Origin of the sequence: Brevibacterium sp. LS14 (genome assembly GCF_012027885.1) — a bacterium.
GTDB lineage: Bacteria > Actinomycetota > Actinomycetes > Actinomycetales > Brevibacteriaceae > Brevibacterium > Brevibacterium casei.
Map to the genome: position 1 here is coordinate 115,344 of NZ_SJXG01000031.1, position 54,331 is coordinate 169,674.

General features: G+C 67.0%; 59 protein-coding genes (2 of these 59 only partly in view). 35 read left to right on the forward strand and 24 right to left on the reverse strand.

Features of this window, described 5'->3' with window-relative positions; translation table 11 throughout:
• The 3 genes from EZE58_RS03335 to EZE58_RS03345 form a co-directional block, all read left to right on the forward strand.
• Positions 1-1,020 carry the 3' portion of an NAD(P)H-quinone dehydrogenase gene (locus EZE58_RS03335; protein ID WP_167559791.1) on the forward strand. Its footprint begins 414 nt before the window's first position, so the window shows 1,020 of its 1,434 coding nt (coding positions 415-1,434); its start codon lies beyond the left edge, outside the window; it ends in the stop codon at positions 1,018-1,020.
• 118 nt (positions 1,021-1,138) lie between these two features.
• On the forward strand, positions 1,139-1,468 hold the full coding sequence (locus tag EZE58_RS03340; RefSeq protein ID WP_167559793.1) for a YciI family protein: 330 nt from the start codon (positions 1,139-1,141) through the stop codon (positions 1,466-1,468).
• The gene (locus EZE58_RS03345) at positions 1,468-2,745 is read left to right on the forward strand and encodes a DUF6596 domain-containing protein (protein WP_167559795.1); all 1,278 of its coding nucleotides are present in this window, start codon (positions 1,468-1,470) and stop codon (positions 2,743-2,745) included. The genes EZE58_RS03340 and EZE58_RS03345 overlap by 1 nt, the downstream gene beginning before the upstream one ends.
• 27 nt (positions 2,746-2,772) lie before the next feature.
• Here EZE58_RS03345 and EZE58_RS03350 read toward each other — a convergent pair whose 3' ends face one another.
• From EZE58_RS03350 to EZE58_RS03360, 3 genes are all read right to left on the reverse strand, one after another.
• Entirely contained in the window at positions 2,773-4,581 is a 1,809-nt protein-coding gene (locus EZE58_RS03350) for a biotin carboxylase N-terminal domain-containing protein (RefSeq protein ID WP_009374880.1), read from the reverse strand.
• 124 nt (positions 4,582-4,705) lie between these two features.
• Positions 4,706-5,383: a Maf family protein gene (locus tag EZE58_RS03355; protein WP_009374881.1), complete on the reverse strand. Its 678-nt coding sequence runs from the start codon at positions 5,381-5,383 to the stop codon at positions 4,706-4,708.
• Positions 5,380-6,351, reverse strand: coding sequence for an SGNH/GDSL hydrolase family protein (locus tag EZE58_RS03360; protein WP_346773168.1), 972 nt, complete (start codon positions 6,349-6,351; stop codon positions 5,380-5,382). Before EZE58_RS03360 ends, EZE58_RS03355 begins: the two co-directional genes overlap by 4 nt.
• Before the next feature lie 67 nt (positions 6,352-6,418).
• Between EZE58_RS03360 and EZE58_RS03365 the strand changes: the two genes are divergently transcribed.
• Positions 6,419-7,852, forward strand: a complete 1,434-nt coding sequence (locus EZE58_RS03365; protein ID WP_167559797.1) for an AI-2E family transporter — start codon at positions 6,419-6,421, stop codon at positions 7,850-7,852.
• 222 nt (positions 7,853-8,074) lie between these two features.
• Here EZE58_RS03365 and greA read toward each other — a convergent pair whose 3' ends face one another.
• A complete protein-coding gene (greA, locus tag EZE58_RS03370; protein WP_009374884.1) occupies positions 8,075-8,569 on the reverse strand; it encodes a transcription elongation factor GreA in 495 nt (164 codons plus the stop codon).
• 326 nt (positions 8,570-8,895) lie between these two features.
• Positions 8,896-9,318 (reverse strand): DUF4307 domain-containing protein, encoded by a 423-nt coding sequence (locus tag EZE58_RS03375; protein ID WP_095375727.1) that lies wholly within the window; start codon positions 9,316-9,318, stop codon positions 8,896-8,898.
• Positions 9,319-9,443: 125 nt separating this feature from the next.
• Here EZE58_RS03375 and mca point away from each other — a divergent pair, with 125 nt between their 5' ends.
• Positions 9,444-10,427, forward strand: a complete 984-nt coding sequence (mca, locus tag EZE58_RS03380) for a mycothiol conjugate amidase Mca (RefSeq protein WP_095375728.1) — start codon at positions 9,444-9,446, stop codon at positions 10,425-10,427.
• Complete coding sequence (locus tag EZE58_RS03385; protein WP_009374887.1) at positions 10,424-10,849, forward strand: hypothetical protein; 426 nt, start codon at positions 10,424-10,426, stop codon at positions 10,847-10,849. The genes mca and EZE58_RS03385 overlap by 4 nt, the downstream gene beginning before the upstream one ends.
• A 107-nt stretch (positions 10,850-10,956) precedes the next feature.
• Here the strand turns inward: EZE58_RS03385 and EZE58_RS03390 are convergent, their stop codons facing one another.
• Positions 10,957-11,718, reverse strand: coding sequence for a hemolysin III family protein (locus tag EZE58_RS03390; protein WP_009374888.1), 762 nt, complete (start codon positions 11,716-11,718; stop codon positions 10,957-10,959).
• A 163-nt stretch (positions 11,719-11,881) separates the two neighbouring features.
• Here EZE58_RS03390 and EZE58_RS03395 point away from each other — a divergent pair, with 163 nt between their 5' ends.
• The gene (locus tag EZE58_RS03395; RefSeq protein WP_009374889.1) at positions 11,882-12,643 is read left to right on the forward strand and encodes an isoprenyl transferase; all 762 of its coding nucleotides are present in this window, start codon (positions 11,882-11,884) and stop codon (positions 12,641-12,643) included.
• A 73-nt stretch (positions 12,644-12,716) separates the two neighbouring features.
• Here EZE58_RS03395 and EZE58_RS03400 read toward each other — a convergent pair whose 3' ends face one another.
• Positions 12,717-13,445 (reverse strand): class I SAM-dependent methyltransferase, encoded by a 729-nt coding sequence (locus EZE58_RS03400; protein ID WP_167559799.1) that lies wholly within the window; start codon positions 13,443-13,445, stop codon positions 12,717-12,719.
• Between the two features lie 201 nt (positions 13,446-13,646).
• Here EZE58_RS03400 and EZE58_RS03405 point away from each other — a divergent pair, with 201 nt between their 5' ends.
• Positions 13,647-14,954: a PhoH family protein gene (locus EZE58_RS03405; protein WP_009374891.1), complete on the forward strand. Its 1,308-nt coding sequence runs from the start codon at positions 13,647-13,649 to the stop codon at positions 14,952-14,954.
• Between the two features lie 197 nt (positions 14,955-15,151).
• Here the strand turns inward: EZE58_RS03405 and EZE58_RS03410 are convergent, their stop codons facing one another.
• The 3 genes from EZE58_RS03410 to glpX form a co-directional block, all read right to left on the reverse strand.
• Positions 15,152-16,555 carry a class II fumarate hydratase gene (locus EZE58_RS03410; protein ID WP_095375731.1) on the reverse strand — a complete coding sequence of 468 codons (1,404 nt, stop codon included), beginning with the start codon at positions 16,553-16,555 and terminating at the stop codon, positions 15,152-15,154.
• A gap of 75 nt (positions 16,556-16,630) precedes the next feature.
• Positions 16,631-17,257 (reverse strand): carbonic anhydrase, encoded by a 627-nt coding sequence (locus tag EZE58_RS03415; RefSeq protein WP_095375732.1) that lies wholly within the window; start codon positions 17,255-17,257, stop codon positions 16,631-16,633.
• Positions 17,258-17,298: 41 nt separating this feature from the next.
• Entirely contained in the window at positions 17,299-18,423 is a 1,125-nt protein-coding gene (glpX, locus tag EZE58_RS03420) for a class II fructose-bisphosphatase (protein WP_063249405.1), read from the reverse strand.
• Between the two features lie 201 nt (positions 18,424-18,624).
• Between glpX and EZE58_RS03425 the strand changes: the two genes are divergently transcribed.
• Complete coding sequence (locus EZE58_RS03425; RefSeq protein ID WP_144587906.1) at positions 18,625-19,194, forward strand: DUF4245 domain-containing protein; 570 nt, start codon at positions 18,625-18,627, stop codon at positions 19,192-19,194.
• Positions 19,195-19,201: 7 nt separating this feature from the next.
• On the opposite strand, the gene EZE58_RS03430 is transcribed toward EZE58_RS03425, so the two are convergent.
• Both EZE58_RS03430 and xseA read right to left on the reverse strand, forming a co-directional pair.
• Complete coding sequence (locus tag EZE58_RS03430) at positions 19,202-19,438, reverse strand: exodeoxyribonuclease VII small subunit (RefSeq protein WP_063249403.1); 237 nt, start codon at positions 19,436-19,438, stop codon at positions 19,202-19,204.
• Positions 19,439-19,440: 2 nt separating this feature from the next.
• Positions 19,441-20,742 (reverse strand): exodeoxyribonuclease VII large subunit, encoded by a 1,302-nt coding sequence (gene xseA, locus EZE58_RS03435; protein WP_144587904.1) that lies wholly within the window; start codon positions 20,740-20,742, stop codon positions 19,441-19,443.
• Between the two features lie 154 nt (positions 20,743-20,896).
• Between xseA and EZE58_RS03440 the strand changes: the two genes are divergently transcribed.
• Positions 20,897-21,955, forward strand: a complete 1,059-nt coding sequence (locus EZE58_RS03440; RefSeq protein WP_144587964.1) for a 4-hydroxy-3-methylbut-2-enyl diphosphate reductase — start codon at positions 20,897-20,899, stop codon at positions 21,953-21,955.
• A gap of 102 nt (positions 21,956-22,057) precedes the next feature.
• Here EZE58_RS03440 and EZE58_RS03445 read toward each other — a convergent pair whose 3' ends face one another.
• The gene (locus EZE58_RS03445; RefSeq protein WP_144587902.1) at positions 22,058-23,230 is read right to left on the reverse strand and encodes a DNA recombination protein RmuC; all 1,173 of its coding nucleotides are present in this window, start codon (positions 23,228-23,230) and stop codon (positions 22,058-22,060) included.
• A gap of 73 nt (positions 23,231-23,303) precedes the next feature.
• Between EZE58_RS03445 and ychF the strand changes: the two genes are divergently transcribed.
• From ychF to EZE58_RS03465, 4 genes are all read left to right on the forward strand, one after another.
• Positions 23,304-24,389: a redox-regulated ATPase YchF gene (gene ychF, locus EZE58_RS03450; RefSeq protein ID WP_063249398.1), complete on the forward strand. Its 1,086-nt coding sequence runs from the start codon at positions 23,304-23,306 to the stop codon at positions 24,387-24,389.
• A gap of 109 nt (positions 24,390-24,498) precedes the next feature.
• Entirely contained in the window at positions 24,499-26,610 is a 2,112-nt protein-coding gene (locus EZE58_RS03455) for a DNA methyltransferase (protein ID WP_144587900.1), read from the forward strand.
• Positions 26,610-29,165 carry a DEAD/DEAH box helicase family protein gene (locus EZE58_RS03460; protein WP_063249396.1) on the forward strand — a complete coding sequence of 852 codons (2,556 nt, stop codon included), beginning with the start codon at positions 26,610-26,612 and terminating at the stop codon, positions 29,163-29,165. The genes EZE58_RS03455 and EZE58_RS03460 overlap by 1 nt, the downstream gene beginning before the upstream one ends.
• Before the next feature lie 65 nt (positions 29,166-29,230).
• Positions 29,231-30,040 carry a hypothetical protein gene (locus EZE58_RS03465; protein ID WP_009374923.1) on the forward strand — a complete coding sequence of 270 codons (810 nt, stop codon included), beginning with the start codon at positions 29,231-29,233 and terminating at the stop codon, positions 30,038-30,040.
• A gap of 170 nt (positions 30,041-30,210) precedes the next feature.
• On the opposite strand, the gene EZE58_RS03470 is transcribed toward EZE58_RS03465, so the two are convergent.
• The gene (locus EZE58_RS03470; protein WP_040340933.1) at positions 30,211-30,420 is read right to left on the reverse strand and encodes a hypothetical protein; all 210 of its coding nucleotides are present in this window, start codon (positions 30,418-30,420) and stop codon (positions 30,211-30,213) included.
• Between the two features lie 117 nt (positions 30,421-30,537).
• Here EZE58_RS03470 and EZE58_RS03475 point away from each other — a divergent pair, with 117 nt between their 5' ends.
• The 5 genes from EZE58_RS03475 (at position 30,538) to EZE58_RS03495 (ending at position 32,763) form a co-directional block, all read left to right on the forward strand.
• Positions 30,538-30,819 carry a type II toxin-antitoxin system RelE/ParE family toxin gene (locus EZE58_RS03475; protein WP_009374925.1) on the forward strand — a complete coding sequence of 94 codons (282 nt, stop codon included), beginning with the start codon at positions 30,538-30,540 and terminating at the stop codon, positions 30,817-30,819.
• Positions 30,806-31,108 carry a HigA family addiction module antitoxin gene (locus EZE58_RS03480; protein ID WP_009374927.1) on the forward strand — a complete coding sequence of 101 codons (303 nt, stop codon included), beginning with the start codon at positions 30,806-30,808 and terminating at the stop codon, positions 31,106-31,108. The genes EZE58_RS03475 and EZE58_RS03480 overlap by 14 nt, the downstream gene beginning before the upstream one ends.
• A 3-nt stretch (positions 31,109-31,111) precedes the next feature.
• Positions 31,112-31,660, forward strand: coding sequence for a GNAT family N-acetyltransferase (locus tag EZE58_RS03485; RefSeq protein WP_144587898.1), 549 nt, complete (start codon positions 31,112-31,114; stop codon positions 31,658-31,660).
• 63 nt (positions 31,661-31,723) lie between these two features.
• Positions 31,724-32,230 (forward strand): hypothetical protein, encoded by a 507-nt coding sequence (locus EZE58_RS03490; protein WP_009374931.1) that lies wholly within the window; start codon positions 31,724-31,726, stop codon positions 32,228-32,230.
• A 236-nt stretch (positions 32,231-32,466) separates the two neighbouring features.
• Positions 32,467-32,763: a hypothetical protein gene (locus EZE58_RS03495; protein ID WP_063251004.1), complete on the forward strand. Its 297-nt coding sequence runs from the start codon at positions 32,467-32,469 to the stop codon at positions 32,761-32,763.
• Between the two features lie 59 nt (positions 32,764-32,822).
• On the opposite strand, the gene EZE58_RS03500 is transcribed toward EZE58_RS03495, so the two are convergent.
• Positions 32,823-33,092: a DUF3263 domain-containing protein gene (locus tag EZE58_RS03500; RefSeq protein WP_144587896.1), complete on the reverse strand. Its 270-nt coding sequence runs from the start codon at positions 33,090-33,092 to the stop codon at positions 32,823-32,825.
• Between the two features lie 158 nt (positions 33,093-33,250).
• A complete protein-coding gene (locus EZE58_RS03505; RefSeq protein ID WP_144587894.1) occupies positions 33,251-34,396 on the reverse strand; it encodes a glycerol dehydrogenase in 1,146 nt (381 codons plus the stop codon).
• Positions 34,397-34,731: 335 nt separating this feature from the next.
• Between EZE58_RS03505 and EZE58_RS03510 the strand changes: the two genes are divergently transcribed.
• Complete coding sequence (locus EZE58_RS03510; RefSeq protein ID WP_240941102.1) at positions 34,732-35,952, forward strand: low temperature requirement protein A; 1,221 nt, start codon at positions 34,732-34,734, stop codon at positions 35,950-35,952.
• A 93-nt stretch (positions 35,953-36,045) separates the two neighbouring features.
• On the opposite strand, the gene hchA is transcribed toward EZE58_RS03510, so the two are convergent.
• A complete protein-coding gene (hchA, locus tag EZE58_RS03515; protein WP_063251003.1) occupies positions 36,046-36,924 on the reverse strand; it encodes a glyoxalase III HchA in 879 nt (292 codons plus the stop codon).
• 162 nt (positions 36,925-37,086) lie between these two features.
• On the opposite strand from hchA, the gene EZE58_RS03520 reads away from it, so the two are divergent.
• The 3 genes from EZE58_RS03520 (at position 37,087) to EZE58_RS03530 (ending at position 40,281) form a co-directional block, all read left to right on the forward strand.
• Positions 37,087-37,635 carry a GNAT family protein gene (locus EZE58_RS03520; RefSeq protein WP_167559801.1) on the forward strand — a complete coding sequence of 183 codons (549 nt, stop codon included), beginning with the start codon at positions 37,087-37,089 and terminating at the stop codon, positions 37,633-37,635.
• Between the two features lie 196 nt (positions 37,636-37,831).
• A complete protein-coding gene (locus EZE58_RS03525) occupies positions 37,832-39,799 on the forward strand; it encodes a potassium transporter Kup (protein WP_232252572.1) in 1,968 nt (655 codons plus the stop codon).
• A gap of 83 nt (positions 39,800-39,882) precedes the next feature.
• Entirely contained in the window at positions 39,883-40,281 is a 399-nt protein-coding gene (locus EZE58_RS03530) for a DoxX family membrane protein (protein WP_101624920.1), read from the forward strand.
• A 33-nt stretch (positions 40,282-40,314) separates the two neighbouring features.
• Here EZE58_RS03530 and EZE58_RS03535 read toward each other — a convergent pair whose 3' ends face one another.
• Complete coding sequence (locus EZE58_RS03535; protein WP_167559803.1) at positions 40,315-40,809, reverse strand: DinB family protein; 495 nt, start codon at positions 40,807-40,809, stop codon at positions 40,315-40,317.
• A 185-nt stretch (positions 40,810-40,994) separates the two neighbouring features.
• Between EZE58_RS03535 and EZE58_RS03540 the strand changes: the two genes are divergently transcribed.
• Positions 40,995-41,681 (forward strand): SDR family oxidoreductase, encoded by a 687-nt coding sequence (locus EZE58_RS03540; RefSeq protein ID WP_009374973.1) that lies wholly within the window; start codon positions 40,995-40,997, stop codon positions 41,679-41,681.
• Here the strand turns inward: EZE58_RS03540 and EZE58_RS03545 are convergent.
• Entirely contained in the window at positions 41,674-42,315 is a 642-nt protein-coding gene (locus EZE58_RS03545) for a dihydrofolate reductase family protein (RefSeq protein ID WP_040340939.1), read from the reverse strand. The two genes, EZE58_RS03540 and EZE58_RS03545, sit on opposite strands and share 8 nt — an antisense overlap.
• An 86-nt stretch (positions 42,316-42,401) precedes the next feature.
• Between EZE58_RS03545 and EZE58_RS03550 the strand changes: the two genes are divergently transcribed.
• Positions 42,402-42,890, forward strand: coding sequence for a helix-turn-helix domain-containing protein (locus EZE58_RS03550; protein WP_009374980.1), 489 nt, complete (start codon positions 42,402-42,404; stop codon positions 42,888-42,890).
• 9 nt (positions 42,891-42,899) lie between these two features.
• Here EZE58_RS03550 and EZE58_RS03555 read toward each other — a convergent pair whose 3' ends face one another.
• Entirely contained in the window at positions 42,900-43,808 is a 909-nt protein-coding gene (locus EZE58_RS03555; protein ID WP_167559805.1) for a carbohydrate kinase, read from the reverse strand.
• 226 nt (positions 43,809-44,034) lie between these two features.
• On the opposite strand from EZE58_RS03555, the gene EZE58_RS03560 reads away from it, so the two are divergent.
• Genes EZE58_RS03560 through EZE58_RS03585 form a run of 6 tightly spaced genes read left to right on the forward strand, consistent with a single transcriptional unit; the run spans position 44,035 to position 49,605 of the window.
• A complete protein-coding gene (locus EZE58_RS03560) occupies positions 44,035-44,808 on the forward strand; it encodes a DUF2695 domain-containing protein (RefSeq protein ID WP_167559807.1) in 774 nt (257 codons plus the stop codon).
• A 38-nt stretch (positions 44,809-44,846) separates the two neighbouring features.
• Positions 44,847-45,947 carry a nucleoside hydrolase gene (locus tag EZE58_RS03565; RefSeq protein WP_009374997.1) on the forward strand — a complete coding sequence of 367 codons (1,101 nt, stop codon included), beginning with the start codon at positions 44,847-44,849 and terminating at the stop codon, positions 45,945-45,947.
• Positions 45,922-46,773 carry a histidine kinase gene (locus EZE58_RS03570; protein WP_167559809.1) on the forward strand — a complete coding sequence of 284 codons (852 nt, stop codon included), beginning with the start codon at positions 45,922-45,924 and terminating at the stop codon, positions 46,771-46,773. Before EZE58_RS03565 ends, EZE58_RS03570 begins: the two co-directional genes overlap by 26 nt.
• A complete protein-coding gene (locus tag EZE58_RS03575) occupies positions 46,774-47,586 on the forward strand; it encodes an energy-coupling factor transporter transmembrane component T (RefSeq protein WP_009375002.1) in 813 nt (270 codons plus the stop codon). It abuts the gene before it with no gap.
• Positions 47,583-49,118 (forward strand): ABC transporter ATP-binding protein, encoded by a 1,536-nt coding sequence (locus EZE58_RS03580; protein ID WP_131248601.1) that lies wholly within the window; start codon positions 47,583-47,585, stop codon positions 49,116-49,118. The genes EZE58_RS03575 and EZE58_RS03580 overlap by 4 nt, the downstream gene beginning before the upstream one ends.
• 34 nt (positions 49,119-49,152) lie before the next feature.
• Complete coding sequence (locus EZE58_RS03585) at positions 49,153-49,605, forward strand: HXXEE domain-containing protein (protein ID WP_009375005.1); 453 nt, start codon at positions 49,153-49,155, stop codon at positions 49,603-49,605.
• Here EZE58_RS03585 and EZE58_RS03590 read toward each other — a convergent pair.
• Positions 49,599-49,889 (reverse strand): YrhK family protein, encoded by a 291-nt coding sequence (locus EZE58_RS03590; RefSeq protein ID WP_009375007.1) that lies wholly within the window; start codon positions 49,887-49,889, stop codon positions 49,599-49,601. The genes EZE58_RS03585 and EZE58_RS03590 overlap by 7 nt on opposite strands.
• A gap of 187 nt (positions 49,890-50,076) precedes the next feature.
• Here EZE58_RS03590 and EZE58_RS03595 point away from each other — a divergent pair, with 187 nt between their 5' ends.
• The 3 genes from EZE58_RS03595 (at position 50,077) to EZE58_RS03605 (ending at position 51,963) form a co-directional block, all read left to right on the forward strand.
• A complete protein-coding gene (locus EZE58_RS03595) occupies positions 50,077-50,538 on the forward strand; it encodes a VOC family protein (protein WP_009375009.1) in 462 nt (153 codons plus the stop codon).
• Positions 50,539-50,693: 155 nt separating this feature from the next.
• Positions 50,694-51,347 (forward strand): PepSY domain-containing protein, encoded by a 654-nt coding sequence (locus EZE58_RS03600; protein WP_009375011.1) that lies wholly within the window; start codon positions 50,694-50,696, stop codon positions 51,345-51,347.
• A 19-nt stretch (positions 51,348-51,366) separates the two neighbouring features.
• On the forward strand, positions 51,367-51,963 hold the full coding sequence (locus EZE58_RS03605) for a thymidine kinase (RefSeq protein WP_167559811.1): 597 nt from the start codon (positions 51,367-51,369) through the stop codon (positions 51,961-51,963).
• 16 nt (positions 51,964-51,979) lie between these two features.
• Here EZE58_RS03605 and EZE58_RS03610 read toward each other — a convergent pair whose 3' ends face one another.
• Positions 51,980-52,621, reverse strand: a complete 642-nt coding sequence (locus tag EZE58_RS03610; RefSeq protein WP_009375015.1) for a mismatch-specific DNA-glycosylase — start codon at positions 52,619-52,621, stop codon at positions 51,980-51,982.
• Between the two features lie 48 nt (positions 52,622-52,669).
• On the opposite strand from EZE58_RS03610, the gene EZE58_RS03615 reads away from it, so the two are divergent.
• The gene (locus EZE58_RS03615; protein WP_009375017.1) at positions 52,670-53,149 is read left to right on the forward strand and encodes an SRPBCC family protein; all 480 of its coding nucleotides are present in this window, start codon (positions 52,670-52,672) and stop codon (positions 53,147-53,149) included.
• Here the strand turns inward: EZE58_RS03615 and moeB are convergent.
• Positions 53,133-54,299 (reverse strand): molybdopterin-synthase adenylyltransferase MoeB, encoded by a 1,167-nt coding sequence (moeB, locus tag EZE58_RS03620; RefSeq protein ID WP_119296535.1) that lies wholly within the window; start codon positions 54,297-54,299, stop codon positions 53,133-53,135. The genes EZE58_RS03615 and moeB overlap by 17 nt on opposite strands.
• Positions 54,296-54,331, reverse strand: partial view of a thiazole synthase gene (locus EZE58_RS03625; RefSeq protein ID WP_119296534.1) — the final stretch only. 750 nt of this gene lie beyond the right edge of the window; 36 of the gene's 786 nt are visible here — the last part of the coding sequence; its start codon lies off the right edge, out of view; it ends in the stop codon at positions 54,296-54,298. The genes moeB and EZE58_RS03625 overlap by 4 nt, the downstream gene beginning before the upstream one ends.

The window sequence follows — 54,331 nt, forward strand, 5'->3', positions numbered from 1 at the left end:
CGGGTGGAAGTCGTCGAAAAGAACGGGACCGAGTACACGCTGCGCGCCTCGACGATCCTGCTCGCCGTCGGCGCCCACCCCCGCGAACTCGACACCGCGAAGCCCAACGGCGAGCGGATCCTCTCGTGGACGCAGCTCTACGAACTCGAAGAGCTGCCCGAACACCTCATCGTCGTCGGCTCCGGTGTCACGGGTGCCGAGTTCGCCTCGGCGTATCGCGCGCTCGGAGCGAACGTCACCCTTGTCTCGTCGCGCGAGAAGGTCCTGCCAGGGCAGGACGAGGACGCCGCAGACGTCCTCGAGTCCGTCTTCCGCGCCAAGGGCATGAACGTTCTCTCCCGCTCCCGTGCCGAATCGGTCAAGCGCACCGAGAACGGGGTCGAAGTCACTCTCGCCGACGGCCGCCGGGTCGAAGGTTCGCACTGCCTCATGGCCGTCGGCTCGATCCCCAACACCGCCGACCTCGGACTCGAAGCCGCCGGGGTCAAGGTCAGCGAGTCGGGACACATCGTCGTCGACGGCGTCTCCCGCACCTCGCGTCCGGGCATCTATGCCGCGGGCGACTGCACCGGCGTCCTCCCGCTCGCCTCGGTCGCGGCGATGCAGGGCCGGATCGCGATGTCGCACGCTCTCGGCGATGCCGTGCAGCCGCTCAAGCTGCGCAATGTCGCCTCGAACGTCTTCACCGCTCCGGAGATCGCGACCGTCGGCTTCACACAGCAGAACTACCGCGAGAACCCCACGGACATCGACACCGTCATGCTCCCGCTCGACACGAACCCGAGGGCGAAGATGCTCGGCATCGAGGACGGCTTCGTCAAGATCTTCGCCCGGCGCGGCTCCGGATCGATCCTCGGCGGCGTCGTCGTCGGCCCGCGCGCCAGTGAACTCATCCTCCCCATCACCATAGCCGTGGAGAACCGCCTGACTGTCGACCAGCTCTCGGCCTCCTTCGTCGTCTATCCCTCGCTCAGCGGCTCGCTGACCGAGGCATCGCGCCGACTCCACCGGCACCTCTAGGGAATTTCCCTCCCGCAGCTGTCGATTTCGCCCTTCCCAATACGTCAGAGTGGTGTCAGGCACCTCCGCCCGACATCGATAGGCTCCCGCCAGGAGCCTAGGACCAAGGGAGAGAGACATGAAGTACGCACTGCTGCTCATGGGCAACGTCACCGACGCCGACTGCGGTGAGGACGGCGGTCCCGACCCGGCCGAGTTCATGGCCTTCGACAAGGAGATCACCGACGCGGGCATCGTCGTCGGCGGCTTCGCCCTCGACGGCCCCGAACACGGGGGGCGGGTCAGCGACTCCGTCGTCACCTCCGGGCCGTTCGCCGAATCCGGCGAATTCGTCGGCGGCAGCTACGTCATCGAGGTCCCGACGATCGACGACGCGATCGCCTGGGCGAAGCGGAGCCCCGGATCGCGTGCCGGGCACATCGAGATCCGGCCGGTCGCCGACTACTGATGGACACCGCCGGGACGGACGCCGCCCTGGTCCTCACCGCCATCGGGCGCGAGGACCACGGGCGGCTGCTCGCCGCTCTCGCGACGAAGTTCCACGACCTCGACCTCGCCGAGGAGGCTCTGGCCGATGCCATGGTCCGTGCCGTCGAGTCCTGGCCGGCCCGCGGCGTCCCACAGCGTCCACAGGCGTGGCTGATGACGACGGCGAAGAACCGCGCGATCGACCTCATCCGCACCGATGCGACCCGCGCACGCAGCCTTGCCCGCCTCCGGATCGAGGACGAGACCCAGCCGGGGGACCACGAGGACCACGCCGACCGCCTCGGCGAGGCCCTGAGCTCAGTCGACATCCCCGACGAACGGCTGGGGCTCTTCTTCACGTGCGCCCATCCCACTCTGCGCGAGAGCGAGAGGATCGCCCTCATCCTCCGGTTCCTCGCCGGCTGGACCACCGCCGAGGTGGCGGCGGCCTTCCTCGTCGACACGACGGCGATGCAGCAGCGGATCGTGCGCGCGAAGAAGCGGATCACGGCGACGGGCATCCCCTTCGGACGGCCCGGCCCCACCGAACTCGAGGAGCGGCTGCCCGGCGTACTCCGCGCCGTCTACCTCGTCTTCACCCAGGGATTCACCGCCTCGGCGGGCCCCGCCCACGCCCGCGTCAACGTCCAGGAGGAGGCGATCGTGCTCAGCCGCCTCCTCGTGCGACTCCTGCCCGATTCGACGGAGGCGCTCGGGCTCCTCGCCCTGCTCCTCCTCACCCGAGCGCGGGCGGCGGCGCGGCTCACCGCCGACGGTTCGCCGATCCCGCTGTCCGAGCAGGATCGGGCCGACTGGGACTCCACCCTCATCGCCGAGGGGCTCGGTCTCGCGCGGACCGCGGCCGGTCGCCCGGGGGCCGGGCCGTACGCGGTGCAGGCGGCGATCGCCGCCCTCCACGCCGAGGCTGCCGCCTACGAAGACACCGACTGGGCCCAGATCCTCGCCCTCTACCGGATGCTGCAGCGGCTCGACCCCTCCCCGGTCGTCGCCCTCAACCTCGCCGTGGTCCGCGGGCGGGTCGACGGTCCCGCGGCGGCGCTGACCGCCCTCGACGCCCTCGCCTCAGAACCCCGGCTGCGCCGTCACCGGCCGTTCCACATCGCACGGGCGATCACTCTGCGCGAGTTCGGTCGCGACGCCGACGCCGAAGAGGCATTCAACGAGGCCCTCGAGTGCCCGGGCAACGACGCCGAGTCCGAATACATCGGTGCCCGGATCACCGACCTCCGTCGGTGATCCGGGCAGCGGGGCAGAGACCGGGTCTCAGGCGGCGAAGCGGATGATCGGCTCACCCGACTTCACAGCGGTGCCCGCGTCGACGAGGACCTCGGAGACCGTGCCCGAGTGGCCGGCCTTGAGAGGCTGTTCCATCTTCATCGCCTCGATGACAGCGAGCGTGTCACCGGCTTCGACGACGTCGCCGGCGGACACGGCGACCGAGACGATCGTGCCCTGCATCGGGGCGTTGAGCGCATTCGACTCGTCGGCGAGCTGAGCGCCCTTGCGGCGGAGGTTGCGCTTGCGGCGCGGCACGCTCGGGCTCGGCACATGTCCGAGGTCGGAGATGACGTCCTTGGGAACCGAGACCGTCATCCGTCGACCGTCGACCTCGACGACGACACTGAAGCTGTCAGCAGAGGTGCTCATGTGATCTCCTGTGTTCGGTGTGGCGAGCGGGTTGACGAACGCGGTTTCAAGCCAGTTGGTCCACACGTCGAAGTCCCCGGCGAAGGCCGGTTCGGAGACGAGGACGCGGTGCAGCGGCAGCAGCGTCGAGACGCCGTCGATGCGGTATTCGGCAAGCGCCCGCCGGGACCGGGCCAGTGCCTGATCGCGATCGGCGCCGGTGATGATGAGCTTCGCGAGCATCGGGTCGAAGTCGGTGCCGACGACGCTGCCCTCGCCGATGCCCGAATCGAGCCGCACACCGGGTCCGGCCGGTGCCCGGTAGTTCTTCACGGTGCCGGTGGCGGGGAAGAAGGTCGTGGGATCCTCGGCGTTGATGCGGAACTGGATGGAGTGTCCGCGGACGGCGGGGAAGGCATCGGGCAGGCGTTCGCCCGAGGCGATGCGTAGCTGCCAGCCGACGAGATCGACTCCCGTGACCTCCTCGGTGACGGTGTGCTCGACCTGGATGCGGGCGTTGGCCTCCATGAAGATGATCGTGCCGTCGGTGCCGAGGAGGAACTCGCAGGTGGCGGCACCCACGTAGCCGACGTGGGCGAGGACGCGGATCGAGGCCTCGGTGACGATGCGCTCCTGCTCCTCGGTGAGGAACGGGGCCGGCGCCTCTTCGACGATCTTCTGGTTGCGGCGCTGGAGCGTGCAGTCACGGGTCGAGAGGACGCGGACATTGCCGAACGAGTCGGCCAGGCACTGGGTCTCGATGTGGCGCGGGTGGACGATCTGCTTCTCGATGAGGCATTCGCCGCGACCGAAGGCGGCGAGTGCCTCCCGGGTCGCGGCCGCGTAGGCGGTCTCGAGGTCGTCAGCGCTTGCGCAGGCGCGGAAGCCGCGGCCGCCGCCGCCGTGGACGGCCTTGATGACGACGGGGTAGCCGATGCGCTCGGCGACCTCGGCGGCTTCGGCGAGATCGGCGACGGCGCCGTCGGAGCCGGGTGCGACCGGGGCGGAGACCGCCTCGGCGACCTCACGGGCACCGGACTTGTCGCCGAGGAGTTCGATGGCAGCCGGGGGAGGCCCGACCCAGGTGAGCCCGGCGTCGATGACGGCCTGGGCGAAGAGGGCGTTCTCGGCGAGGTAGCCGTAGCCGGGGTGGATGGCGTCGGCCCCGGAGCGCTTGGCAAGGGCGAGGATCTTGTCGATGTCGAGGTAGGTCTCCCCAGCGCCGGTGCCCTCGAGCAGCCAGGCGTCATCGGCGAGCGAGACGAACTCGGCGTCCGCATCGGCTCGGGTGTAGACGGCGATCGCCTTGAGTCCCAGATCGTGGGCCGCCCGGATGATGCGCAGGGCGATCTCACCGCGATTGGCGATGAGGATGCGGCGCACTGGGGCCGTGGGGACGTGCGTGGACAGCGATGCGGTCGTCTCGTCGGGGAGGACTGTGGTCATGGCGCTCCTTTTGTATGATCACAGATCAATTTAGGGATTGCCGCCAACTCTTTGTAGGCCACCGATAAAAACCTGAGCGCAAAACTTCAAGGTGTTCGGGCGTGTCCGCTCGACCTGTCCGAGTCTAACCCCGGGAGGACCAGAGATCGGGCCAGAAGAGGCCCATGTCCTGCGCGAGTTCCCTCACAACGGGCAGGCTGAGCCCGAGCACGGTGAGATGGTCGCCGTCGAGCCGCTCGACGAACGCTCCGCCGTACCCGTCGATCGTCAGTGCCCCGGCGACGTGGAACGGCTCTTCGGTGGCGATGTAGGCCTCGAGCTCGGCAGGGGTGGGGGTGCCGATGAGCACGGCGGTCGACGAGCGGCGCGAGCGCAGGTCGCGGGCCGCGAAGCGCTCAGCGGTCGTTGCCCGCTCGAGCAGGGCGAGCGTGTGCCCGGAGTGCAGCGTCGTCCACGCCCCCGCCATGTCCGCCCAGATCTCGCGGGTGCGTTCGGCAGTGCCCGGCTTCCCGATCGCCTGGCCGTTGTGCTCGAGGAGTGAATCGCCGGCGATGACGACGGCCGTGGCCGCCTCGCGCAGGGACTCGGGGAGATCGTCGGGCTCCATGCCTTCGATGCGGTCGAGAACGGCCTGCGCCTTGGCCGCGGAGAGCGCGGTGGTGAGGTCGCCGACGGACCCGGTGAACGTCTCCTCGATCGCGTGCTCATCGACCTCGGAGACGATGACGGTGGGATCGATGCCCGAGGCCGTGAGGATCTCGCGCCTCGACGGTGACTGCGAGGCGAGGACGACGGGGATCACCGGTCGGTCCCTCCCGCCTCGGCGGGGCTCGCTTGGGCGGGTGTCGCGGCGTCGGCAGCCTCGGCGTCCGTGGGCGCCTCGCGCGTGTCATCGGGGATGTCATGGGTGCGGTCGACGGCGATGCGGGCGTCGATGCGTTCGGCGATGGCCGCGAGCACGGTCGAGGCGAGCTGCGCATATCCGAGTGCGCTGGGGAAGCGCCCGGATTCGTTGAGCAGCGATTTCCGGGTCGTTCCGGTCAGTGACCCGGTCGCCTGCAGCGGCACCGCCCGCGCCGCGAGCGCGGCGAGCCACTGCGATCCTGCGAGGACCCGGGAAGACCGGCGGAGCACCGTTTTCAGCGGGTCGCGCAGACCCGGCAGCCCGCCGAGGTTGGGGCAGACGAGGACGAAGACTGTGTACCGACCTTCGCGCTGGAGGCGGTTGATCGCCTGGTTGAGGGCCGGGATGCCGATGGGTCCGTGGATGGGGTGGATGACGTCGCCGGTGCCGATCGAGATGATCGCGAACCGACGCCGATCGGACCGTGGCGAGTCGGACCCCTGGCGGGAGAGACGAGTCGAGCGCAGGATCTCGTCGACCTGTGCCGCGAGATCGTCGGAGAGCGCCGACGGCCGCGCCGTCGACTCGACCCGCACCGAGGTGCCGAGCAGGCGCGCGAGCCCGCGGGCGATGAGCATGGCCGGGGCGTCGTGGGGATCGTCGATGCCGATCCCGCACACCCACGAATCGCCGATGACGGCCAGGGTCGCCGGATCATCGTCACCGGTGGCCGGACCGGCATCGGCTGCGGTGCCGGCGGGTGGGGGCACCACCTCGGCGATGGAGGGGAAGGGACGGTCGGCGTCGTCGTCGAACCCCCGTCGCAGGGACGAGGCCTGGTGCCGGAGCAGGCCTGCCGCCGACGCTCCGATTCCGACAGCTGTGCCTGTCATGGTGGCGACGGCGTAGAGCATGCGCTTTCCCACAAGAATCACCCTCCCTCTCCGGTCATCATTCCACCTGCGGTGCGTGGAGACCAACTATTGTTGGAGCATGTCAGAGAACGAGAACACGCCATCACAGTACCGGCTGCGCGGCGCCTGGACGTCGAAGCGACGGGGCGAGAGCGCAGGCCGACCCGACCGCGATGAAGGCCACGCGGGAGAGATCAGCCCCGAGGCGATCGCCCATTCCCGCGTCGAGGCCGGATCCGAGCCCTACGTCTCCCCGGGACTGCGCGTCGCCGCAGCCTGGTCGTGGCGTTCGATCGTCGTCCTCATCGGGATCGGCGTCGGATTCTGGCTGCTCTCGAAGGTCTGGCATGTCCTCCTGCCCGTCCTCATCGCCCTTCTCCTCGCCGCCCTCCTCGGCCCGCTGACCGGATGGTTCGTGAAGAAGGGGATGCCGCGGGTGCTCGCGACGATCATCGCCTTCTTCGGGTTCATCATCCTCGTCGCCGGGCTCTTCACCCTCGTCGGCCAGCAGATCTACTCGGGGATGCCCGACCTCGTCACGCAGGTCATGGCCGGCTTCTCGAGCATCAGCGACTGGCTCTCGCAGAACCCGTTCGGCATCGACTCGCGGACGATCTCGGGCTACATCAACGACGGCATCGAATCGGCGACGCAGTTCCTCCAGTCCAACAGCTCGGAGCTGCTCGGCGGTGCGCTGCAGGCGACCTCCTCGGTCGGATCCTTCCTCGCCGGCCTGCTCCTGTGCCTGTTCACGACGTTCTTCTTCCTCTACGACGGCAAGCGGATCTTCCGCTGGGTGATGAACCTCCTCCCGCTGCCCGCCCAGCCCGTGGTGATCGGCGCCGCTCAGCGCGGTTGGACGACGCTCACGCAGTACGTGCGGGTGCAGATCCTCGTCGCCGGCGTCGACGCGATCGGCATCGGCATCGGTGCGGCGATCCTCGGGATCCCGCTGGTCCTCCCGCTCACCCTGCTCGTCTTCCTCTCCTCGTTCATCCCGATCGTCGGTGCGATCGCCTCGGGTGTCGTCGCCGTCGTCGTCGCGCTCGTCTCCAACGGACCGGTCGCCGCGATCATCATGCTCGCCGTCGTCATCGGCGTCCAGCAGCTCGAAGGCCACGTCCTCCAGCCGTTTCTCATGGGCAAGGCCGTCTCCGTCCACCCGCTCGCCGTCGTCCTCGCCGTCGCGGCCGGCGGCTTCCTCTTCGGCATCGTCGGTGCGCTCTTCGCGGTTCCGGCGATCGCGGTGCTCAACACGGTCGTCACCTACATCGTCCACGCGAACGGCCCTCGCGGCGGATCCGCGCCGCCGGAGGCCACGGAGGCGGACACGGAGGCGGGAGCGGTCCTCGACGAAGCGGAGGACAGGCTCGCCGAGGCGATCCACGACTCCGCGCAGGAGCGCGGTTCCGCGTCGGGCCCCGGAGAGGGCGCCGCTGACAGTGACCCCCCAGGTGGCGTGGTCGATGGCGGCCGCGATTCGGGCGACCAGCCGCGCCGGCGGCGGTCCTGACCGACCTTGACGAGGCAACCGCTCGGTTCTGATCCGTGCGCGCTGGATCGGACCAGCGCGTGCGGTCTCAGACCGAGCGGGTGTCGTTCAGTTCTGCGGACAGGAACAGAGACCGCGCACTGCGACCACTGCGCGCAGAGAGAAGACCGGAGGGCGGGTGCACAGTGCACCCGCCCTCCGGTCTGTGTGCGTCGGGGTCGGCACCCGACTGCTGAGGTCGACTCAGCCCGAGAACGCCTCGATCTTCGTCACCTCGACGGCGATCTCCTTGCCGTTGGGAGCTTCGTAGCTCGTCTTGTCCCCGACGGAGGTGCCGAGCACGGCGGCGCCGAGCGGCGACTTCTCCGAGAACACGTCGATGTCGGAGTCGCCGGCGATCTCACGGCTGCCGAGCAGGAAGCGCATCTCGTTGCCCGCGACCTTCGCCGTGACGACGGATCCGGGGGAGACGGTCTTGCCGTCGCTCTCGCTCGATCCGACCTTCGCCGAGCGCAGGAGCTGTTCGAGCTGGCGGATGCGAACCTCCTGCTTGCCCTGCTCCTCGCGTGCCGCGTGGTAGCCGCCGTTCTCCTTCAAGTCACCCTCGTCGCGGGCGGCTTCGATTTTCTCAGCAATCTCTGCACGTCCCGGTCCGGAGAGGTGTTCAAGTTCCTTCGACAGGCGGTCGAAGGCTTCCTGGGTCAACCATGTCTCTTCCTGGGTGACATCCTCGGTCATGACTTCTCCTTCTTCGGTTCGGTGCACTGACGGCATGTCAGGCAACGAAAAACCGGGCGTGGGGTACGCCCGGGTGGTGAATGAAACTATATTCTAACCCATCTGGGCAGGATTTCGATGATCTGGGTCACGATTCGGACAGCGGTTCGCTGTTCTGCACACACCTGTCGCCGTCTGGGAGGACGCGCGCCGTCCGCGCCAGGGTCTCGAAAAGGCACCTTGCGCGGACGCGGCAGTCGGTCGGGTGCCGAGGAGGCAAGCGGACTTGCATTCTGCCGGGGTGTGCCTCGGGCGGGGTGTGCCTCACGCAGGTGAGGGCGCCCGCCTCACTCGAACCAGCAGGCGTCGGCGTGCCCCGAGGCGGCGAGCTGTGTGGTCGCGACCTCGACGGTGAGTCCCTGGGCCGAGGTGGGGTCGGCCTGTGGGTCGGCGGGGAGGCTGACCTCCGTGAAGCCGACGATCGCCTCGTTGCTGTTGGTGGCCTGGACGATGCAGTGGACGCTGCGCTCACGGTCGGGGTAGATCCCCACGCTCACCGTCGTGCTCGCCGAGTCGTTGACCGTGTAGCCGAGCGTCTTGGGGTCGGTCGGAGTCGTCGACGGCTGGAACGCGAAGATGCCGATGACGACGACGGTGACGGCGATGACGGCTGCGGCGAGGTAAGTCGCCCTGCGGCTGAGGCGGCGTCGCGGGGTGCGGGCGCGCCCGTATCGGTCGCCCTGCGGTTCTGCGGCTGTAACCTCAGTCATTGAATTCCTCATCTGTCGCCTTCGCGCACTAATCTAGAGTAGTCGATCCGTGTGCGGCGATCCTGCTCAGGCACGGACAGAGTGAGGAACGGCTCACAGCCGAACCGAGAGGGGACCATCGAGACATGTCTGCGCTTCCATACGATGGGCTGCGACTGCTGGCCGTCCACGCGCACCCTGACGACGAGTCGTCGAAGGGCGCGGCCACGAGTGCGAAGTACGCTGACCTCGGCGCGCGGGTCCTCATCGCCACGATGACCGGCGGCGAGGCCGGAGACATCCTCAACCCGGCTCTCCTCCAGTCTCCGAAGGCCTCCCGGGACATCGCCGGCCTCCGCCGTGAGGAGATGGCTGCGGCGGCCTCGGCGCTCGGGGCCGAGCACGTCTGGGTCGGTCACGTCGACTCGGGTCTGCCGGAAGGCGACTTCGACGAGGAGATCCCCGCCGGATGCTTCTACCGGGTGCCGACCGAGATCGCGATGCTCCCACTCGTCCACATCATCCGCCAGTTCCGTCCGCAGGTCGTGACCACCTACGACGAACTCGGCGGTTACCCTCACCCCGATCACATCAAGAACCACGCCGTGACCATGGCAGCCGTCGCCGCAGCCGCCGATCCCGACGCGCATCCCGAACTCGGCGCCCCGTGGTCGGTGCAGAAGGTCTACTACAACCAGGATCTGTCGGCGAAGAAGTGGATCACGATCCACGAGAAGATGCTCGAGGCCGGCCTCGAGTCTCCGTTCGCCGAGCACATCGACGACTTCCGCAAGCGCGCCGCCGAACGCCCCAACTGGCTCTCGACCCGCATCGACTGCCGCGGGTACTTCGACGCCCGCGATCGCGCGCTCCTCTCGCATGCGACGCAGATCGATCCCGAAGGCGGGTTCTTCTCCGCGTCCCGGCAGGCGGCGCGCACGTACTGGCCGACCGAGGAGTTCGAACTCGCGGTCGACGACACCGACCGTGAGCCGCTGAGACCGGGGGAGGACTTCCAGGAGTCCGATCTCTTCGCCGGCGTCCGCTTCGACGACGGTCGCCAGGTTCCTGCCGAGGGGATGCTGCCGTCCGCCTCGGACGCCGACGACCGTGAGGAGGAGAGCGCATGAGCCTCTCTGCCGTATCCGTGACGACCCTGCCGGCCCCCCTCTCGGTCCTCGCCGCGACGGAGACGCCGAGCGGGGGACCTGATCCCGACCTCGTCACCCCGGGAACGATCGGCTTCCTCACGACGTTCGCGATCGTCGTCGTGGCGATCTTCCTCATCCGCGACGCACTCAAGCGGGTGCGGCGGGTGCGTGCGCGCTCGCGCGCCAGCGACGCCTACCCGATTCCGCTGCGCAAGTATGCCGTGCCCAACCAGTCGACGCTTTCCGGGGCTAACGCGCCGGAGGCCGTACGCGATGACGAGCCGGACACGGGGGCCGACCGTGGAGAGTCGCCCGCCGAGGCAGCCGACCGTGACAGCGCCGACGACGGTGAGAGGCCCGCGGGGGAGACCCCACGTCCTGAGGGCACCGACCGCAGCTGAATCCGCCGAAGCCCCGAGCGAGTGAGCTCGGCGGCGCTCTCAGAGCCGCAGCCGGGACAGTCCGCTTCGTCTCGTCTCAGGTCGCGCCCTGTCCAGGGTGCGCCGTCTCAGTACGCGGCGACCGCCGCGACGAGCAGGGCTGCGAGATGGCAGCCGTAGCCGGCGATCGTGAGGATGTGGAAGATCTCGTGGAACCCGAGCCATTTCGGTGAGGGGTTCGGCCGTTTGATGCCGTAGATGACGGCTCCGGCGATGTAGCAGACTCCGCCGGCGACGACGAGGATGCCGACCGCGGGCAGAGTCGCCCAGATCTGCGGGATGTAGCCGACTCCGGCGATGCCGAAGCCGACGTAGATGGGAACGAAGAGCCACCTCGGCGCGGTGGTGAAGATCGTCCGGAACGCCACCCCGAGGGCTGCGGCACCCCAGAGGACGGACAGGAGCACGATCGCCTGCTGCGTGTCGAGCATGAGCACGGCCAGCGGAGTGTACGTGCCCGCGGTGATGAGGAAGATGTTCGCGTGGTCGAGACGGCGGAGGATGAGGCGAGCCTTGGTCCGCCAGCGGCCGCGGTGGTAGACCGCCGAGGTGCCGAAGAGGAGCATGCCGGTGACCGCGAAGATCGAGGCTGCCAGCCGCGATTCGATCGTCGGGGAGATGATGACGAGGGCGAAGCCGCCGATCATCGCCAGCGGGAACGCACCGGCATGGAACCATCCCCGCAGCTTGGGTTTGACCTGGCCGGCGAGCTTGCCGAGCTCGCTGCGCAGCGCCGAGCGGCGGCGGGCGACGCGGAGGGGATAGCGGGGCTCCCGCGGCGGATTCGCAGGCTGATCGAGCGCGGGCGGGTCCGTGACGGGAGCATTCATGACCCCAATCTATCCGGGTCTCCTGGCAGCCGGGCCAACGGCTCATGTGGTGGTCATGTGCGTTCCGTGTCCGCGCCTTCGCGGCAGCCGCAGGTCAGCGCGCTCGGGGATAGTACTCTGTATGGTGTTCGACCGACCGGCGAGGAATGGGAATGAGGACGTCGTGGCACGACCGGTGAGCCTGCTCTACCGTCTCTACGAGCGGAGACTGCTGCGCGAGCTCGAGACCTCGGTGCCCGTCCCCAGGCATGTCGGTGTCATCACCGACGGCAACCGGCGGTGGGCGAAGGAGTTCGGAGCGACCACCGCCGACGGGCACCGTGCGGGAGCGGACAAGATCGTCGAGTTCCTCGGCTGGTGCCAGGAGGTCGACGTCGAGATCGTCACCCTCTATGTCCTCTCGAAGGAGAACCTCGCCCGCTCCGCCGACGAGGTCGCCGTGCTCATCGAGATCATCTCCGACATGGTCGAGCGGATCGCGAAGCTCGACGGCGTGTGGGTCCAGCTCGTCGGGGACCTCGAGATCCTCCCACCCGACCTGCGGCAGCGCCTGGAAGCGGCGAGCTGTTCGGGGGAGGGCGGAATGCGCGTCAACGTCGCCGTCGGCTACGGGGGGCGACAGGAGATCGTCAACGCGGTCAAATCGCTGCTGCGCACCCGGCAGGACGAGGGCACGGACCTCGAGACGATCATCGCCGAACTCTCACCCGAGCAGATCGGCGCCCACCTCTACACGAAGGGCCAGCCGGACCCCGACCTCATCATCCGCTCCTCAGGCGAGCAGCGACTCTCCGGGTTCCTCATGTGGCAGTCGGCGTACTCGGAGTTCTACTTCTGCGAAACGTACTGGCCCGACTTCCGACGCACGGACTTCCTCCGGGCAGTGCGCGACTACGGCCTGCGCCAGCGCCGTTTCGGACGGTAGCCGCGCTATCCCGCGAGGCGGTGGATCCGCGCTGCGTCTCTGAGTCCGATGCTCATGCGCGGCGGTGGGATCGTCACAGTCTCTCGGCGAGGAAGACCCATTCCCGTCCGATCCGGTCCGGTGCGTCCCTGATCTCGCGTACGGCGAAGCCCGCCTGCTCCAGCGCCGAGGTGATCTCCGCCTTCCCGTGGAACCGCAGTCGGGAGCGGGATCCGATGGTGTCGCCGGTGGCGGCGAAGCGGTAGAGGTGGGTGAAGGAGACGAAGGGCAGGTCGACCTGTCCGAGGACGAACGTCTCGGTGACCTCGCCGATGCCGTCGACCTCCAGGGTCTTCGGCTGCCGGTCCGCCCAGTCCGTCCACGGCTTCGTCTCGGGGATCCGGGACTCGAAGGCGAGGTGGCCGCCCCGTCGCAGCCCGCGGGCGCAGTCGGCGAAGACGCCGCGCAGCTCATCGAGGCCGAGGAAGACCTGGGCGACGTTGCCCGTCATCGTCACGAGGTCGGCGTCGATCGCGGGGATGTCGGCCGAGGTGCCCGACCGGAAGTCGACTGACAGGGACTCCTTCGCGGCGACCGCCTCGGCGAAGTCGATCGAGGCCTGGGCGGGATCGATCCCGATTACTCGGATCCCGGTCCGGGCCAGCCTGCGGGCGAAGACCCCGGTTCCGCACCCGAGGTCGATGACCGTGCCGGCACCGAGTTCCGCGGCGATCGCCTCATAAAGGTCGAGGTCGTCACGGGGGCCGTCGAAGGCATCGTAGACCGCGACGAGCTGGGGGTTGTCGAAGATCGCATCCGGCATACCGCGAAGCTAACACACGCGGTCACGTTCGGACCGCGGCCATTCATGCGAAGTTCACGACGCGACTTGCCCGAATGCGCGTGCCGCTGCGTGCCCACGGTGTGATCGGGGATAGGTTGGCAGTAGTTGGTCGACACCAACCCGGGGTCCGGGTGATGTCAGGACTCGGACCTCGGCGCTACGTACGCCACAGGGGTCCCCATGGCCGAAAAGGTCCACACATACGTCCTCGACACCTCGGTGCTTCTCTCGGATCCGGGAGCACTGCTGAGATTCGCCGAGCACAACATCGTCATCCCTCTCGTCGTGGTCTCCGAGCTGGAGGCCAAACGGCACCATCCTGAGCTCGGCTTCACCGCCCGCAAGGCACTGCACATCCTCGACGATTTCCGATCCGACTTCGACCGCCTCGACGAACCGATCCCCGTCGGCGAGGCAGGGGGCACGCTGCGGGTCGAACTCAACCACGTCGACGCGTCGACGATGCCCGTCGGGTTCGACCGGTCGGAGAACGACACCCGCATCCTCGCCGTCGCCCGCAACCTCGCGGCCGAGGGCCACGACGTCGTCGTCGTGACGAAGGACGTGCCGATGCGCGTCAAGGCCTCGGCGCTCGGCCTCCAGGCCGAGGAGTACCTCGCCGAGCTCGCGACTGATTCGGGGTTCACGGGGATGAGCGAACTCGCGCTCGGGGACGAGGAGATGTCGGAGTTCTACGATTCCGGGCGGATCACCACCGATGCCGTCGCCGACGAGGTCGTCAACACCGGGGTCGTCATCACCTCGCCGCGCGGGTCGGCCCTCGGGCGGGTGCGGGCGAACAACCAGGTCACACTCGTGCGGGGGGATCGTGACATCTTCGGAGTCCACGGTCGCTCGGCCGAACAGCGGGTGGCCATCGACATGCTCCTCGACGACGATCTCGGCATCGTCTCGCTGGGAGGTCGAGCCGGAACGGGGAAGTCCGCGCTCGCTCTCATGGCGGGACTGCAGAAGGTCCTCGAGGAGAACAAGCACTCGAAGATCATGGTCTTCCGCCCGCTCTACGCCGTGGGCGGCCAGAACCTCGGCTACCTGCCCGGCAGCGAGGGCGAGAAGATGAACCCGTGGGCGGAGGCGGTGTTCGACACGCTCAGCGCGCTCGTGAGCAAGAACGTCATCGACGAAGTGACCAACCGCGGCCTCCTCGAGGTGCTGCCGCTCACGCACATCCGCGGCCGCTCCCTCCACGATGCCTTCGTCATCGTCGACGAGGCGCAGTCGCTTGAGCGCAACGTCCTGCTCACGGTGCTCTCGCGCATCGGCATGAACTCGAAGGTCGTCCTCACCCACGACGTCGCCCAGCGCGACAATCTCCGAGTGGGACGCCACGACGGGATCGCCGCGGTGATCGAGAAGCTCAAGGGCCACGACCTCTTCTCGCATGTCACGCTCACCCGCTCGGAGCGTTCGGAGATCGCGGCGCTGGTCACCGACGTGCTCGAGGAGTTCGATCCGTTCCGGTCATAGGGTCGGGCGGCCCCAGGACTGGGCGGTCCTGGGGCCAGTCGGCCCAGCCCTCTCCAGACGCAGAAAGTGGTCACAGAACCGAGGAGATCGCGCCGAAACGGGCGAAATCCCTCGGTTCTGTGACCACTTCTGTATGCGCCGACGCCGCAGAGGCGGAGGAGCCCCGCCGAGGCGGAGGGAGCTCCCGGGCGCGGGTCCTACTTGTAGGAGCCGATCATCGTCGTGACGTCGAGGGCCTTGTCGAGGTCGGCCTCGGTGATCGATCCGTTCTCGACGAAGCCGAGGTCGATCGTCGCCTCCTTGACCGTCATCTTGTTGGCGACGGCGTGCTTGGCGATCTTCGCCGCCGCTTCGTAGCCGATGACCTTGTTCAGGGGCGTGACGATCGAGGGGCTCGCCTCGGCGAGGAAGCGGGCGCGCTCGACGTTCGCGGTGAGCCCGTCGATCATCTTCTCTGCCATCACTGTCGAGGCGTTGGCGAGCAGGCGGATCGACTCGAGGAGGTTCGAGGCCATGACGGGGATGCCGACGTTGAGCTCGAACGCACCGTTCGTCGACGACAGCGCCACCGTCGTGTCGTTGCCGATGACCTGGGCTGCGACCTGGATCGTCGCCTCGCAGATGACCGGGTTGACCTTGCCGGGCATGATCGAGGAACCGGGCTGGAGGTCGGGGATGGCGATCTCGCCGAGGCCGGTGTTCGGTCCCGATCCCATCCACCGCAGGTCGTTGCAGATCTTCATGTAGCCGTAGGCGATCGTCCGCAGCTGGCCCGAGGCTTCGATGAGGCCGTCGCGGTTGGCCTGTGCCTCGAAGTGGTTGCGGGCCTCGGTGATCGGCAGGCCGGTCTCCTCGGCGAGGAGTTCGACGACGCGGGCGGAGAAGCCGTCGGGGGTGTTGATTCCCGTTCCCACCGCGGTTCCACCCTGCGGCACCTCGGCGACGCGGGGGAGTGCCGACTCGATGCGCTCGATGCCGTAGCGGACCTGCGCGGCGTATCCGCCGAACTCCTGGCCGAGTGTGACCGGAGTGGCGTCCATGAGGTGCGTGCGACCGGACTTGACGACCGAGGCGAACTCCTCGGCCTTCTTCTCCAGCGAGGTCGCCAGGGTGCCCATGGCCGGAATGAGCGTGTCCACGAGTGCCTTCGTCACCGCGACGTGGACCGAGGTGGGGAAGACGTCGTTCGACGACTGCGAGGCGTTGACGTGGTCGTTGGGGTGGACGCTGATGCCCTTGTCGGCGAGGGCCTTCGTCGCGAGCGAGGCGAGGACCTCGTTGGTGTTCATGTTCGACGAGGTGCCCGACCCGGTCTGGAAGACGTCGATCGGGAAGTCGGCATCGTACTTGCCGGCGATGACCTCGTCGGCGGCGTTCTGGATCGCTTCGGCACGGTCGGCGTCGAGGACGCCGAGTTCGAGGTTGGCCTTCGCCGCGGCCTTCTTCACCTGCGCGAGGGCGTGGATGTGGGCCGGTTCGAGGGTCTTGCCGGAGATCGGGAAGTTCTCGACGGCACGCTGCGTCTGCGCGCTGTAGAGGGCGTCCTTGGGGACCTTCACCTCTCCCATCGTGTCGTGTTCGATGCGAAACTCTTCGCTCATGCGTTGAACAGTCCTTTCGGTGATGAGTGTGCCCGCGTCTTCCGGCGAGTCCTCCCGCCGGATGCGCGGAACGGGTCAGGAGGCAAAAGGCGAGACCGCGGCCTCGTCGCCTCCGTACTGGGCGACGACGGTCGTATGACCGTCGTGGAGCTGGTAGGTCATGCCGACGATGATGAGTCGGCCCTCCTCGACGGCGCGTGAGATCAGCGTCGAGAGCTGCATGATCTTCTCCACCGTGTCGATGGTGTTCTGGACGACGGTCTCGTTGACGGTGGTGCGGTTGTTCTTCCTGGCACGGGCGACCGTGGGCAGGATGCGGGCGACGACGTCGGAGATGAACCCGGGCGGGGTGTCGCCGGTGTCATAGGCGTTGTAGGCCGCCGTGACCGCACCGCAGCTGTCGTGGCCGAGGACGACGAGCAGAGGGGTGCCGAGGACCTCGACACCGTACTCGAGCGAACCCAGGGTGACGGGGTCGACGACCTGTCCGGCGTTGCGGACGACGAACATGTCGCCGAGGCCGACGTCGAAGATCATCTCGGCGGCGACGCGGGAGTCGGCGCAGCCGAAGAGGGAGACGAACGGAGTCTGGTCGGCACTGACCGCCTCACGGCGGGCAGTGTCCTGGTTGGGGTGTTGGGGCTCATCGCTGACGAAGCGGCGATTGCCCTCCTGCAAGCGCTTCCAAGCCTGGTTGGGCATTGCGTCCTGACCTGCTTCCGGTGGTGGATGGGGCGTCGTGCTCAGACGAGTCCGCGGCGGGCCGCCTCTTCGGCGGCCTCGACGTAGGAGTGGGTCTTCGCGGCCTGGTGCTCGGCGAAGACCGAACGGACCGTGCCGGACTTCGAGCGCATGACCAGCGAATGCGTGGTCACGTGCCCGCCCTGGAACTTCACGCCGTTGAGCAGGTCGCCCTGCGTGATGCCGGTGGCGACGAAGTAGCAGTTGTCGCCGGTGACGAGGTCGTCGGTGCCGAGCACCTGGTCGACGTCGAGTCCGGCCTTGGCCGCGGCGTCACGTTCGCTGTCGTCCTGGGGCCACAGCCGGCCCTGGATGACTCCGCCGAGCGCCTTGATCGCACAGGCGGTGATGATGCCCTCGGGGGTACCGCCGATGCCCATGAGCATGTCGACCCCGGTGTCGGGGCGGCAGGCGGCGATCGCGCCGGCGACGTCGCCGTCGGTGATGAGGCGGATGCGGGCTCCGGCGGCGCGGATCGCGGCGATCGTCTCCTCGTGGCGGGGGCGGTCGAGGATCATCACGGTCACCGAGGCGGGATCCTTCGTTCCCTTGGCCTTGGCGACGCGGCGGATGTTCTCGGCGATCGGCAGGCGCAGGTCGACGGCGTCGGCGGCATCGGGGCCGGTGACGAGCTTCTCCATGTAGAACACGGCGGACGGATCGTACATTGCGCCGTCTTCGGTGACGGCCATGACGGAGATCGCGTTGGGCATGCCGAGGGCGGTCAGGCGGGTGCCGTCGATGGGATCGACGGCGACGTCGCAGCGGGCACCGCCGCCGTCGCCGACCTGTTCGCCGTTGAAGAGCATCGGCGCTTCGTCCTTCTCGCCCTCGCCGATGACGACGGTGCCGGCCATGCGGACGGAGGAGATGACATTGCGCATCGCGGCCACGGCTGCCCCGTCGGCGGCGTTCTTGTCACCGCGGCCGACCCAGGGGGCGGCGGCGATGGCTGCGGCTTCGGTGACGCGAACGAGTTCGAGGGCGAGGTTGCGGTCCGGTGCGCCGGCTCCCACCTGGGCCTGCTGGGACCATTCGTCGGTCACTGCGACCGGTGGCGCATCGGCGTCCACTCGGCCCCGGTCATGATGCGATTTCACGTCAACTGCGTCCTGGGAGTCACTCATGCCTCCAATTGTGCCACCCTCGCCGGGGCCGGACGGACAGCGGAGCGGGTGAGCGGAACTGCCGGAGCCGGCGCTCCTGCTGTGATCGTGAGCACGAGAGAGGAGTACGGATTGGCTCACGGGCGCTCGCGCGAGGACAATGGGGGAGTGAATGTCCGCAGCATCGACGAAGCGGCGCCAGCCGCTGTCAAGGGAGTTTCCATGTCCGACCAGTCCGGAGTCGTCCTTCCCGGGTCCCGGGAGGAGATGCGCCTGCTGCGGAAGAAGTCGAACTGGGTGAACATGACCGTGGCGATCGCTGCGTGCATGGCCCTCGTCGTCGTCGTCCTCCTCATGGCGCCGCAGCCGGAGGTCGATTCCGAGCGGGTCGTCGACTACAAGGCGATCGCCGAGCAGTCGCAGGAGAACAGCGACTTCGATCTCATCGTCCCCGACGTCCCCACCGGGTGGACGTCGAACGAGGCGAACCTCGATGCGATCAAGGGTTCGGACTCGTCGTCCTGGTACCTCTCGTTCCTCGGTCCCGACGACCAGTGGGTGAGCCTCGAGCAGGCTCGTGCCTCGGAGAAGTGGGCTGAAGGCAAGGTCGAGGGCGCCACGGCCGCAGAGACCGTCGAGGTCAGCGGCAGCACCTTCCAGGTCTATCGCACGGAGGATGCCAAGGAGTACTGGGTGACGTCGAAGGGCGACATGTTCGTCGTCCTCAAGGCCATCGCCGCACCGGACACGATCAACTCCTTCGCCGATCAGGTCGCCGCTCAGCTCGGTTGAGCCGGCCTCAGTCCTCGTCGCCTGCGTCCTCGCGCGCCTTCTCGAGTCGTTCGCGAGCCCCGTCGAGCCAGGCCTGGCACCGATCGGCGAGTGATTCGCCGCGCTCCCACAGTCGCAGGGACTCCTCGAGAGGGAGGTTGCCCGCTTCCAGCCTGCGCACGGTGGCCACGAGCTCTTCACGGGCCTGTTCGTAGCTGAGCGTGCTGATGTCGGCTTCGTCCTGTCCGGTCACCGGTTCGGTCATGGTCAGTTCCTCGTTTCTTCGGTCTGTTCGTCGATCTTCGTTACGTCGGCATCGAACCGTCCCCGGGCCACCCTGACGTGGACGGGAGAGCCGACCTCGACCTCGGCGGCATCGCGCACGGCGACGCCCTCGGCGGTCTGGACGACGGCATAGCCGCGTTCGAGTGTGCGCAGCGGCGAGAGCGACCGCGCCTGCGAACGGAGGTGGGTGATCTCGTTCTGCGCATTGCCCACCAGGCCGATCGTCGCCTGCAGGCTGCGACGGCGGATGACGCGCAGTTCGTCCTCACGGGCGTCGACCATCGTCTGCGGTTCGGCGAGCACCGGTCGTGAGCGGACGGCGGTAAGCATCTCCTGTTCGCGGTCGACGATGCGGTTGACGGCGGCGTCGAGGAGGGCACGGGCGTTGAGGATGCCGAGTGCCTCCTCGGCGACATCGGGGACGATGCGCTTCGCCGCATCGGTCGGGGTCGAGGCGCGCAGGTCGGCGACCTCGTCGAGGATCGGGCGGTCGGCCTCGTGCCCGATCGCGGAGACGACCGGGGTCGTCGCATTTGAGACCGCGCGGACGAGCGCTTCGTTCGAGAAGGGCAGCAGATCCTCCATGCTGCCGCCGCCGCGGGCGATGACGATGATGTCGATCTCCGGGTCGGCGTCGAGTTCGGCGAGGTTCTTCATCACCCCGGGCACCGCATCGGGACCCTGGACGGCAGTGTTGCGGATCTCGAACTCGGCGGCGGGCCAGCGGATGTGGACGTTGCGCACGACGTCCTTCTGCGCATCTGAGTCCCGGCCGGTGATGAGCCCGATCCGGTTGGGCAGGAACGGCAGGCGCTTCTTCCTGGCGGGGTCGAAGAGGCCTTCGGCGGCGAGCTGCTTCTTCAGCCGCTCGAGCCTGGCGAGGAGCTCGCCGAGGCCGACGGCGCGGATGTCGTTGGCCCGCATCGTCAGGCGCCCGGTCTTCGTCCAGAAGTCCGCCTTGAGATTCGCGACGACGTGGCTGCCCTCGGACAGCTCCGCGCCCGTGCGGTCGAGGACGTTCTTCCAGATCTGGACGGGCAGGGACATCTCGACGTCGGTGTCGCGCAGGGTGAGGTAGCTCGCCTTGCCGCGATGATTGAGTTCGACGACCTGGCCCTCGACCCACACGCTCGACATCCGGTCGATGTAGGTCTTCATCTTGTTCGAGAGCAGGCTGAGCGGCCACGGGTTCTCCGCCGTGGTCTCGGCGGCGGTGGCCGGCAGCTCCTGCGGGTCGACCGACTCGCCGAGCGTCCCGGGTGTTCCCGATATGCGTTGCGCCATCACTTCTCCTTGTCCCGGCCCAGCCTAGCGAACGGTGCAGACATGAGGGGACTGCCCGCCTGTGCGTGTGGCCTGCGTGTGGAATGGTTCACCTTTGTGGCCGACGTTCAGACAGGAGACCTAGACTGGGACCGTGACTGCCGTATCTGTTCCCATGCCCACGATCCCGCGCAAGCGCATCGCCCCGGAGGACATCCGGACGCCTGCCGGCAGCGACCAGAAGGTGCTGCTCGCCGCTCCGCGCGGGTACTGCGCCGGAGTCGACCGCGCTGTCATCGCGGTTGAGCGAGCCCTCGAGCACTACGGCGCACCCGTCTACGTGCGCAAGGAGATCGTCCACAACCGCCATGTCGTCGAGACGCTGTCCGAGCGCGGTGCCGTGTTCGTCAACGAGACCGACGAGGTGCCCAAGGGTGCCCGTGTCGTGTTCTCTGCCCATGGCGTCTCCCCAGCTGTCCACGCCGAGGCGGCCGCCCGTGATCTTGCGACGATCGACGCGACCTGTCCGCTGGTGACGAAGGTCCACCGGGAGGCCGTGCGCTTCGCCCGTGACGGGTACCAGATCCTCCTCGTCGGCCATGCCGGCCACGAAGAGGTCGAGGGCACGATGGGCGAGGCTCCCGAGCACATCACGCTCATCCAGAATCCCGAGGAAGCGAAGACCGTCGAGGTCGAGAACACGGACAAGCTCGTGTGGATCTCGCAGACGACGCTGAGCGTCGACGAGACGATGGCGACCGTCGACATCCTCCGGCAGCGCTTCCCCCAGCTCCAGGATCCGCCGAGCGATGACATCTGCTACGCGACCCAGAACCGTCAGGTCGCGGTGAAGAAGATCGCTCCGCAGGCCGACCTCGTCCTCGTCGTCGGTTCCGCGAACTCCTCGAACTCCGTGCGTCTCGTCGAGGTCGCCCTCGAACACGGGGCGAAGGCCGCTCACCGCATCGACTTCGCCCGCGAGGTCGACGAGACCTGGTTCCACGACGTCGCCACCGTCGGCGTCACCTCGGGTGCGAGCGTGCCCGACGGGCTCGTGCAGGATCTGCTCGGGCTCCTCGCCGACTACGGCTTCGCCTCGGTCGAGGAAATCGTCACCGCGGAGGAGGATCTCATGTTCTCCCTGCCGCGTGAGCTGCGCAAGGACCTCAAGGCGGCCGGTCAGAAGACGTCGAACAAGCGCGACGGCGCTGATCGTCAGCACGACATCATCTGAGACCCCAACCGGGGTAGGGCACCCGGTCGCTTGTCTGGAACTACTCCGGGCGCATTCGGACTTCAGGGTCCGGGCTGATCTGTGACGACCCGGACATCGTCGTCATTCCGTGCCGGTATGCCGCCTCCTCAGAGCAGTCGGATCCTGGTCGCCGAAGCGCGGCCGAGAGAGCTCTTCGGCGCTGATCCCGCGGCTGCGGGAGTCGAGTTCGGCAACGGCGCTCAGCTCGTCGCTGACGATCCCGGTCGCAGGGAACTTGCGCGCGGTGACGAGGAACCGCGATTCGAACGACGAGACGAACCGGTTGTAGTCCTCGACCGAACGATCGAGACTCGATCCCATCTTCGACAGGTGCGAGACAAGGGTGCCGACCCGTTCGTAGAGTTCGGTGCCGAGTTTGAGCACCTCCGCGGCCGAGGTGCTCATGTCCGCCTGTTGCCAGTTAAGGGCGACGGTCTTGAGGAGGACGAGGAGGGTAGCCGGGGAGGCGAGGACGACGTTCTTGCCGAGCGCATGGTCGATCATCTTCGGGTACGTCGCCGCAGCGGAGGAGAGCAGCCCGTCGGTGGGGACGAAACAGACGACGAAGTCCGGCGCGGAATCGAAAGCCCTCCAATACTCCTTGGACGCGAGCGAGTCGACATGGCGGAGCAGGGCGCGGGCATGGCTGCCGTCGGCGTCGGCCTCGGCGTCCTCTCCGATGCGCGCCGAGAGCGGCGTCTTCGCGTCGATGACGATCGTGCCCCCGCCGGGCAGATGGACGACCATATCCGGTCGGTGGCGCTGACCGTCGCGCTGGGTGCTCACCTGGGTGTCGAAGTCGACGTGGGGGAGGAGGCCTGAGTATTCGACGATGCGACGCAGCTGCACCTCGCCCCAGTCGCCTCGCTGCGTCGTCGAGTTGAGCGCGGTGGCCAGCGACCCGGTCGACTCCTGCAGGCGGAGGTTCTGCTGGCTGAGGTGGGAGATCTGCGCGTTGAGGCGGGTGATCTGCTCGAGCTGCGCCCGATCCTGAGTCTGCACACTCTCATGGAGGTGCCTCACACTGGCCGCGAGCGGGCCGATGGCGGCGGTGAGCTCACCGGCCATCTGGGCATCGGCTTCGAGATCCTCGGTCCGGTTCGTCAGGATCTGCGCGGTCGTCTCGGCCCGGGTGAGCCGTTCGACATAGCGCGCGCGGGTGAGGGCACGGCCGAGGAGGAAGCCGAGCGCGGCTGCGAGGACGATTGCCAGGAAGAAGGCGGCGGTGACGCCGCCGGCAGGGATTGCGTTCATGGGTTCAGGGTGACAGACGGCACGGACACGGGAATTCGGGGACCGCCTCGGCGCCGGGATAGACTTGACTACCGTGGCACTGACAATCGGAATCGTGGGACTGCCCAATGTCGGCAAGTCGACCATGTTTAATGCACTGACCAAGAACCAGGTCCTCGCGGCGAACTACCCGTTCGCGACGATCGAGCCGAATGTGGGCGTCGTCCCCCTGCCGGATGCGCGGCTGACCCGTCTGGCGGAGATCTTCGGCTCGGAACGGATCCTCAACGCCACCGTCGACTTCGTCGACATCGCCGGCATCGTCCGTGGTGCCTCGGAGGGTGAGGGCCTGGGCAACCAGTTCCTCGCGAACATCCGTGAGGCGGATGCGATCTGCCAGGTCATCCGCGGTTTCGTCGATGACGACGTCGTCCACGTCGACGGCAAGATCAGCCCTGCCGATGACATCGACACGATCAACACCGAGCTCATCCTCGCCGACCTGCAGACGCTGGAGAAGGCGCGCCCACGCATCGAGAAGGACGTCAAGGGCAAGCGCGCCCCTGCCGAGCTGCTCACCGCGATGGACGCTGCGACCGAGATCCTCGAGGGCGGGCGGACGCTCTACCAGGCGATGCAGGCGGACAAATTCGACGTCACGCCGCTGCGCGAGCTGCAGCTGATGACGACGAAGCCGTTCCTCTATGTCTTCAACGTCGATGACGAGGTGCTCGGCGATGAGGCGAAGAAGGAGGAGATGCGCGCGCTCGTCGCTCCGGTCGAGGCGATCTTCCTCGATGCGAAGTTCGAATCCGAGCTCGCCGAGCTCGATGAGGACGAGGCACGCGAGATGCTCGAGTCCACGGGCCAGGAGGAGAGCGGCCTCGATCAGCTCGCTCGCGTCGGCTTCGACACGCTCGGCCTGCAGACCTACCTCACCGCGGGGCCGAAGGAATCGCGGGCGTGGACGATCCCGAAGGGTGCCACCGCCCCCGAGGCGGCCGGAGTGATCCACACCGACTTCCAGAAGGGCTTCATCAAGGCCGAGGTCGTGTCCTTCGATGATCTCGACGCCAACGGGTCGATGGCTGCCGCGAAGTCGGCCGGCAAGGTCCGGATGGAGGGCAAGGACTACGTCATGGTCGACGGCGACGTCGTGGAGTTCCGGTTTAACGTGTGATATCCCTGCGACCAGGGGTTTTACCCACGTCTACCGCTACAAAACGGCGAAGCGCAGGCAGTTTGTTGCGGGTTTTGTAGCGCTACAGGTCACAACTAAGAGGAGAGACATGTCACGGCTGACCGACCTGCTCCGTGCCGCCAAGCAGCTCGACCCCCGCCTGGGCGAAGATCTTGAAGCGGAGATTCGTCCGTTTCAGAAGCGGCTCCCGTTCGGCCTCAACTTCGAGCGCCATGCACCCGAAGCCGTCGAACTCGCCGGGCACAAGGTCCGCAAGGGCAGCAAGGTCCGAGTCCTGCCCCCGCGTGGCTCGACCGAGCGCGGCGATCAGCGCCTCTGGCGCGTCGACGCCATCACCGGTGACGCCGCGCAGGTGTCCCTCCACGATGGTTCCTCCGAAGAGCCTGAGCCCGTCGCCCTCGACGACCTCATCCTCGTCGCTGAGTTCCGCGACCGGATCTACCCCGGCCTGCGCCCCGATGGCACCGTCGAGCGCGGCGGAGACAAGCCCTTCCACACCGTCATCAATGGCGAGAACTTCCACGTTCTCGAACAGCTTACCTTTACGCACGCAGGCTCCGTCGACGCGATCTACATCGATCCGCCGTACAACAGCGGCGCGCGAGACTGGAAGTACAACAACGATTACGTCGAAGGTGACGACCTCTACCGCCACTCGAAGTGGCTCGCTTTCATGGAGCGGCGACTCAAACTTGCCAAGCGGCTTCTCAATCCCTATGACTCCGTCCTTATTGTCACTATCGACGAAAAGGAATATCTGCGGCTCGGTCTACTCCTGGAGCAGACCTTCCCGGAGGCGCAGATCCAGATGGTGACGAGCGTGATAGCACCCCAGGGTAGCGCGCGGGGTAGATTCTTCAAGCGCTCCGAAGAGTATGTGTACTGCGTCTACCTTGGAGAAGCCGCCGTTGCACCCCTTCCGCTTGGAAAGGAGTGGGGAGGGACCTCCACGGCCACAGTACGCGGTTCTATACACTGGGCCAGCCTCAAGCGCACGGGCACAGGTGCTCGACGCGTCGATCGAGAAGGCATGTTCTATCCTGTCTTCCTAAACTCCGACGCAACACGTTTTATGGGTGTCGGCAACCCGCCTGGTGCCGGTGCATCTCGTTTTGAGGTGCCAGTTCCAAGCGGGTGCGTTGCCGTCTGGCCGACGCGTCGAGATGGCAGTGAAGGTCGTTGGCAGGTCGGACCTGACTCACTCAGATCTTTAATCGAATCAGGGTATGCGCGGCTCGGGCTACCGAAAGGTGCGGAAACAGCAATCTCCTACCTGAAGTCTGGGGAGCAGAAGAAGATCGGCTCTGACTATAAGGTGATCGCGCGCGCGGACGACGGCTCGATCATCACCGACGATGGTGATATTCAAGAGGCGGCCTTCCGTCCAACCACCGTTTGGACTTTGGCTCGCCATAGCGCTGGGCACCACGGTAGTAATCTGCTTCGGAATCTGATCCCAGAGCGTTCGTTTCCGTTTCCAAAGAGCCTGTATGCCGTTGAAGACGTCCTCCGGTTCTTTGTTGCCAATAAGCCTGATGCCACGGTTCTCGACTTTTTTGCAGGGTCAGGGACTACTGCGCACGCAGTCATGCGTCTCAACAAGCAGGACCTTGGGCGGCGCCAGTGCATCTCAGTGACGAACAATGAGGTTTCCTCGGCGGAGCAGGTCAAGCTTCGCAAGAATGGCCTGCGTCCGGGCGATTCGGAGTGGGAGAAGTTTGGTATATGCGATTATGTAACCAAGCCGCGAATTAAGGCTGCCATTACCGGTCTGACCCCGGAGGGTGCGCCAATTAAAGGTGACTACAAATTCACCGACGAGTTCCCAATGTCCGACGGGTTTGATGAGAATGTCGCATTCTTTACGCTCACGTATGAGTCGCCGTGGCGAGTTGGTACTGACCGTGCGTTCGCGGCGATCGCTCCCATGTTGTGGCTGCGCGCCGGTGCCGTGGGGCGTCGCATCGATTCGATCTCCAACGGATGGGACGTAGCTGACAGCTACGGCATTATCAACGACCTCGACCAGGTTGCCGACTTCATTGCCGCGCTTGAACGCGTTGACGGTGTCCGGATCGCCTATATCGTCACCGACGACGAGGGTCGCTACCAGCAGATCGCCAACGAGATCCCTTACCTGGAAACGGTTCGGCTCTACGAGGACTACCTGCGCAACTGCGAAAGTGTAGGTGACTTCTGATGCGCTACACACTCAAGGACTACCAAGCAGACGCTGTCGGGGACACGCTGCGCGAGCTTGCTGCTGCGCGCGACTTCTTCCGCAGTGCCAGTAAGCGCGTCAGCTCCGTCGCCCTCGCCGCGACAACCGGTGCGGGCAAGACCGTCATGGCCGCTGCTGTCATCGAAGCGCTGTTCTGGGGGAGCGACGACTACGACGTCGTACCCGACTCCGATGCTGTCGTGCTGTGGTTCAGTGACGACCCAGCGCTCAACCAGCAGACGAAGCACCGGCTGGAACAGGCCTCAGACCGGCTCCGCAACCGGCTCATCACCGTCGAGCATCCGTTCCGGTACTCGAAGCTGCAGCCCGGGAACGTGTACTTCCTCAACACCTCGAAGCTCTCGCGCAACAGTCTCCTCGTGCGCGGAGCTGACAACACCGAGACGCTGCCCGGCTTCGACACGAACCCCGACACCGTCCCCTTCACCTTCTGGGACACGCTGCGCAACACGATCGAGGACCCCAACTCGACGCTCTACATGGTCCTCGATGAGGCACACCGTGGGATGGGTCGGAAGTCTTCCACGGACACGCCGACCATCGTCAAGCGGCTCATCAACGGCAACAACGGCGTCCCGCCGATGCCGATCGTCTGGGGAATTTCGGCCACCGTTCAGCGCTTCGAGCAGGCTATGGACGAGGCCCAGGTCCAGGAGAGCCGCGTTCACCTGCGCACGATCACCGTCGACTCGGTGCGGATCCAAGAATCGGGCCTGCTCAAGGATGACATCGTCCTCGACTTCCCGGCAGAGGCCGGGGACTTCAACACGGTGCTGCTGCGTCGCGGGGTCCGGAAGATCAAGGACATGAGCGCAGCCTGGGCGCAGTACGCGTCGGAACAGAGCGACCAGGAACCCGTCAACCCGCTCCTCGTGCTGCAGGTGCCCAACAAACCATCGCCGACCGAGATGGCCGCGGCCATCGACACGATCCGCGACGAATGGCCCGAATTGGGGCATGACGCGATCGCGCACGTGTTCGGCGACCACAAGGTGCACAGGTTCGGACCGTACAGCGTCCCCTACATCTCGCCCGAGCGAGTGCAGGACGCGGACTACATTCGTGTGCTACTGGCCAAAGACGCGATCAGTACGGGCTGGGACTGCCCCCGGGCCGAAGTTATGGTGTCGTTCCGTCCCGCGAAGGACGAAACCCACATCGCGCAGTTGCTCGGCCGCATGATCCGGACGCCGCTCGCGCGACGCGTCGAAGGCGACGACCTTCTCAACAGCGTCGAGTGCATCCTGCCGCGCTTCAACAAGGCCACCGCCAGCCTCGTGCTCGAAAAAATCATGGGCAGCGAAGTCCTCGACGGCGACGGCGGCACAGGTCAGCGAGTCCTCATCGACCCGGTGCTCATGACGCCGAATCCTGCCATCCCGGATGAAGTCTGGGAGCTGTTCTCAGCGCTGCCTGCAGAGACACTGCCGCGCAAGCACGCGAACCCCATCAAGCGCCTCACCTCGCTGGCGCACGCTCTCGCAGCTGATGGGATCGTGAAGGACGCGGGACGTATCTCGCACGAGCGCCTCCACGGCGTCCTCAACGGGCTCGCTGCTCAGTACGCGAAAGAACTCGCGAAGGCCGAGAGTGACGTCCTCACGGTCACCGGCGGGACAGTGCGAGGATACCGCGGGCTCCGTACCGACGACACCTGGACCGAGGAAGCTGACGACCGCGCCATCCAGGAGGCTTACCGGCAGGGAGCTCGCACGATCACCCCTGACATCGCGCGAACCTACATCGATCACCTCGCAGCAGATGCTGACGACGAGGAAGTTCTGCGCGATGCGCACGTGCGAGTCGCAGCGGTCGCGCTGTTGCCGCAGACGCGTCCCGCGCTCGACGACGCAGCCGACAATCTCGCGTCCGAGTGGCTCGGCAAGCACCGCGTCGATATCAAGGGCCTCACGGAGTCCAGGCAGAGCCTCTACGCCGAGATCACGGCCATGAGCACGGATCCTCAGCTTCTCTCGATGGCGCTACCGAAGAACCGGCAAGAAGAAACGAAGCGGTCGGTGGGGGAGTCCACGCAGCTGCTCGAACGTCGTCCGCTGCACCTCCTTGCTGATGAGGAAGGCATTTTCCCGGTCGGAAAGCTGAACCCGGACGAGATCGAGGTCCTTGACAAGGAAGCCGAACGTGGCGACCAGCTTGGCTGGTACCGCAACCCGACCGGCGGCCGTGACTCGATGAGCCTCGCTTACCAGGACCGACACGGCGAGTGGCGGACACTGCGACCCGACTTCTTGTTCTTCATCGACAGTGCACGTGGCGTCAAGGCCAACATCGTCGACCCTCACGGCGCATGGCTGCCCGACGCGCTCGCGAAGCTTCGGGGTATGGCCCGATTCGCCGAGGTCTACGGCGACAGCTTCCACCGCATCGAGTCCATCTCCCGCGTGGACGGGAAGCTCCGGGTCCTGGACTTCACACTACCCGAGGTGCGCGCCGCGGTGCGAGAGGCGATCGACGCAGACTCGGTCTACAGGGGATGCTCTGTGGAGTACTGAACGATACGGTGGTCGGAGCGACTCGACTACGACTGCTCGTCTTCGGGCGAGTATGAGCGGGACCCATGGCAAACGGATATCTGCCGCGGATCGGAGAGAACCTGCCTCCCGGAGAGGTCAGCGATCATCTCGCGTTTGAGTACCTGCTGGAGATGGCGGGCCTTTACGAGATGCCTCGCCAAGGTTCGCCCGCGGTTGTGCCGAAGATTGTAGAGGGTGAGGCGGGCGCCGCTGCGGGCATGTACGCGGGCGCGACCGTGTCTGCGACGCTTGAAGCGGCTCTCAAGGTCGAACGGCGGAAAACCGCGCGCGCTGCGATCTTGACGAACATCCATCTGCAGTGGGGAACCGAAGCGGTTCAGGCATTGAACAGCGTCAGCGACGCCATATTGGCGAAGGCGCTGCAGGCAACTGGGTGTTTGTCGGTTCCTGCCTACGCGAACGATCGCCCCGAGCTGGCTGAGCGCGTGCGGGGACTGGCAACGGCTCACAAACAAATGGTGCTGCGCGCTGGTAGAGAGCGACACGAACGAGGATTGCCATGGTTCGATTTTCGTGAAGCCTTCGGCAGCGAAGCGGGTGCCGAAGCGAACAGACTCCAAGAGGTTAGAGGCGGATTCGAAACTCTAAATGAGGAACTGGAAGAACTCGCCAAGGAACGTGCCCTTCTGGGCGATCATCCCTTGGTACGTGACATGCTTGAGCTACGCGAAGACTGGGATGACCGGCCATGCCCGATCACTGAAGAGGTCAGTGCGGCGTTCTGGCAGGGCCTCGGCGACGACGTATACACCTGGCGGATTGCGCTTGACATGCTCTGGTCATGGGACGGAACTCTCTCAGAGCTGGTTGAGACAGTCCAAGCTACGGCGTAGTCTCCGTCGGCTTGATCAGCGAACTGAGATCGTTGCGCAAGTCGGGCAGGACCATGCCTCCCCGCTCTCAAACGCCGTCTGCTCCATGCGAGTGAGGCACTCTGGGCAATTCGGGGTGTCGAAGTCCGAGTCCGCGAGTCGGCGGCGTTCGCGCGCCCGCTCCAGGTCGTTCAACGTGCCTCGAGCAGCAGGTTCGAGTCGTCGACGATCAGCCTGATCGGATCCACGTTCATCTGCTTTGCCAACTCCTCCAGCCGGTCGAGGCTGAGGTTACGTTTGGTGGAGTTCGGGTATAGCGTGTAGTAGGTCGCGTGGTCTGATGAGGTCTTGGAGCTCGACACATCTGCTCGTACTCCGGGCGAGATCGCGGAGACGCTCATCGCGCTCCTCGAACAGCGATCAGGCGATGTCTCGCTGATGGTTCTCCGTGCGGGAACGTGGTCGAGTTCCGGTTTAACGTCTAGCGTTAATGACGCGTCGCGTCATATACTGATCCTGTGATCAGATCGTTCGGCAGCAAGGAGACCGAGCGGCTGTGGCGTCGTGAGCACGTGCCCTCCCTGGACCCGCGGATCCAGCGTGTAGCATTGCGCAAGCTTCGTCAGGTGGGCTCAGCTGAGGTACTCGAGGACCTCAGCGTTCCGCCAGGCAACCGGCTCGAAGCGCTCAAGGGTGACCGAGCCGGTCAGCACAGCATCAGAATCAACGACCAGTGGCGGATCTGCTTCGTGTGGACCGACGCCGGACCAGAGGAGGTGGAGATCGTTGACTACCACTGACAAGATTGAGCCGATCCACCCGGGCGAGGTTCTTATGAAGGACTTCATCGAAGGCTTCGGCATCACGCAGAATAAGCTTGCTGTGGCCATCGGTGTACCGCCGCGGCGGATCAACGAGATCGTCCACGGAAATCGGGGAATCTCAGCGGACACTGCGCTGCGTCTCGCGAAGTACTTCGGAACCTCGGCAGAGTTCTGGATCAACCTGCAGAGCCATTACGAACTTGACCGCGCGGAGGATCTGGCAGGGGAGCAGATCGCGGCGATCACTCCGTTGCAGGTTGCGTAACGCGTGCCGGACATTGCGGTCAATGTCATCGCGCACGCCGAGCTGACTGCGAGGAACTTCGTAGGGCTGCGCCGACTCTTCGACGCCGAGTACCTGGACGACTTCGGCGAGTGGGATCCCGACATGCCTTACGGGTATGCGCCGCATTCTGTTCCTGTCATCGCGCAGAGCAACTGCGAAATAGTCGATCATGTCGGCTTGTCAAGACGGAGGGTAGGTGTCGGCGACGGCGAGGTCGAGATAGCTGGTGTCGGGGGTGTGCTGATCTCGGATGCTGTGAGGCGTGAGCGCGTCGGGAGTCGGCTCATGGCCAGTGCTGCGCAGTCGATGAAGACGGCCCGCGGCATCGCTTTCGGTTATCTCGGCTGTCGCGAAGAAGTGGTCTCGTTCTACAACTCGTGCGGCTGGACCCGGATTTCTGCTGCCGAGCGTTCGATCGATAGATCAGGCCGGCCGAGCGAAGACCCGCCCGGGCAGCCCTTGCTGATCCTCCCGGTCGAGGTCGCCGCGTGGCCGGTGGGTGCGTTCGACCTGCGCGGTCGCGCATGGTGAGCAATCACGAGAGTTTGGTATGTATCGGGACGCGGTCGATTTTAGGTCCCATAGGGTGTGAGAATGAGCAGCCAGTCAGAAGATCCGGAGATCGACCTCACCCGGATGGGGGTGCGATCACTTCTCAGGCTCGAGGCTGGTATCGTTGCCGAACTCAAACGGCGAGGCCTTGTCCGCACGAGTAACAAACCTTTGGGTGACGTAGCGGAACAGATCGTTCTTCGCGCTCGCGGCGGTGTGCTTGAGCCGAACTCGACCAAGTCGCACGACGTCACGACACCTACCGGCGTGCGTATCCAGGTCAAGGCAATGGGCTCGCGATTGGCCGGTGCCTCGGCAAAGTTCAGTCCATTCCGGAGTTTCGACTTCGATACAGCCATCTTCCTGATATTCGCGGCGGGGTCGTTTGACCTCATGCTCGGTCGCGAGGTCGCCGCCGCCAACGTTGACGCCATTGCCCGGTACAGCGCGCACACCAACGGGAAGCAGCCGTCGTTGTCGCAGATTCGCACTCTCGGTGACGATGTCACTGACGAAATGCGGACCGCATATCTGGCGCTCGACCTATGACGATTGGGTGGGAGTCAGAGTCAGCCATGCGAATTTCCACCGTCTGAAGCGTGTAAAGAAGTAAGCACTACGGCTAGCAATAGTGCGCGTCCTTCCAGATTGCTTCTGCGGAAGACTGAACTCGATCCGCATCCACCACCCGCAAGGAGCCGCTCACGTCCGACAGCGCGACCGCACTCATCCGTGCCGTCACCGACAATCTGCAGCAGGCGTCCGAGGAGTGGACGTCGCTGTCAATGGTCCTCGGCTTCGACAACGAGAAGGTCAACAGCGCATTCGGATTCGTCTACGATGCGGAGGGCATCGACACCGGGGTGACCGCATCACCGTTTGAGCTCAGGTCGGCAGTCAAGGAGTTCACGGACGGCAGGTATCGGGCAGGGGACGCGTTGCCCGTCGGTCTGCTCCTGCAGTTCGACCGAGAATCGGGCAAGTTTGAGGTGACGTTCGAAGACACCAACCGTGACCGATGGAAGGTCACACCGGCCAACTTCGACTCGATCGCCGACGATCTCCGGCCGACGTTCGACTGATCCGCTGATGGGGCCGACGGGTCGGGCCCTCGGGCGATCCGGCTGCAGGCGGGCCCCGGCTACGGCAGGAACGACCTCCACCGGCACTTCTGCCGCTCGAACGCGAACCGCTCCGCCCGGAGGCGCCGGATCCGATCGACGACGGCAGGGGCGTAGCAGTACGCGGCGTCCGTGTCGGCGAGTCCCTCGAGCACCGCAGGGTAACGCTCGACAGGAAGGTCGATGTGCTGGCACAGTCTCAGGCGTGCCGCCGTCGACGGCTGCGAGCGCTCGGAGTCGAGGATCATCCGATCGTGCGCGGAGAGTTCGATGACAGTGCCGGGTACCACGCGCCCCAGTCTCGCAGGACCGGTGGCTGGGCCGCCAACCCTGCAGGCCAAGGGCCCGACGCCGCATCAGCTACGACCCCGGGCCCGACCAACCAGCCCTGACCGACCGGACCCCGCCGACCGGCCGAACCACCCAGCCGGCCAACCGCCTCAGCCCCTCAGTGCCCCTTCGCCTCGTACTTCTTCGGCTCGGGCAGTCCGCGCTCGGCACGGACCCTGCGCGACACGGCTTCCACCGCGCGCAACGCATCGACGACCATCTCCGGGGTCACCGGGAACGGCATGTTGTGGATCGTCTCCTCGGGCACCGTCGCGGCCTTCGCCACCGCCTGCAGCTCCTTCTCGTCATCGGGGGAGAGCCCCACCTCGGTGAGGGTGTTGGGCAGACCGACACGGGTCGTGAACTCGATGAAGTCCTCGATCTCGTCGCTGTCGGCGCCTTCCATGATCAGCTGCGCGAGGGTGCCGACGTTGACCTTCTGCCCGTGCGCGAGGCCATGCGTCTGCGGAGCCGCGGTGAGCCCGTCGTGGATCGCATGCGCCGCAGCGAGCCCACCGGCCTCGAAGCCGAGACCCGAGAGCAGGGTGTTGGCTTCGACGACGGCTTCGAGCGCCGGCGTCACGGTCTTCGCATCGACCGCGTCGAGGGCGGCAAAGGCGTTCTCGTGGAGGATCTCCCAGCTCAGGTGGGCCAGCGCTGTCCCGGCCTGGGTCGGCCGTCCGCCGGACATCGTCTCGCCGGTTCCGCGTGCCGTCGCCCTCGCCTCGACCCACGTGGCCAGCGCATCGCCGATGCCGGCGACGAGGAAGTTCACCGGGGCGTTGGCGACGAGCTGGGTGTCGATGAGGACGAGGTCGGGATTCTTGTGGAAGAACCGGTACTCGAGGAACTCGCCGTCCGCGGTGTAGACGACCGACAGGCCGGACGTCGGTGCGTCCGAGGAAGCGGCCGTGGGAATCGATGCCCATTTGATGCCGGCCTTGTGCCCGGCCGCTTTGGCCGAGTCGATCGCCGACCCTCCGCCGAGTCCGACGATGACGTCATGGCCGCCCGACTCGATCGTCGAGACGAGGCCGTCGATGGTCTCCGGGGTCGCGAATCCGCTGAACGATTCGCGGACGACATCGAGTCCCGCCTCGGCGAAGCTCGATTCGATCGTCCCATCGACGAGTCCCCACACCGTGTCATCGGCGATGAGCAGCGGCTTCGTGCCCAGCGGTTCGAGGTAGGTGGGAAGTTCGGCGAGGGCGTTCTTGCCCTGGACGTAACGTGATGGGCTGGAGAATGCGTACTGGGTCGACATGGCTCGGATCCTTCCGTCGTCTGACCGACCGGCGGGAACGGCGACCAGAGCAAGGTGTCTGCTCACCGACACCGGCATCGGTCGCTCCGTTCCCGGAGCGCACCGCCAGTCTATTGCGAGTTCAAAGGGCAACTCCAATTGGCAGGGATGCTTCCCGCGCGCCCCTCGCCGAGGCGGCAGTCGACCTTCCCTGCCACAGCGAGCGTACCGTGGGCGGGAAGACTGCGGAGACCTCACCCTACAGCCTCGACCCCGACCGCTGGTGGGATCGCCCAATATATCGATATTCGGCGATACTGTAACAAAACTAACCCCGTGGGGTTATGATCGTCGCCATGACCGCCACCCCGCCTCCGCCGACGCGCTCCCGCCTTATTCCGATGCGTCCGCGCGACCCCAACGAACCCCACCGCTCCGTCTCGACGCTCGAGCTGTTCTTCGACCTCGTCTTCGTCGTCGCCGTCTCCATCGCCTCCGTCCAGTTGGCCGAACAGCTCACCGAGGGGCACATCGGCGACGGCATCACCAGCTACCTCATCATCTTCTTCGGCATCTGGTGGGCATGGATGAACTTCACGTGGTTCGCGACGTCCTTCGATACCGACGACTGGCTCTACCGTCTGCTCACGGTCGTGCAGATGGGCGGCGTGCTCGTCATCGCCTCAGGTATCCGGCCGGTGTTCGAAGAGCGCGACTTCACGCTGGTCATCATCGGCTACGTCGTCATGCGCCTGGCCCTCGTCGCGCAGTGGTTCCGTGCGGCGGGCACGGCGCATTCGTCGCGTTCGGCCTGCTGGATCTACGCCGTGGGAGTGAGCATCGTTCAGCTCCTGTGGCTCTCGACCCTGCTGCTGCCGGAAGGAGGTTTCTCCTTTGCTCTGCCCGTGCTCATACTCGCCGAGGTGGCCGTCCCCATCATCGCCGAACGCACCGGGAACACGCCGTGGAACCCTCACCACATCACGGAACGGTACGGCCTCTTCACGCTCATCCTCCTCGGCGAGAGCCTCCTTGCCTCGTCGAACGCCATCATCGAAGCCATCCACGACGCCGACACCCTCGCACCCCTCATCTCCATCGCAGTGCTCACCCTGGTCGCCACAGCGGCCCTCTGGTGGATCTACTTCTGGCCACCGCACCACGATGTCATCGGCGGGTTGGCGAGCTCACTCGCCTACGGCTACGGGCACTATTTCATCTTCGCAGCCGCGGGAGCCTTCTCCGCTGGCATCGAAGTCGAGATCGCCGTGATCACCGGTGAGAGCGAACTCCAGCAGCCGTATGCGTCGTTCGCCTACACGATCCCCATCGCCGTCTTCATCCTCGGCATCTGGGTGCTCGCGATCCGGCCCAACGCGGACCGGATCGTCAACATTGCGGTGCCGCTGGGCGGCATCCTCGTGCTCATCGACCCGCTCCTGCCCGTGCCGTTCGCGCTCAGCGCGGTCATCCTCGTCGGCATCGTTGTCGTCCTCGTGTGGCGCCCGCCGCTCGGGGACAAGAAGAGCGACGGTAATGAGCAGCTCGCGGAGAATGCCGGGCCGACCCCGTCCTGACCGCGGCAACCCGGCCCGAACCCTCTGACGGCCCGGACCAGCATCTTGTGCCGATCCGGGCCGGTGCCGATCACAGAGTGAACCGCCGCGCCCTCAGCTCCCGAACTTCTCGAGCAGCGCCTGCACGGAATCCTTGCCCAACTGGTTGGCCGCGAGCGGGCTGTCGCCGGTGAGGAGGTTCCGGTCGCGGGTCGTCGCGCCCGTCATCTCCGTGTTCTCGACGACGATGCCCGCCTTCTCCAGGGCTTCGCCGAGCGCCCACGGCATCTTCCCCGGCAGGTATCCGATGTCGATGTTCGCGCCCTGATCGAGCGAATCGGGGAACGCGACGATGCGGTACCCGGAGAACGGGTTCTCATCCCGCCCGACTCCGGAGGCGAGCAGCCCTGCCGGTCCGTGGCAGAGGGTGATGATGAGCCGGTCGTTGTCGAGGAAGTAGTCGAGCGCCTCACCGAGGACGGCGCTGTCGGGGATCCCGTTCATCGCCCCGTGGCCGCCGGGGATGAAGATCGCGGCGTAGTCGTCGAGTCCCTGCTCGATGACCTCGGCGAGCCTCTTCGGGTCCTTGAACTGCTCCTTCGTCGCCTCCCACGCTGAGCCCACCGCTTCGTCGTCCTTGGGATAGGCCCACCATTCGAACTTCCCGGGCTCACCGCTGACGGTGGCGATGTCGATGCCGTAGCCCGCCTCGGCGATGTGGTGGAGGGGCAGCAGGGTCTCGACGGGATGGTTGCCGGTGGAGAAGAACGTCTCGTTCTGCATGAGCATGTAGCGTTCGTCGGTCGCGATGACGAGGACCTTCCACCGTCCTCCGGTGTACTTCTCATCCGTGCTCAGCCCGTCGAAGTCGGTGCGGTCCGCCGTGTACTGGGACAGCGAGTACGGGGAGGGGAAGTAGGCGTTGTTCTCCGCCGGGTCCGGTTTCGGCTGGCGGTCGTCGTCGGAGGTAGTGGTCTGCGTCGTCTCGGACATCTCGTTCCTTCCGTCGCCGGTGCCGATGCACCGGACTTCTCGCCGAGGTGGCCCTCGGCCTGATCATGCAAGCGCGCTTGCCGTGGTGGTGCCGCCCAACCTATGCCAGGCGGCGGCAATGCACAAGGGCGGTCGCCTGGCCGCATGTGGCACGATGAGGTCATGCCTGTGCTGACACCGACGTTGGTGACCGAACGCCTGCGCCTGCGCCCCTTCACTCGTGACGATTCCGACGACCTGTTCGCGCTTCAGTCCGATGCGCGGGTCCTCGAATTCTGGGATTCGCCGCCGTGGAGGGACCGGACGATGATCGACCGGTTCCTGGCCGGCTGTCAGACGATGGCCGATGAGGGCACCGGTGCACGTGTGGCCGTCGAGCGTGCCGAGGACCCATCGTTCATCGGCTGGTGCACCTTCAACAGCTTCAACCCCGCCTTCCGCAGCGGATCGCTCGGCTACTGCTTCACCGAGGAGTCCTGGGGGCACGGATACGCGACCGAAGCCGCCAGAGCGGTGCTGAGCTGGGCCTTCGAAGCCTTCGACCTCAATCGAGTGCAGGCGGAAGCCGACACCCGCAATGCAGCCTCGGCGCGGGTGCTCGAGAAGCTCGGCTTCCGGAGGGAGGGAACCCTGCGCGAGGACTGCATCGTCGACGGCGTCGTCTCCGACTCGTGGGTGTTCGGTCTGCTCAGGCGCGAGTGGAAAGGTTGAGCGAAGGCGGCGGTTCTGGGATGAGCGGAGATTTCCATCACGGCGACTGGCAGCGCACGCCCTTCGACGGAACACAGGGGCTCTTCGTCATCGAAGCCCGCGCACTATGACGAAGACAGCACAGTCGGGTTGCAGTGCGGGCCCGAATGTGACCAACCATTGAAAACCGCGGGGGAGAGTGCAAGGATCACTCCTCGTGGGAGGCGATTCCGGAGGGGACCCCGCGAGTCCTCGAGCGCAGGCTCTGCCCGATTTGGAGGAGCCGCGTGATCACCCGCGCCACACGACGCCTCTGCCCGCGCTCATGCTCGGCGCGCTCGGCATCGTCTTCGGCGACATCGGCACGTCTCCGCTCTACGCCCTGCAGACGGTCTTCAGCATCCACCACAACGAGGTGGCCCCGACCGAGCAAGACGTCCTCGGCGTCGTCTCCATGGTCTTCTGGTGTCTCACCCTCATCGTCACCGTCGCCTACCTCGGCTTCATCCTCCGCGCTGACAACAACGGCGAGGGCGGGATCCTCTCACTGGCCGCGCTCATCAAGCGGAAGCTCGGGTCGACGTCGTCGCGGGTCAAGGTCGTCATGGTGCTCGCGATCATCGGTGCCGCACTCTTCTACGGCGACTCCCTCATCACTCCGGCCGTGTCCGTGCTCAGCGCCGTCGAAGGCCTCCATGTCGTCAGCAGCGACCTCGGCCCCTGGGTGGTGCCGATCGCCGTCGTCATCCTCACCAGCCTCTTCGCCGTGCAGCGCTGGGGGACCGGTTCCATCGGGCGAGCCTTCGGACCGATCATGCTCATCTGGTTCCTCGTCCTCGCCCTGCTCGGCACACCGCAGATCTTCGCCAACCCGACGATCCTCCGGGCCCTCTCGCCGACCTATGCCGTCGACTTCGCCGTCGACCGCCCGATCATCGCCTTCATCGCCGCCGGCGCCGTCGTCCTCGCCGTCACCGGTGTCGAAGCGCTCTACGCGGACATGGGGCACTTCGGGCGACGCCCGATCGTCATCGCCTGGCTGAGCATCATCTTCCCCGCGCTCATCCTCAACTACTTCGGGCAGGGGGCGATGATCCTCGCCGACCCCACGACGATCGAGAATCCGTTCTTCCGGCTCGCCCCCGGCTGGGCGCAGATGCCGCTCGTCATCCTCGCCACCGCCGCGACGATCATCGCCTCCCAGGCCGTGATCTCCGGAGCGTTCTCCGTCTCCCGTCAGGCGACACGTCTCTCCCTGCTGCCTCGTCTCAAGGTCATCCAGACCTCCCGGCAGGAGAGCGGCCAGATCTACGTGCCCGCAGTCAACGCCATCCTCTTCGTCGGTGTGCTCGCGCTCGTGCTGTCCTTCCGGTCCTCGCAGGCGCTCGCCTCCGCGTACGGTCTCGCGGTGACCGCCACCCTCCTCCTCGAGCTCTCGCTCTTCCTCCTCCTCGTCCTCGAGGTGTGGAAGTGGAGACTGCCGTGGGTCGTCCTCACGGGCCTGACGATCGGCGGCGTCGAGTTCGCCCTCTTCTCCGCCAACGTCGTCAAGATCGCCGCCGCCGGCGGCTGGCTGCCGCTGGCGATCGCCGCAGTCCTGGTCACGATCATGCTCACGTGGAAGAAGGGCTCGGCGCTGATGTTCGGCCGACGAGCCGAGATGGAGGGCCCGATCGAGGACTTCGTCGACGAGATCGGCCGCGCGCCCGTCCTTCGCGTGCCCGGGGTAGCCGTCTACCCGCACGGCAACCCCGGCACCGCCCCGCTGGCGCTGCGCTCCAACGTGGAATGCAACCACGTCCTCCACGAACACGTCGTCATCGTCACGATCAAGAACCTCGGCGTTCCCCACGTCCCACACGATCAGCGGGTCCTCGTCTCGGACCTCGGTCGTTCCGACGACGGGATCGTCCATATCCTCTACAGCATCGGGTTCAACGACTCCCAAGACGTCCCGAGTGCCCTGCGGCAGGCGGTCGGCAGGACACCGGAACTCGACTTCGATCCCAAGTCGGCGATGTACGTCATCTCCGTCTTCCGCATCGAACCCGGCAGCGGCACCGGTATGCCGCGCTGGCAGAAGAGTCTCTTCCGCACGCTTGAGAAGGCCTCGGCCAACCGCACCCAGGTCCTCCACCTGCCCCCGGATCGGACGACGGTGATGGGCGAGACCGCCGAGCTCTGAGGACGCCCGTTCGGCGCCCGAGGGCACGAGTACACTCGGTCGGGTCAGCCCAGGAAGAGTCCAGAGCAGAAAGGCACCTTCCCATGATCGAAGTCCCGGCACTGGTCGTCGGTGTCGTTCTCCTCCTCGTCCGCGCAGTGCTCGCCTTCACCTTCTTCCACGAGTCCCTGCTCAAGCTCAAGGACGTCAGAGCGTTTGCGAAGAACGACGGACTCCCGCTCCCGCTCGCCTGGTTCGTGCCATTGGCCGAATTCGCCGCAGCGCTCTCCTTCGCCACCGGTGTGCTCGCGCAGTGGGCGGGCATCGGCGTCGTCGTCCTCATGCTCATCACCATCACGATGCAGAACTTCCGGTGGCACAGCAGGTACTGGGCCGCCGACAACGGGTGGGAGTACGACCTCTTCCTGCTCACCATGGCTTCGGTCATCGCCGTCTTCGGAGCCGGACCGATCGCGATTCCCACCCTCTTCGGCATGGGCTGAGCCGCCATGGGCTGAGCCGGCAGCCGACCGTCGTCAGTGGAGCTGGCCGGCGGCGTACGCCGCCTGACCGATGTGCTGAGCCGCGTCGTCGACGATCGAGACGAGCCGCACCCCGCGCGTCACCGGCGGATTCCAGCTGTCGTCGATGACGGCGTCGAAGTCGTCCGCCGAGAGTCCGTTGGCATAGTCGATGAGTGCACGCAGGGCGGCACTGAGGTAGTCGACGAGCAGACCCTGATCGTTGACGACGATCTCCGCCGCCTGCCCCGGAGTGTGCCCGTAGCCGACCGTGTCACCGATCTTTCCGAGGTCGAATCGGTCGCGGTAGTGCTCCCAGACCTGCGGGTTCCCCGTGAGGTCGGAGAGCTGAGCGTCGACCTCGCGGCCGATGTGCCAGAGCAGCCAGGCGACCGAGTTGGGGTGGGAGCCCGGATGGGCGTTGAGCTCTTCGGGCGTGAGGGTCGGGAGGCTCTTGGCCGCATCGATGGGACGCTGGGCGAAATCGGCGAACAGCTCGTTGATGGTCATGGTCCCATTGTGCTCTGCCGACACGCGGTTGTCAGGGTCGAATCGACCCGAACCGGGCGTACGCAACCGATGATCCCCCGGGACTCTGCGAGCCACGGACAGGTCCTGCCGCCTCGGCGAGGGAATAAATCAACGCCGCTTGCGGCTGTTGTGGGCACCACCGATCGTCAACGAAGGAGAAGCACATGTCGGATTCAGATCGCGTCGTCATCCTCGGCGGACACGGCAAGGTCGCCCTGCTCGCAGCCCCGAAGCTCACCGCCGCGGGCTTCGCCGTCGACTCCGTCATCCGCAACCCCGACCAGGCCGCCGACGTCGAAGCCGCCGACGCCCATCCGGTCGTCCTCGACATCGAGACCGCCGACGTCGATGCCCTCGCCGAGGTGTTCGCCGGGGCCAAGGCCATCGTCTTCTCCGCGGGCGCCGGGGGAGGAAGCCCCGAACGGACGAAGGCCGTCGACTATGAGGCGGCGAAACGGGCCGTCGACGCCGCCGAGCAGTCCGGAGTCAAGCGCTTCGTCATGGTCTCCTACGCCACCGTCGGCATCGACCTCGACCGCATCGACCCGTCGAACTCCTTCTACCCGTACGTCGAGGCCAAGCACGGCGCCGACGCGTACCTGCGGGAGAGCTCCCTCGACTACACGATCCTCGGTCCCGGCCGGCTCACGCTCGACCCGTCGGCGGGCGAGATCGTGCGCGCCGATGAGCGCGGCGACATCGACGGTCGGGCCCCGGCCGAAGGGCAGGGCGTGACCTCCCGCGAACTCGTCGCCGACGTCATCACCTTCGTCATCGCCGAGGACGCCGCCGTGCGCGAGACGGTGAACTTCTACGACGGTTCGGTCCCCGTCGCCGAGGCGCTCAGCTGATCCGACTCCACAGCCGGTGGGTGAGCCCGCTCTCCGTGCTCACCGATTCGAGACTGAACCGGTCGTCCAGCACCTCGGGGTTCTCCCATAACCGCACGCCCGTCCCGAGGACGACCGGCACGGTCACGGTGTGGATGAAGTCAATGAGGTCGGCGTCGAGGAATTCTTTGACCGAGGTCGGACCGCCGCCGAGCCGGACATCGAGTCCCTCGGCGGCGGTCTTCGCCATCTCGAGCGCCTCGGCGGGGGAGGCGTCGACGAAGTGGAACACGGTGCCGTTGGCGAACTCCATCGGCTCCCGAGGGTAGTGGGTGAGGATGAAGCACGGCGTGCGGAAGGGCGGTTCCTCGCCCCACCAGCCGCGCCACCCGTCGTCGGGCCATGGTCCGGTCTGCGGTCCGAACTTCCTCCGGCCCATGATCTCGGCTCCGATGCCCTGACCCCACATGCTGAACAGGGCCCGGTCGACGGTCACCGGCGCGTCGGGCGCGCCCTGGACGCCGTCGATGACGCGGCCGTCGAAGCGGGAGAAGAGCGCTCGGGCCCCGCCGATCGGCTCGTCGAAGGTCACATAATCACCGGCGGCAAAGCCGTCGAGTGAGACGAAGAGATTGTGCACGCGTGTACGGACCATCATTGTTCCTCAAGCGGTTGGCGGGAGGTGGTGGGTTCAGCGTAGGATGATGCACTTGCAAAGTGCAATCACCTGAGGGAGGAGAAGTGATCAGACAACCGCGGTCGGGGTGTGCGATCAACGCCGCCGTCGAGGTGCTCGGCGACGCGTGGAGCCTCATCGTCCTCCGCGACATCGTCTTCGGCGATCGGCGGCACTTCCGCGAGCTGCTCACGCAGAACGAGGAGGGCATCGCCTCGAACATCCTCGCCGACCGGCTCCGGCGCCTCGTCGCCGAAGGACTGCTCACCCGCAGCGACGCTCCCCGCGGGCAGCGCGTCACCTACACCCTCACCGAGGCGGGGATCCAGACCGTGCCCGTCATGGTAGCCCTCGGCGCGTGGGGGATGAGCCACCGGGAGACGAGCCCCGAGCTGACGATCCGCGCGCGCATCCTCGCAGACTCGCCTGACCTCGTCGCCGACCTCATCGACGAGCTGCGCGAGGTCCATCTCGGCACGCCGCGCCCCGATCCGGCGCGGCCGCGCGCCTCCGAGACCCTCCGGCGTGCCTTCGAGGCCGCGGTGGGGGAGTGAGACGGAGGCTCAGTCCGACTCGCCGCCCCGCCGGTCCTCGACCTCTCGCTTCCACGGCAGATCCGCGCCCGGACGGCTGACCGTGATCGCGGCAAGGCCCACCGCGTTCTCGCCGAGGCGGGTGAGCTCCTCGCGGTCGAGTTCGGCCGGCGCGCCCGTCGCCCTGCAGAGATCGTGGAGGAGGGAGACCATGAACGTGTCCCCGGCCCCGATCGTGTCGACGACGTCGGCCCGCCGCGCGGGGACGTGCACCGTCGCCGAGGCGGTCGCGAGGATCGCCTTGTCCCCGCCGCGGGTGAGGGCGACGAGCCCCGCCCCGAGGTCGAGGATGTGTGCGATTCTCTCCTCGTGGGTGCGGTCCGGGTAGAGCCATTCGGCGTCGACGTCGCTGAGCTTGACGACATCGACTCTGGCGGCGAGCTCCTCGAACCGGGGCAGGGCCGCTGCCCGGTCGCCGATGATGGAGGGGCGGATGTTCGGGTCGAAGGTGATCAGCGCCGTCTCGTCCCCGCGGTCGTCGAGGAGGCTGTCGATCGTTGCGGCGCCCGGCTGGAGGAAGGCTGCGATCGACCCGATGTGGACGGCGTCCCAGGCCCCGCCGGTGATCGGCGTGGGGTCGGGTGCCCAGCGCAGATGGAAATCGTACTCGGCTGACCCGTCGGCCGAGAGCACGGCCCGTGCCGTCGACGTCGCCCCGCGTGGAGTGGCGTGGACCGTGACGTTCGAGGCGCGCAGGTGCGCGAGGACGAAGCCGCCGTGGAAGTCGTCCCCGACGTCGGTGAGCAGGGCGACCTCGTCACCGAGGCGACCGAGGCCGAGGGCGACGTTCGCCGGTGCCCCGCCAGGTGCGTACCGGTCGGCGGCATCCGGGGTGGTGACGATGTCGATGAGCGCTTCGCCGATGACGAGGATGGTCATCTCCTCAGTGTATGGAGCGGCGGTGGTCGTCGACGCCGGTTCCTCAGATCGCGCGGGGACCGCGCCCGATGCGCTGTCCGGGGCAGCGGCCGGTGCGCTGTCCGGGGCAGCGGCCGGTGCGGGCGGCTCGAGCAATCGCATACGGGGGAAGGAGAATCGGACGCGACTCGGAACTCCCTGTGACCTGAATCTCTCTCATGTCAGTGCCGGATGGCAACGTGAGGTCATGGACAACACCACGGAGAACCCAGAGATCAGGCAACACTACGACGACGATTCAGAGTCTCGGTTCAACCCCCTGCCGGGGGAATGCGTCGTCTGCTTCGTCCATCGACAGCTCGGAGAGTTCGGGTGCGACGATACCCATCGCTTCGCCGAGCGCTTCCGGGAGCAGACGGCACCGAGGGCCACCGCACTGATCCCGCGACTGCGGGGAATGGGAGCAGAGCACTGCGACTGTCAATTGTTCCGCGAAGTCTTCACTTTCGCGCCACGGCCGCTGCTGGCTCGGGGCATCTTCGCCGCGAACATCGGCGGCCGGTTGGATGCCGATGAGCTGACCGACATCGGAGTGTTCGCTGACCCGAGAGGGGATGGACGCGGCATCGGATACAGCCACGTGAAGACGGGCCGAACCGTCGATCAGTTCGTCTGGTCGGACCGGCGTGCGTACATCGACACCGCTGGGTACGACGACGGAGTCGGATTCCCCGGCATGGACGGTGACGCCGGATACGCCGACATCGGCGGTTTCGCGGAGGACGAATACCCGTTCGGGCGTGGACGAGTCGACGCCCCGACACCGGCAGCGATCTATCTCTGCTGCCAATATGTTCGGCGAGGCTCCACCCAGCCGTGCGGAAACTGGCAGCGGGGCAAGCGACCTCCACGCTGGACCACACCGACTGGACCGGGCTGGGGAGCGGAGTCGTGGAACCCCGAGCCTCCGGGATGGTACACGGAGCCACCGGAGGAACCCGGCGTCCGCGCTCCGTTCTGAGAAGCCAGTGCCTTTGAGCGGTCCGGCAGAATGGACGCATGATACTGCCGCTCTTCCTCGACTGTGACCCCGGCATCGACGATGCAATCGCCCTCGGCTACCTGCTCTGTCAGGACGACATCGATGTCGTCGGCATCGCCGCCTCGGGCGGGAACGTTCCCACCGCGCAGGTCGTCGAGAACACGCGGAGATGGCTCACGCTCGCCGGACGCGACGACATCCCCGTCCACGCGGGCGATGCCCTGCCGCTGGCTCGCCAGAGATCAGCGGCCACACAGATTCCATCCGGATCGGCGGTGGGGGAGCCCGACACCGCCGACATCGAGTACGCGGACCTCACCCACGGCCAGACCGGTGCCGGGTACGCCACTCTGCCGGAACCGACGGTGCCATTAAGCGCCACCTCCGCGGCGCAGGCCTGGGTCGATGCCGCGCGGGCCCACCCCGGGCGGCTCATCGGCGTCGTCATCGGCCCCTCGACGAACCTCGCGCTCGCCCTCGCGATCGAACCCCGCCTGCCTCACCTTCTTCGGCGCCTGTTCATCATGGGCGGGGCCTTCAACTACCGCGGCAACACGCACCCGACGACCGAATGGAACGTCACCTTCGACCCCGAAGCGCTGGCGACAGTCCTCGCCTCGTTCGACCGTGCCCGCAGCGAGGACCCCGACCTGGCGCTGCCCGTCATCGCCCCGATCGAAGCGACCGAAGCCGTGGCGATGACCCCCGAGCGCCTCGCCGGCATCCTCGACACCGATGCCGACCCGATCTGGCAGGCGTGGCTGGAGCAGATGAGCGAGGCTCTGCGGTTCTACTTCGAATTCCACGACTGGGACGGACTCGGCTACCTCGCCCATATCCACGACCCCTTCGTCCTCGCGTGCGCCCTCGCGTGGGCACGCACCCCCGACCAGCCGGCAGACAACCTGCCCTGGGCCACGACAGCGACGGCGCCGGTCGACGTCGAACTCACCGGTACACTCACACGAGGCGAAACCGTCGCCGATTGGCTGGGGCGGTGGGGGAGGGACCCGAACGTCGAGATCATCCGCACGATCGATGCTGACGCCTTCCTCGACCACCTCGGCGCCACCCTCAAGGAAGGACCGCACCATGATCGACCACAGCCCAACACGTAGCCTCTCTGGGCAGGGGCCAGCCGCACCGACTGGTCCCGGACAAACCCGCATCCCCGCACTCGCGCTCACCCTCACGCTCCTCGGCACGCTCGTCATCGTCACGACCTACCTCGCCGTTCTCCTCACCCAGCCTGCGAACCTCGGCATCGATCTCGGCCACACCACTCTGTGGGTCATGGTCGGCTACCTCGTCGGCGGCGGCCTCCTCGCGGCAGGCACCCTGCCGCTCATTCCCCGCAGCACCCTCGCACTCATCCCCGTCGCGATCGCCCTCAACATCGTCATCGGCCAGATCGTCGGCACGATGACCACGATCCCGCTCTACCTCGACTCCATCGGCACCGTGATGATCGGCGTCCTCGCCGGTCCTGCCGCAGGGGCCTTCACCGGAATCCTCTCGAACCTCATCTGGGGAGTCACCCTCAACCCCAGCGTCATCGCCTTCACCACCGGAGCCGCCTTCATCGGTGCCGCCGCCGGATGGGCCGCCCGGCTCGGCGCCTTCCGCACTCCATGGTTCGCCGTCCTGGCCGGAGCGATCGCCGGTGTGCCCACCGCGGCCCTCGCCGCGCCGGTCGCCGCCTACGTCTTCGGCGGCGGACTCGGGACGGGCACGGGGAGCGTCGTCGCCATCCTCCAGGCCACGGGCCAGGAGATGCTCGCCGCGACCATCGCCCAGAGCCTCTTCTCCGATGTGCTCGACAAGGCGATGATCTTCGCTCTCGCCTACGTCATCGTCCGTTCCCTGCCCAGGCGGATCCTCGACCGCTATCCCTTCACCGGCCACAGCCTCTCACGCCGTGCCCGCGCCGCTGACCAGCGCTGAATGAGCTCGTCGGCTCTGACTGAGACGGGATCCCGGCGCCTGCACCCGGCCACCGAGATCATCGTCCTCGGATGCGCGCTCGTGCTCGTGTTCGGGATTCCGTCCCCGGTCATCCCGCTCATCGTCCTCGTCGGGTCCGCTGTCGCGGCAGTGGCCTCGCCGACCGTGAAAGTCACGACGTGGGCGGCGACTGTCGCCGCCCTGTGCGTGCCGATGCTCATCGTCGTCGGCCTCGTCCAGGGCCTGTTCTACCCCGGCGCCGAGGTCCATGTGCTCTGGCAGGCCGGACCCGTGCGGTTGAGTGTCGAAGGGCTCGCGATCGCCGTCCAACTCTGGCTGCGGGTGACGGCGCTTGTCGCCCTGTGCGCGGTCATCGGCCTCGGCAGCGATGCGGCGAGACTCTTCGACGGTCTCATCGCCCTGGGCCTGCCGGCGTCGATCGCCTACGTGTGCGCGTCCTCGCTCAACCTCATCCCTCTCGTTCGTGGCCGGGTCCGAACGGTCCTCGACGCCCGCGCTGCCCGCGGCTGGGCTGTCGACCGCTGGTCCGTGCGCGTCCGCCTGCTGCCCGGCATCGTCACCGGACTGTTCACGTCCCTCCTCGTCACCGTCGACCAACGACACGAGGTCCTCGACCAGCGCGGATTCGCGGCCTCCGACCATTCCGTGTCCCTCCAGGACCATTCGGACAGTCATTGGCAACGCCTCCTTCGCCGAGGCGGTCCCGTCCTCACGCTCATCCTCATCGTCCTCTCCGTGATCGGTCTGCTTCCCCTTCCAGGTGCCGAAGAGATGCTCGGAGGACTGCGATGAACGTGCTCGACCTCAGCGGAGTCGACGTCACCTGCCGCGGCGTCGACCGTCCGGTCCTGGCAGGTCTCGACCTGCGCCTCGGCCCCGGTGAGATGCATGCGGTGCTCGGCCCACAGAACTCCGGAACGTCGACACTGTGTCGGTTGGCCGTCGGGCTGCTCGCCGACCGGGGCACGGTCCACGGTGAGGCACGCGCCGTCGAAGACGCCGTCATGCTCGGCGACGACCCCGAGGCGCAGCTGAGCGGGATGGCCAGCCGGGTCGGGGACGAGGTCCAACTGCCGAGCCGCCTGCGCGGACGTGACCCGGCGACAGCACGGGCTGCCGCGCAACGGGCACTGGTGTCGCTCGGTGTCGGCGCGCTGTGGGACCGTCGACTCGAGACGCTCTCTGGAGGGCAGCGACAGCTCGTCGCCCTGGCCGGTCTTCTCGCCCTGGAACCGGCGCTCCTCGTCCTCGACCAGCCGGGGCTCTCCCTCGACCCCATGATGCGGGCCGGTCTCGTCTCGGCGCTGGAGGACCATCGCGCCAGCGGCGGCACCGTGCTTGTCACCGGCCACCAGTTCGACGAGGTGGTCGCCGCCTGCAAGGCGATCAGCCTCCTCAGCAACGGACGCATCGCAGCGACGCTCGAGCCGACAGAAGTGACCCCGCATGCGCTGGCTTCTCACGGCGTCTGGAGCGCTCTCCCCACGATCACACCAGCTGGTGGGTCGACGAATCCAGAGCGGGTCGAGCCGGAGCCGGCTGGGTCCGCGCAGGCGAAGCCATGGCCGAATGAGACAGATACGGCAGAGGCAGTACCGGTGGAACCGGGAGCGACCATCCGGCCTGTGCTCTCGGTCAGCGGACTCCGGGTCGAGCGCAGAGGCGGTTCGGTGCTCGACGGTCTCGACTTCGACCTCCATCCCGGAGAGTTCGTCGCCCTCATGGGCGCCAACGGCGCAGGCAAGTCGACGATGCTCAGGGCGCTGCTCGGTCTGCTCGAACCCGGGGCAGCGGTCACGGGCGCGATGACGGTGCACCACTTCGGCGAGGACATCGCGCTCACGGAACTGCCGACGCATATGAGGGCCGCCCATCTCGGGTGGGTCGGCCAGGACCCGGGAGCCCAGCTGTCGGGTGCCACCGTGCGCGATGAACTTCTGCGAGCGGCTCCGCTGCCACCGCACCGACGCCGCGACCGGGAGGCGGTGCGCAGGCAACGGGAGGAGGCGGTCGCCTCGGCGCTGGAGTCCACCGGACTCGCCGGCGTTGCCGGGACCCACCCCTTCGACCTGGGGACTGCCCGACGCAAGGACGTCGTCATTGCGTCATTGCTCGTCACGGCCCCGCCGATCCTTCTCCTCGACGAGCCCACCCAGGGCAGGGATGATGGGGACATGAGCAGGCTCACCGGTCTCATCGCGGGCTTCCTTCGTGGGGGAGGCGCTGTGCTGGCTGCGACCCACGACGAACGGTGGGCGGGAACGGCGCACCGGGTCGTACGCCTCGAAGCGGGCAGACTCACCGAGCGGCGAAACCGGCCATGAGCATGGTGGTTCCGCTGTGAGAGCACGAGGTCCCGTGACACTCTTCGCGGCGTGGGCGATCCACGACCTCGAAGAGCTCATCGCGTTACCCGTGACGACCTCCCGCTTGGCCGAGGAGCCGGGAGCGGATTGGCTGCGCATCTCCGCACGGCAGTCGGCGGTGGCGATCGGGCTCATGGGCGCCGTCGTCGCGACCGCGTGTGTGCGGGGCGCGGTGACGAACGGGCGTTCGCGCTTCTATCGCCGAACGCTCGCCGGGCTCGACCTCCACGTGTGGTCGCATGTGGCGGCCTCGGTGGTGCTGAGGCGGTACACGGCGGGGGTCCTCACCGCGGTCCCCTTCATGCTTCCCGGGGCACGGTTCGCCGAGCGCGAGCTGGCAGCGACCGGTCACGCCCTCTCCCACGCCGAAAGGGCGGTGGGGGCACCGATGATGGTGGTCGCGGCGCTCGCCTGCCATGGTGTGGCGAGAGCCTGGGTTCAGTAGTCGAACGACGAGTCGGTGGCGAGCGAGCCGGGGCCGCGGTACTTCTGCAGGTGGATGTGACGGGCGAAGCGGATGACCGGGCGGATGAGCATCTCGATGCTGCCGAGGACGAAGAGGCATGTGCCGGCGAACATGAGCTCGTCGGAGAAGAACATGAAGCTGCCGATGAGGAACCACAGGCCGATGAGCACGTCGTTGGTGATGCTGAGCATCTGGTAGCGCTGACGGATGACGATCTCGTCGTGTCCGATGTGCATGGTCAGTTCACGGTCCTGCGTGTGCACGCATTCCTCCAGTCAGTCGATGGCGACGGCCTCTGCGATGGTACGCAGAAGCAAGTGGAGTTGGCCATCCGCCGAGGTGGTGGTCCTGACGAGCGGATGCCCCCCGCACCCGTGTCAGGGTCGTCGTCTAGCCTCGGAGGTGATGGCACGCGAGAGGCGTGCCGCCCGATCTCGATGAGGAGAGACGATGAGCCGTTCCGTGCAGATCACCGTCGACAGCCATGATCCGATCCTGCTCGCCCGGTTCTGGGCCGAGGTGCTCGGGTACGTCATTCCCGGCCCGCCCGGAGTCACCCTTGCCGACGGCGATGATCCGTTCGCCGCGTGGAAGACCTTCCTCGACTCACTCGGCGTGGAGATGCGACCCGAAGACATGCGCGCGGCGATCGAGGATCCCGCCGGGCGCGGACCGCGCGTCTTCTTCCAGACGGTGCCCGAGGACAAGACGGTGAAGAACCGCGTCCACCTCGATGTCCGTGCCGCTCCGGGACTCCAGGGCAGCGAGCGGATGGAAGCGCTCGAAGCCGAATGCGCTCGCCTCGAGCGACTCGGTGCGACTCGGCTCGAGCGGTTCGACCCGGCCCCGCCGATGGAGACCGGCTTCATCGTCATGGCCGACCCCGAAGGCAATGAGTTCTGCCTTGACTGACTGGCGCTGACTGATCCCGCAGGACGGTGCCCGGGCCCGATCTTCACCCGGCGCCTGGGAGACCTGCTGGTCAGCCGGGTCGTCCCTGGCCAACGGCGATGATAATTCTCTTAGAGTCATGTCCTCGACGAGCCCGCGTTGCTACCGTGGCAGGTATGAACACCGTCTCACCCGTCCCGTTCACAGCCGCTGTCGCCCTCACCCTCAGCCTCACCCTCGCCGGCTGTTCGAACAGCGGAGACGAGACCGAGCAGGCGCCGACGAGCGGTGACCCGGTGCCCACGCAGTCCGAGGACTCCGGGTCCGCGGGCTCGAGCCCCGACGACACCACTGCGCAGTCGGCTCCGACCGGCGCCTCCGACCTGCCGGAGGACGCCGACCTCAGCTCCGCCTCCCCGCAGGTGACCCCCGACGAGGCGATCGCCGTCGCGCAGAAGGAGGCCGGCAACGGCACCGTCCATGCGATCGAACTCGACTACGACCGCCGCGACGGCGCGTGGCAGTACGAGGTGAAGATCCTCAAGGACAGGACGGACTTCGACATCGACGTCGACGCTCAGTCGGGAAAGATCGCCAAGACCGAACAGGACACAACCGACGACTCCGAGCAGGCCATCGACCTCACCGACCCGTTGCCCTTCGACGAGGCCCTCAACCGCGCCTCCGAACAGGGCAAGGGCCGACTGACGAGCTGGAAGCTCGAATCCGACGACGACCGCATCGAGTACCAGTTCGACTACGACGACGCGGGCACGGAGTCCGAGGTCACCGTCGACGTCGAGACGAAGAAGGTCACCGTCGACGGGTGAGCCGACGTAGTCTGGTGTCATGCACGCACCAGCCGGCTCCTGTGGTCGCCTCGAGGTCATCACCGGCCCGATGTTCTCCGGCAAGTCCGAAGAGCTCATGCGCCGGGTCTGTCGCGCCCGCATCGCCGGTGTCGAAGCGCTGGTCATCAGCCATTCCCTCGACACCAGGGCGGAGCTCTCCGCCGTCACCTCCCACATCGGGGTGACCGTGCCCGCCGTTCCCGTCGGAGACGTCGCCTCCCTCGCCGAGGCGGCCCGAGCCGAGGACGTCGACCTCGTCGCCATCGATGAGGCCCAGTTCTTCGGCCCCGACCTCGTGCCCGCGGTCGAGAAGCTCCTCTCCCGCGGCATCGATGTCATCGTCGAGGGACTGTGCGTGACCTTCGACGGTGATCCGTTCGAACCACTGCCGACGTTCATGGCACTTGCCGAGGACGTCACGAAGCTCACGGCAGTGTGCACGGTGTGCGGGCGCGACGCCGTCTTCCACGAGCGCATCGCCGCTGCACCCGCCGGGTCGGCCACCGACATCGACGCCAGCCACATCGGCGGCCTCGACTCGTACGTCGCCCGCTGCCGAGAGCACTTCGGACACGGCACCGCAACGGAGCCCTGACCCATACGCTCTGCGGTCAGTCGGCGATGTCGGCCCAAACCTGACGCCAGATCTCGGCGAGAGCGGCGATGTTGTAGTGCGCGTTGAGACCGCTCGGCTGCGGGACGACCCGCAGCTCGATGTCCGCAGGCCAGCCGGGAATGAGGGACGTGTCCTGGACCCCGAGTGTGGCCTTCGGCTGGGAGAAGGCGATGCGGAACGAGGTGATGCCGGCGATCGCCACCGCCTTCGGGCGGATCTCCGAGAGGCGCTCGACGAGCCTCGCCCCTCCGTCGCGCAACTCCTCGTTCCTCAGCTCATCGGCTCTCGCGGTGGCCCGACCGACGAGGTTGGTGATGCCGATGCCGCGGGAGAGCAGATGCTCCTCATCCTCGATCGAGAGGCCGAGAGACGCATCCACGAGGTGGTCGGTGAGCCCCGCCTGGTGGAGCGAGGGCCAGAAGCGGTTGCCGGGGCGGGCGAACGGGGCGTTGACCGCCGCCGTCCACAGACCCGGATTGATGCCGACGATCAGGAGGGAGAGCTGCCCGGAACCCGCGGGCAGCACATCGTCGATCGCATCGGGATCGTCGGTGGCGAAGCGGGCGAGATCGTCCTTGGTCGGTTTCCGTCCCGCCAGCGGGGACGGTCTGCGGGAGCTGCGGCTTTCCTCGGACACGTCCCCCAGACTACCGTCGAAGGACGACGAGCCGAACGGAGGTCCGGCATGAGCCACGCACACACCCGAGCGGAATCAGGCGAGTCCGCTCCGTTCCACTTCGAGACGACCTGGCGCGTCGCCGAAGCGGTCGAGCCGGTGTGGGACGTGCTCTCCGCCATCGACGACTGGCCTGGTTGGTGGCCGGGACTGGCGTGGGTGCACGCTGTCGACGGAACGCTCGCCGAAGGCTCCAGGGCGCAGATCGGTGTGCGCAGCCCCCTCGGCCTCTCCCTGTCGATGATGCTGCGCATCGAAGCGATCGACCCGCCCCGGCAGGTCGTGCTCAGCGCCGAGGGGGACCTGCGCGGTACCGGGGTGTGGACGCTGCGCCGGTCGGGACCGCTCACCGTCATCGATGCCGTGTGGTGCGTGACGACGACGCGTCTGGCCCCACGCCTGCTGCGCCCCCTGTCGGCCAGGATGCATGCCGCGGTCATGGCCGCAGGCGAGACCGGCCTGCGCCGTCGCCTCAGCGCGCGGGCGTAGGGGAGTCCGCGGCGGACCAGGCCTCGATCCCGCCGGCCAGCGAGCGCAGGCGCACTCCCTCCGGAGTGCCGGGAGCCGCGGCCGCCACGGCCTTCGCCGACCGGACTCCCGACCGGCAGTGGACGACGATGTCGGTGGCGGGGCCGACCACCTCGTCGAGGGCCGGCCACCCCCGGTCGACGACGACGTCGAGGGGCACATGGACGGTGCCGGGGATGGACTGGACCTGCCGCTCCCACTCCTCGCGGACATCGACGATGACCGCGTCGGCCCCCAACGCACGAGCCTCGGCGACGGTGACCTCGTCGACGGCGGGCGCCGAAGCTGCCGGGGGAGCCGCACACGCGACGGCGACCTCGGTGAGGTCGGTCACGGCAGGCCGATCCGGGTCGGCGGAGAAACGCAGCGTCGTGAAGGTCGTCCCCAGCACATCCGTGCGCAGGAGCCTGCCGATGAGGGGGTCCCCGATGCCGCAGATGAGCTTGACGGCCTCGGCGGCCATCGTCGATCCGACGAGACCGCAGAGGACGCCGAGGACTCCTCCCTCGGCACAGGTGGGCACCGAATCGGCGTCGGGGATGTCGGGGAAGAGGTCGCGCAGCATCGGTCCGTGACCGGGCACGAAGGTGCTCACCTGGCCCTCGAAGCGGAAGATCGTCCCCCACACGAGCGGGGTGCCGGTGAGCTCGGCGGCATCGTTGGACAGATACCGGGTCGCGAAGTTGTCCGCACCGTCGATGACGAGATCGTGGGCGGCGAAGAGCTCGAGTGCATTGTCCGGGCTCAGGCGTTCCGCGAGGGCGGTCACGGACAGATGCGGGTCGAGGCGCAGCAGCGCATCCCTGGCCGAGTCTGCCTTGGGGCGGCCGACGTCGGCATCGCGATGGAGGATCTGGCGCTGAAGGTTCGAGACCTCGACGCGGTCGTCGTCGATGACGGTGAGGAGTCCGATCCCCGCCGCCCCGAGGTACTGGAGCACCGGGGCTCCGAGGCCGCCGGCGCCGACGACGAGGACCCGCGCGGCCCGCAGCCGCCGCTGGCCGAGATCTCCGACCTCTGGGAGGCTGAGATGCCGCGCGTACCGGGCGAGCTCATCGGGCGTGAGCGCGTCGACGGGCTCGACGAGCGGGCGCAGAGGTGTCCCGCTCATGGCCCCATCACCAGGTTCTCCGTGGTGACCCT

What these genes read in the sequence shown, in the direction of transcription:
- EZE58_RS03575 (WP_009375002.1), top strand. Translation starts at nt 46,774, where the DNA reads ATGAGCTCGTCGGCTCTGACTGAGACGGGATCCCGGCGCCTGCACCCG.
- EZE58_RS03460 (WP_063249396.1), top strand. Translation starts at nt 26,610, where the DNA reads ATGCGCTACACACTCAAGGACTACCAAGCAGACGCTGTCGGGGACACG.
- EZE58_RS03495 (WP_063251004.1), top strand. Translation starts at nt 32,467, where the DNA reads ATGGTCCTCGGCTTCGACAACGAGAAGGTCAACAGCGCATTCGGATTC.
- EZE58_RS03540 (WP_009374973.1), top strand. Translation starts at nt 40,995, where the DNA reads ATGTCGGATTCAGATCGCGTCGTCATCCTCGGCGGACACGGCAAGGTC.
- EZE58_RS03390 (WP_009374888.1), bottom strand. Translation starts at nt 11,718, where the DNA reads ATGAATGCTCCCGTCACGGACCCGCCCGCGCTCGATCAGCCTGCGAAT.
- EZE58_RS03600 (WP_009375011.1), top strand. Translation starts at nt 50,694, where the DNA reads ATGAACACCGTCTCACCCGTCCCGTTCACAGCCGCTGTCGCCCTCACC.
- EZE58_RS03430 (WP_063249403.1), bottom strand. Translation starts at nt 19,438, where the DNA reads ATGACCGAACCGGTGACCGGACAGGACGAAGCCGACATCAGCACGCTC.
- EZE58_RS03415 (WP_095375732.1), bottom strand. Translation starts at nt 17,257, where the DNA reads ATGCCCAACCAGGCTTGGAAGCGCTTGCAGGAGGGCAATCGCCGCTTC.
- EZE58_RS03505 (WP_144587894.1), bottom strand. Translation starts at nt 34,396, where the DNA reads ATGTCGACCCAGTACGCATTCTCCAGCCCATCACGTTACGTCCAGGGC.
- EZE58_RS03340 (WP_167559793.1), top strand. Translation starts at nt 1,139, where the DNA reads ATGAAGTACGCACTGCTGCTCATGGGCAACGTCACCGACGCCGACTGC.
- EZE58_RS03455 (WP_144587900.1), top strand. Translation starts at nt 24,499, where the DNA reads ATGTCACGGCTGACCGACCTGCTCCGTGCCGCCAAGCAGCTCGACCCC.
- EZE58_RS03490 (WP_009374931.1), top strand. Translation starts at nt 31,724, where the DNA reads ATGAGCAGCCAGTCAGAAGATCCGGAGATCGACCTCACCCGGATGGGG.
- moeB (WP_119296535.1), bottom strand. Translation starts at nt 54,299, where the DNA reads ATGAGCGGGACACCTCTGCGCCCGCTCGTCGAGCCCGTCGACGCGCTC.
- mca (WP_095375728.1), top strand. Translation starts at nt 9,444, where the DNA reads ATGTCTGCGCTTCCATACGATGGGCTGCGACTGCTGGCCGTCCACGCG.
- EZE58_RS03440 (WP_144587964.1), top strand. Translation starts at nt 20,897, where the DNA reads ATGCCCACGATCCCGCGCAAGCGCATCGCCCCGGAGGACATCCGGACG.
- EZE58_RS03445 (WP_144587902.1), bottom strand. Translation starts at nt 23,230, where the DNA reads ATGAACGCAATCCCTGCCGGCGGCGTCACCGCCGCCTTCTTCCTGGCA.
- EZE58_RS03605 (WP_167559811.1), top strand. Translation starts at nt 51,367, where the DNA reads ATGCACGCACCAGCCGGCTCCTGTGGTCGCCTCGAGGTCATCACCGGC.
- EZE58_RS03535 (WP_167559803.1), bottom strand. Translation starts at nt 40,809, where the DNA reads ATGACCATCAACGAGCTGTTCGCCGATTTCGCCCAGCGTCCCATCGAT.
- EZE58_RS03560 (WP_167559807.1), top strand. Translation starts at nt 44,035, where the DNA reads ATGGACAACACCACGGAGAACCCAGAGATCAGGCAACACTACGACGAC.
- EZE58_RS03375 (WP_095375727.1), bottom strand. Translation starts at nt 9,318, where the DNA reads ATGACTGAGGTTACAGCCGCAGAACCGCAGGGCGACCGATACGGGCGC.
- EZE58_RS03385 (WP_009374887.1), top strand. Translation starts at nt 10,424, where the DNA reads ATGAGCCTCTCTGCCGTATCCGTGACGACCCTGCCGGCCCCCCTCTCG.
- EZE58_RS03580 (WP_131248601.1), top strand. Translation starts at nt 47,583, where the DNA reads ATGAACGTGCTCGACCTCAGCGGAGTCGACGTCACCTGCCGCGGCGTC.
- EZE58_RS03530 (WP_101624920.1), top strand. Translation starts at nt 39,883, where the DNA reads ATGATCGAAGTCCCGGCACTGGTCGTCGGTGTCGTTCTCCTCCTCGTC.
- EZE58_RS03595 (WP_009375009.1), top strand. Translation starts at nt 50,077, where the DNA reads ATGAGCCGTTCCGTGCAGATCACCGTCGACAGCCATGATCCGATCCTG.
- EZE58_RS03615 (WP_009375017.1), top strand. Translation starts at nt 52,670, where the DNA reads ATGAGCCACGCACACACCCGAGCGGAATCAGGCGAGTCCGCTCCGTTC.
- EZE58_RS03400 (WP_167559799.1), bottom strand. Translation starts at nt 13,445, where the DNA reads ATGCCGGATGCGATCTTCGACAACCCCCAGCTCGTCGCGGTCTACGAT.
- EZE58_RS03425 (WP_144587906.1), top strand. Translation starts at nt 18,625, where the DNA reads ATGTCCGACCAGTCCGGAGTCGTCCTTCCCGGGTCCCGGGAGGAGATG.
- glpX (WP_063249405.1), bottom strand. Translation starts at nt 18,423, where the DNA reads ATGAGTGACTCCCAGGACGCAGTTGACGTGAAATCGCATCATGACCGG.
- hchA (WP_063251003.1), bottom strand. Translation starts at nt 36,924, where the DNA reads ATGTCCGAGACGACGCAGACCACTACCTCCGACGACGACCGCCAGCCG.
- EZE58_RS03465 (WP_009374923.1), top strand. Translation starts at nt 29,231, where the DNA reads ATGGCAAACGGATATCTGCCGCGGATCGGAGAGAACCTGCCTCCCGGA.
- EZE58_RS03570 (WP_167559809.1), top strand. Translation starts at nt 45,922, where the DNA reads ATGATCGACCACAGCCCAACACGTAGCCTCTCTGGGCAGGGGCCAGCC.
- EZE58_RS03565 (WP_009374997.1), top strand. Translation starts at nt 44,847, where the DNA reads ATGATACTGCCGCTCTTCCTCGACTGTGACCCCGGCATCGACGATGCA.
- greA (WP_009374884.1), bottom strand. Translation starts at nt 8,569, where the DNA reads ATGACCGAGGATGTCACCCAGGAAGAGACATGGTTGACCCAGGAAGCC.
- EZE58_RS03510 (WP_240941102.1), top strand. Translation starts at nt 34,732, where the DNA reads ATGACCGCCACCCCGCCTCCGCCGACGCGCTCCCGCCTTATTCCGATG.
- EZE58_RS03520 (WP_167559801.1), top strand. Translation starts at nt 37,087, where the DNA reads ATGCCTGTGCTGACACCGACGTTGGTGACCGAACGCCTGCGCCTGCGC.
- EZE58_RS03365 (WP_167559797.1), top strand. Translation starts at nt 6,419, where the DNA reads ATGTCAGAGAACGAGAACACGCCATCACAGTACCGGCTGCGCGGCGCC.
- EZE58_RS03405 (WP_009374891.1), top strand. Translation starts at nt 13,647, where the DNA reads ATGGCCGAAAAGGTCCACACATACGTCCTCGACACCTCGGTGCTTCTC.
- EZE58_RS03410 (WP_095375731.1), bottom strand. Translation starts at nt 16,555, where the DNA reads ATGAGCGAAGAGTTTCGCATCGAACACGACACGATGGGAGAGGTGAAG.
- EZE58_RS03470 (WP_040340933.1), bottom strand. Translation starts at nt 30,420, where the DNA reads ATGAGCGTCTCCGCGATCTCGCCCGGAGTACGAGCAGATGTGTCGAGC.
- EZE58_RS03555 (WP_167559805.1), bottom strand. Translation starts at nt 43,808, where the DNA reads ATGACCATCCTCGTCATCGGCGAAGCGCTCATCGACATCGTCACCACC.
- EZE58_RS03350 (WP_009374880.1), bottom strand. Translation starts at nt 4,581, where the DNA reads ATGACCACAGTCCTCCCCGACGAGACGACCGCATCGCTGTCCACGCAC.
- xseA (WP_144587904.1), bottom strand. Translation starts at nt 20,742, where the DNA reads ATGGCGCAACGCATATCGGGAACACCCGGGACGCTCGGCGAGTCGGTC.
- EZE58_RS03545 (WP_040340939.1), bottom strand. Translation starts at nt 42,315, where the DNA reads ATGGTCCGTACACGCGTGCACAATCTCTTCGTCTCACTCGACGGCTTT.
- EZE58_RS03345 (WP_167559795.1), top strand. Translation starts at nt 1,468, where the DNA reads ATGGACACCGCCGGGACGGACGCCGCCCTGGTCCTCACCGCCATCGGG.